Below are 55,853 nucleotides of genomic sequence, written 5' to 3'. Positions count from 1 at the left end.
ACCGCCCCGCCGCCGAAGCCAGCCGGTCGCCGGGCCGTGCCGCACTCCCCCTCGGGGGACGTCGGCTGGCGCTGCGCACCACGGCGGGCGCCGCGGTGGTGGCCATCGCCATCATGGGCGCCCCCGCGGTGGCCGCCGCTCCGGCCCAGACTTCCGACCCCCTGGTCATCGCCCACCGCGGGTGGGTGTGGGGCGGGGTCGAGAACACCCTGGGCGCCTTGGAATCGGCGGCCACCCAGGACCCCGATCTGGTGGAGGTCGACGTCCAGCAGACCAAGGACGGACACTTCGTCGCCAGCCACGACACGAACCTGCTGCTCCTGACCGGCCACAACGTGGACATCTACGATCTGACCCTGGCCGAGGCCGAAGCCACCACGGTCAGTGCCCGGGGCTTCAGCGACCACATCCCCTCGATGCTGGACTACGTCCGCCGGGCCCGGCAGTTGGGGATCAAGCTCCTCATCGAGCCCAAGGTCCACGGCCATGAAACGGACGACTACCTGGACCGCTTCATCGCCGAGCTCGCCTCGGTGGGACCCCTGGACGACAACATCTACCATTCCCTGGATGCCGATCTCGTGGAATCGCTCAAGGCCCGGCGCCCCGACCTGTCCGTGGGATACACCATCGCGATGACCGTCGGCGGGATCCCGGACGTGAACTGCGATTTCCTGGTCGTGGAACAGGCCTCCTATTCCAAGCAGTTCCTGGACCAGGCCCGCGCGGCGGATCTGCCCGTCTATGTGTGGACGGTCAACCGCGAGGACCGCATCCGCAAATACCTCTACGACGGCGTCGCCGGAATCGTCACCGACCACCCGCAGCGGGCCAGGACCCAACGGTCCCGGGTCCACGCGCATCCGGGCACGGCGTTCCCGCTGCGCGATGTGGTCAAGCATCTGGCCAGCGTGATGCCGACCTCGCATTAGGTACCAGGGGGAATGTCCCAGGCCCCGCAGGGGTTGGCCCGGATATGGACCTGACCACGGTTCCCCTGACCACGATGGATGAGCGCACCACGACCCTCAACGACTACGCGGGCCAGGTGGTCATGGTGGTCAACGTCGCCTCGCGCTGCGGACTATCCGGACAATACGAGCAGCTCGAGGAACTCCACCGCACCTATGCCGATCGCGGTTTCACCGTCCTGGGTTTCCCCAGCAACCAGTTCCTCCAGGAACTGCGCAGCAACGAGGCGGTGCTCCAGTACTGTTCGACGACGTACGGCATCACCTTTCCGGTCTTCGACCGCCTCCGCGTGAACGGCCGGAACGAGCACCCGCTGTATACGGAGCTGAAGAAGACGAAGGACGCCACCGGGAAGGCCGGACGCGTGCGCTGGAACTTCGAGAAGTTCCTCCTGCTACCCTCCGGACAGAGGCTGCGCTTCCGTCCCCGGACCACACCGGATGCCCCGGAAATCATCGCGGCGATCGAAGCCAACCTCCCCGACCAGCCACCGACCGATCGGACACGGAACCAGCCATGATCCTTCCCGAGCCGCTCATCCCCGTCTTCCTGAAGGCCACGAAGGCCGGAGAAGAGTTCATCTCGGAGGCCGCGGCCCACCGACGGGTCCGCGAAGGCACGCTCCGCCCGGCCCCCTACGGTCCACCGCGGGGGCTGCGGAACGACGTCGGCATCACCGTGGCGCGCACCGCGGCCGGATGGCCCGCCTACACGCTGCGGCCCCGCAATCCCGGGGCCCGGGGGCACCTCATCTACGCCCACGGCGGCGGATGGGTCAACGAGATCTCCCCCCAGCATTGGCAGCTCGCCGCGCAGATCGCCGCCGAGGCACGGACCACCGTCCATGTGCTGATCTATCCACTGGTCCCCTTCGGCACGGCCGGGAGGGTCGTCGACGGTTTCACCACCGAGGTCCTGAAGTGCCTGGAGAGCGCCGAACCCACCGTCCTGGCCGGGGACTCCGCAGGAGGCCAGATCGTCCTGTCGACCCTCCTGCACCTGCGCGACCGGCACCAGGTGACCCTGCCGCGGACGATCGCCATCGCCCCGGCGGTCGACCTGTCCATGAAGAACCCCGAGATCGCTGCCGTCCAGCCCAGTGATCCGTGGCTCGGCACCCGGGGCACCCAGGTCTTCATCGACCTGTGGCGGGACACCCTGGACGTGGATGACCCCACGGTCAGCCCGCTCAATGGTGACTTGGAGGGTCTGGGCCCCGTGACGCTCTTCTCCGGAACCCGAGACATCCTCAACCCCGACGGCCGGCTCTTTGCACAGCGCGCCGCCCGGGCCGGCGTCGACGTCGAATACGTCGAAAAGCAGGGGCAGCTCCACGTGTATCCGCTGCTGCCCACGGCGACCGGGCGTGCCGCCCGCCAGCACATCGTGGCGCGGGTCCGCGAAGCCACCGCGTAGCCGTCTTCCTCCGCCGGGCCGCCGTCAGCCGGCTCAGCTGCCGCGGACCCCGACCCTGAGGATCTGATCGTCCTCGGGACCGGGGCTGCCTCGTCCGTCAGTGTTGTTGGTCAGGATCCAGAGGTCCCCGTCCGGGGCGGTCGTCACCTGGCGCAGCCGGCCGAACTGTCCCACATAGTGTTCGGTCGAGGTTCCATCCTCAAACACCGGAACCATCCGCAGGGCGGCCCCCCGCAGATTGGCGATGAAGATCGCCCCGGCGGTGATGGTCATCCCACTGGGGCTGGCCTCGGCGGGAGGCCATTGCTGGACGGGATCGGTGAAAGCGTCCTCGTCGGCGATGCCTTCCACCGTCGGCCAGCCGTAGTTGGCCCCGGCGGTGATCACGTTGAGCTCATCCCAGGTGCTTTGCCCGAATTCGGTGGCATAGAGCGTGCCCACGGCGTCCCAGGCCAGCCCCTGCGGGTTGCGGTGCCCGAGGCTGTAGACGTAGGAGTCCTCGAAGGGGTTCGAGTCCGGGATTCCGCCGTCGGGCTCCATCCGCAGGATCTTCCCGCCCAGGCTGTCCCGGTCCTGGGCCAATGAGCGGTCGCCGGTATCCCCGGTGGTGGCGTAGAGCATCTTATCGGGGCCGAACCCCAGCCGCCCGCCATTATGGTTCGTGCCGGCGGGAATCCCGTCGAGCAGGGTTTCGACACTGCCCAGTGCCAGCGACCCCGGTTGGCCAATGAGTTCGATACGCTGGATCCGGTTGCCCTCGGCCCCGGTGGAATAGGCGTAGAGCTGTTCGGTCCCGCGCATCGCCAAGCCCAGCAGCCCGCCTTCCCCGCCATGGACCACTCCGGGGACGACGCCGATCTCCCGGGTTTCGCTGTCCTCCCCCAATTCGAGGATGCGCCCCGAGTCCCGTTCACTGATCAGGGCCGTTTTCTCGCGGAAGACCACCGACCAGGGCGCTTCCAGATCCTCGGCGACCACTTCGGGATCATCCTTCAACACGGACAGGGTCGGGGCGGCTTCTGCGGGCCGGATGGACGAACCGGCGGGGGCCGATCCCTGCCCGGGCGCCGGGGGTGCAGACTCGTCCGTGGGAGGTCCTGCGGTGCAACACGTCAGTGCCAGAGAGGCGACGAACCCGGTGACAGCGAGAAGCGAACCGCGCGGCACGTGCATGCATGGCCTCCTGGCCGGCTGGCTGTTCACCAGGCGTGGGCAGCAACCTCGCTGGCGGGAACGCCGCAACCGGCTCCGACGGCGGCCCCTTCCGCCCAGTATGGACGCTGGCCTGCCAAAGCGCACCCGTGGCACGCCCGGGCGATCCGCCGGTCCGGCCTCCACGGCCCGGGACCCACGTTGACGGGCGGGCGCCCGGCTGAAAGGGTTGGTGCTCTTCGACCACCCAACCTCCGAGGGACCCCGATAGATGAAGATCGTGATGTATCTGGCCGCAGTCGTCGGCGGCCAGGTCTTCACCACCGGTTTGCTGGCGTGGGTCCTGGCCACCTCCTCGGCGAGGTCCCCCGGGGCCGTCCTGTTGGCGGCGTTGGCGCCGACGGCCTTCGTGGGGGCCGCCTGGTGTCTGGGGACCCGCAGCGTCGACGCGCCGGTGCGGACCCCGGGCACCGCGTGGACGGCTGCCTTCGGCACGGGGTGGCAACGCAGCGGATCGGCCCTGCTGGCCATCGGCATCCTGGCCACCCTCGCCCACGCGCTGACCAATGGAAACTCCGTCTGGCCCGCGCTTGTCCTGGTGGCCAGCGGCTTCGTCTTGAGCGGCTTCGGGATCGGCACCGGGCGGTGGATCCGCGCCCGCCGCCCGGATGAGCTGATCAGTGGGCCACGCAGGATGCCCGCGGCCGAACGCCTCCAACGGCAGATGGCCTGCCTGGTCGCGATCGGCTCACAGGCCATCTTCTGGATTTCATTGCTGGCCGGGGCCCCTTCCCGTCCCACCGGCGACACCGGACAGCTGGTCTACCACCTGCTGGGCAACACCCAGCTGGCCCTCTACGCTACCGGCCTGGCCGCCATGATCTGCGGGGCCTACCTGCGGGACCAGGTCCTGCACGATGCCCGGGTCAACAGGGACCAGACGGCGCTGTTGCGTCGGATCATCCGTGGGAGGACGCCGCTGCCCCAGGACGCCGAACTCCGCCGCCAGGCGCTGCGGTTCGCGCTGTCCATGCCCTACCAGTCGTTCTTCCGGGCCATGGTCTTCCCGCTGTTGTTCCTGGCGCAGGCGCTGCAGTACTACGTGGGGGTCATCCGGGGCGAAGGATCGTTCTTCGGCCAAGTCACCTCGTTCGCTCTGGCCGTGGGCCTGGTCCTGTCCACGGCCCACTTCCTGCGGTGGGGACGGGCGGCCCGCCGCTTCGCCCGGCGACAGCCGCAGGGGCCCCCGGTCACCACCCCCGGGGGCTGACACCGCGCGGACCCCGGTCGCCACCGGCGGATTCAGCGTCCGGAGCCGGCCTCCCACAGCGGGACCGGGACCGTGCCACAGGAGCGGCCGCCGGCATCGAGCAACCGGCCCGCCCGCTTATAGTGCCGCACGGTGGCCTGCCGGGATACCACCGTGCACCCCGGGGCCCGCCGGGCCAGCTCCACCTCGAGCCCGCGGACCTCGGAGAACTCATGCACCCACAGGGTCGCCAGCAGGTTCGCGGCCCCCAGCACCTCGGCGCTGAGCCGGCAGCCGGGAAGGTTCCCCAGATAGGCCCCGATCTCCTCCACCGAGGTCGCCGGAACGCTGAGCAGCAGGGAGACCTCGCGTTGTCCTGCCTCGATCTCCAGGGCGGCGTCGCAGCGCAGGGAGAGGAACCCCGAATCGAGGATCTGGCTGATCCTGCGTTGGGCCGTCTGCGCGGATACGCCGCATTCCTGCCCCAGCCGGGCCCAGGACATCCGGCCATCGGAGGACAGCCCCCGCACCAGGCGGGTGTCCAGCGCGTCGGGGACGTGGCCGCCCCGCACCGGCCGTGCCGGGGCGCCCAGTTGGCGTACCTGGGCCGGCTCCAACGTCCCGGACCGCCATTCCGAGGCCCCGCGGTGCAGGGTGGTGGAGAACATCACGTCACGGTGGACCAGCCCGGGAAGCTCGGCGAAGGAGCGGGTCAGGGTGCGCATCAGCTCGTCGTGGGAGGAGGCATAGCAATCGACCAACAGGTCGTGGGGTCCGGAGACCAGCGAAACGGTGGCGAACGCCGGATCCAGGCAGAGCCGTTCGATCAGTTCCGCCTGTCGGGCCGGGGTCGAAGTCAGGTAGGCGAAGGCCGACCAGCCGGCCTCGAGGTACTTCGGCCCCGGGAACGGGGTCACCCAGGCGATGCCGGCCTCGCGCAGGGTCTCCCAGCGGCGGGCCAGGGTCACCGCCGAAACGTCCAGGACCGTCGCGAGCTGCTCCCAGTCGACGCGAGGGGCAATCTGCAGGGCGTGGATGATCTTGAGATCAAGTTCCGAGATCATGGACGATTCCTTCGTGAGTAATCCAAATAATGATGTTTCCACTGGATTTTCCGTGCCCTGACCGTACACCTTCAAAATAGGTGATGTACCGCACATCGGAGGTTCGGCCCCCAGGGCCCGGCCCCCGGCAGAGCCCACCCACCAAGGATTCCCCATGAGAACCACCCACGAGGCCTCCGCACCCATCGTGCGGCGGACCATCACCGGCATGATCGTGGCCATGGCGCTGATCGAGGCGCTCAGCGGCGTCACGCAGGGCTATCTGAACCCGATCCTGCCGGCCCTGGGCCCGAGACTGGACATCGACGACCCGACCATCAACGGGATCTTCCTGATCTCCAACGTCTCCTTCGCGGTGATGACCCCGATCATCTCCCGGCTCGGTGACAGCTTCGGTTATCGACTGGTGCTGCGCTGCTCCACGGTCGTCGTCGCCGCCGGGGTCCTGCTCATGGCCCTGGCCCCGACCCTGCTCACCGTGAGCATCGGCGTCGTCATGCTCACCTGCGTCGTGGGTTTCATCCCGCTGATGATGGGCATCCTGCGCGTGACCAGCTCGGCCGACACCCGGCGCGGCGTCAGCGTCATGATCGGCACCTTGATGATCATGGTCGGATTCGGCGGCCTGCTGGCCGGTCTGATCGGGGCCCACGATCCGGCCCGCGGGTTCTGGGTCGGGGTGCCGTTCGCCCTTCTGGCGCTGCTCATGACGTTCTTCCTGCCCGACGCCGGGGCCCCCACCCGGGAGCCGATCGCCCTGCTGCCGATGACCTGCTGCTCCCTGGGGCTCGTGGGCCTGGTCATCGCCCTGTCGATGGGCCCGGACTGGGGCTGGCTGTCGGCGAAGACCCTGCTCGCCGGGATCATCGGGGTGGGCCTGCTGCTGTGGTGGACCCGCATCGACGCCCGCGCCGAGAAGCAGTTCATCAACCTGCGCCTGCTGGCGGTCCCGCGCGTACGCAGCGTCTCGCTGGCCACGTTCTTCTTCGGCTTCGCCTCGGTCAGCTATTTCGGGACCAACGGGATCTTCCTGCACGCCGACGCCGAGGCCGCCGGCTACGGTTTCGGACTCGATCCGCTGGCCATCGCCCTGGTCCTCGCCCTGGCCTCGGTCCTCGCCCTCGGCGCCTCGCTGCTGACCGGCCGGGCGCTGACGGCGATCGGCGAACGCACCACCTTGATGCTGGCCGGGGCGACCCTCGCCTCGGGGTTCGTGGTCATGGCCCTGGGGCACGGCTCCTTCACCGGATACTGCGCCGGCTTCGCCTTGTTCAACATGGGCATGGGCATCTACCAATCGGCCACCCGGGCGCTCTCGGTCGAAGGGGTCCCGCTGGAGGAAACGGCCACGGCCGCCGGACTGAACGAACTGGCGCTCTCGGTGGGCATCGCCGTGGGTGCGGCGGTGGTCAAGATGCTCTCCTCCACCTTCGCCGCCGACGGCCATATCCTGATGAAGGGGATGATCGCCATCTGGATCACCCTGATCCTGGCCGCCCTCGTCGCCACCTTGTTTTCCCGCGGGTACACCCCGGTCACCGCATCCGCCCCCACCGAAGAGGTCACAGCATGAATCCGCACCAGACCCGGCACGACGCCGGTCCCGCCATCCAGGAACCGGCCTCCACGATCTCCCGGGCCTTGGACCGCGATCGTGCCACCGTGCTGGAACTGAGCCACGCCCTGCATGCCGACCCGGAGCTCGGCGGGAACGAACACCGCTCCGCGGCCCGGGTGCGTACGGTGCTGGCCGGGGCCGGCTTCGACTTCCCGGACCACCAGCCGGACTCCCCCACCGCCTTCCATGCCACCACCGGTTCCGGGGATCTGGTCGTGGCCGTCTGTATTGAATACGACGCATTGCCGGGGCTCGGCCATGCCTGCGGACACAACGTCAACGGGGCCATGGCGGTGGCCACCGCGCTGGCACTCGCCGACGTCGCCGAAGAGCTGGGCCTGACGGTCGAGGTCTTCGGTACTCCCGCGGAGGAGACCACCGGAGGCAAGGTCGATCTGATCAACGAGGGCTTCTTCTCAGGGGTCCATCTGGCCTTAATGGGCCATGCGGCCGATACGGACGGGGTCGGCTCCGCCTCGTTGGCCCTGGGCTGCTGGGACGCCTACTTCTCGGGGGTTCCGGCGCATGCGGCAATGAACCCCGCGGCAGGGGTCAACGCCCTGGACGCGGTGGTGGTGGCCCAGACGGCCATCGGACTGGCCCGTCAGCAGCTACCGGCCGGGGCGATCGTCTCGCTGGTGGTCCTCGAGGGGGGCACCGCCGTGAACATCATTCCGGCCCGGGCCCACGCCCGGGTGGAAATGCGGGCCCCGTCGGCCGAGACCCTGGTCCTCATCCAGGACAAGATCCGCACATGCCTCGAGGCAGGAGCCCTGGCCAGTGGCGCCACGCTGGAGATCGAACCGCAGGGCCACGATTTCGCCGATCTGCGCCAGAACCGTTTCCTAGCCGAGTCCTATGCCGCCGCGATGGTCGATCGGGGCCGCGAGGTGCCGCTGCTGGAGGCTCCCGCGGCGTCCACCGACATGGGCAACGTCTCGCATCTGGTCGCCTCGATCCACCCGATGGTGGGATACCCCACCGACGGCGCCACACCCCATACCGCCGAATTCGCGTCCTTCGGAACCAGCGAGGGGGCCGATCAGGCAGTGCTCGACGGCGCCTACGGTCTGGCCATGGCGGCGGTCGCCGCCGCCACGGATCCGCGCGAACGATCCCGGCTTCAGTCGGGGATCAGTCCGCGGTGACCCCTGAACCGGCTCGCGGGGCCTGGCGCAGTTCGAACCACCGGTAGGCCTCGGTCCTGGCCTCTTCGGTCAGCACCGTGTACGCGGCAGGTTCGGCGCCGGCATCGCGGGCCGTCTGCTCGAGGTAGTCGCGCAGCACCCACACATCGACGGGGTCCACCAGTTCGCGTAGCTCCAGCGCCGCGTCGAGCGCCTCGTCGCTGAATTCGAGGTCTTCGCAGACTTGCTCCCGGCTCCGACCGGACAGGGACAGGTTCTTTGCGAGCTCTTCGCTGGTGACCTGGCGTTCGGCTGGTTTCAACGTCATGGGTCGCTCCTTCAGCTGATGGGGTCCTTCCCCTGAACCCTACGCGTCCCCGTCAACCCGTGGGCCTCTTCGTCCGGACTCACGTGCGAAGTCCGTGCCTCAAGCAAGACAAAGCATGCTCGAGCGCGGACTCGTGAACTTTCACGCGCCGGATTCGGCCAGCGCTTCACGGATGATTTTAGAACGGGTCTTCCCCTCACGCTCGGCGCGTGCGTCAACGACTGAGAGCTCTTCCTCGGTCAAGCGAAGCGCGACGACCTGAGACGGCCTCGAGCCACGCCCCGGACGGCCTCGGCCTCGCTTCTTCAACGTGTCGGCGAGAGCCGCTCCGCCCCAGGGGCACCGCCACTCCCGGGCACCATGCGCCCGCCGGATTCCAGGATCCGACGGACGTCGCGGTGCCGGCCCCCCGCCCCGGCAACTTCCCCAACTCGGGCTCGGCCACCGGCGTGGGTGGTATTGATGGCTTCCAGCACGGCGGGGGCCTCAGCGGCCAAGGACTCCATGAGCCGCGAGATGGTGACTCCGAGGCAACGAGCCAGAACGCCGCCGGGTCTTGCGCGACGAATGGTTTGCGCCACGGCAGAACGCGGTGTTCACGGCTGTTGGCAGGCTGACGGTTTTCGCAGTCCCGGTCAGCAGGATGGTTCCGGCTTGGGACGAGACACCGGTCCCGTGCGAATCATCTTGAGGTCGAGGTAGCAAGGAGCAAATTTCTTCATCGTCAGGGTGCTCCTTTTCCGGCCGGAATTAAAGACGAAGTTGGGTCTTGTGTTTTTTAATGTGACTCACATAACATTCGTTGTGTAATGAAATTACAGACCTGCTAGCGGCCTTACAGAAAGGAGATCCATTATGCGTGGTGGCATCAACCCCCGTCCTACCCGCCCCTAATGACTTGCTGAAGTGCCCTGTATGCCATATCGATGGCCAGCAGGGCACTTCTCTAATCAAGAAAGTACTCGTATGAATATTGATGGCATCTATGACAGCTATGTCCGCTCTAGTGCTCGGTACTGCCGCGACCTCTTCCGCGCGGCTCAAAATTTCTTCGCAGCGAATGCTCTTGTCGAAGATGTCATCACTGGATCGGGAGTCCCTACTCCTCCTCAGGTCGACGCCATCTCTTCAACCTTCGCTAAAACCAGCACCTGTGCCATAGAAGCGGTGGCTTCAGTCCAAGAATTCGCCGCGGCGCACAACAACTATCCAGATCAGCAGCTTCTCGTGGATTCTGATACCCAGCAGTGGAGGCTCCGTCGGATAGCTGAGCTCGGGGAGCGGATCGCCAATATGACTTCTGCGCTGAGTTCTGGGGCCGATCTGCAGGAGCAGATCTGGGCTGAGCCAGAATACACTCGCCTGTTCACGGAAATGGCTGACATCGTATGTACAAGCGTGACCTGGCAGCGAAGTTTAGCCCTCGAGACACACGGGGAGTTGTGATTTGAGCATCGCCGACGAGAATCACGTCGACTCCGAGAGCCAGCCGAATCCTTTTCGACGCCTTGCTTTCCGGCAGTGGTATGCAGCTACAACACTGCTTGCTGTGAGCACTTCCACCATGGTGGCAGTAACGCTGGCACTCGTCGACGTCACGGCCAGTGTCGCCCTGGCCGGTCTGATCAGCGGCCTCATTCTTGGAATCGAACTGCTGGTAGTGCCCATAGGGGGTGGCTTGGCTGACGTGATCTCCCGTCGGACGCTGTTGCGCCGTGCGCTTTTCGCGGCACTGGCCGCGAACACCGTGCTCGTCGCCTTGCTGACCACCCTGACCCTGGCAGGGGGTGAAGGAAGAGCCTGGATTGCCTGGGCAGTGGTCGTTGCGCTCGTGGTGTCGGCGGGTGCGGCGGGAATCGCCGATCCCGCCCTCGACGCCTCGGCCCGGTCATTGATTAAACCTCCAGAGTTTCCGCGCGCAATGAGTGCCGAACAGGCACGCAGCTCCACATTGCAGATCGTCGGCAGTCCCGCTTCGGGTGGACTCTACGCCCTCATACCGTCAGCCCCGTTTATGCTTCGCGTTTTATGCGACCTGGGTTTCCTCCTGACCTTGCGACACATTCGCCAGGACCTCGGCCCCGTGACACATGAGGGACTAGATAAGGACTCAGGTGCCTCCCCTCGCCGCCGATATGCTCAAGCGCTCCTGGGGTACCGGGAGGCTTTGTCGTTTCTACGTCAACACCGTGCCTTACGGCGAGTTCTGGTCGCTGCGCCACTGGTTAATCTCATGGTTTTTTCCGGTACGTCCTGGACGGTTTTGCACCTGGCCTCAACAGGGGTGAACGCGCTAACAACGGGGATCACCGTCGCCGGGTTTGCTGTCGGTGGACTGATTGGCAGTGCCATAGCCCCGGCACTGACAGATCGATTCCCCCCTGGCCCCCTGGCGATCGTCGGGCTGTCTTGGATGACCGCCATCTTTGCCGGGCTATTTCTGTGTGACGGACGACCGTGGACACTGTTTGTCTTGGGCGTCCTCGCAATGCTTCCTTCTCCTGCGCTCAACGGGGGGCTGTTCGCACACGTGTTCGCCGAGACGTCTCCAGGCATGCAGGGACGGGTGATGGCCACCTTCAGCCTTGTCGGCGGACTCGCCACGGTGGCTGCTCCGATCGTTGCAGGAGCCGCCATTCAAGCTAGGCTTGACGCAACTTTGGGTGTCTTCACCTGCGCAATTGGCGCACTCGGAGTTCTGGTGTTGCTCACCTCTCCAGCAGTGCGGGCCATGCCCCGTCCGTGACCGGTTCTCCTCTTTGGCGTCGCGACTGATCGGACTGAGCGAAGACATGGGCCATGGGCATCGGTGGAACGTCACAACAGGAGGAGTAGCCGCCGAAAACGGTTGAGCGGCCTCATATAGATCCTCCTCAGGCCACCATTCCATGATTGGGCCGTACCGAAAATCAGCTCCGTAGGGGTATCGAATCCTGGAGTAGCGGCCTAACCTTTGGGACACTCGTTTGAGCCTGGGCCTTTCACCGGGCTCCGAATTCCAGGGACCGGCGAAAGACCGAAGCAGGGAGCTCGCGAGCATCCGCCGCGTCCAGAGTGTATCGGCTCCGGAGGCCCGCCTGTTTTGACCTCGGACTGTGATCGGTGCCATCCTACTGTTCATGAACCTGTCAGACAGCTGGACAGCAGGACAGCAACCGATCGAGCGCACGAGCGCCCCCGAAGCGGTCTTCGCCTCCCTGCGAAAGGCCATCGAAGCCGGCGACCTGCCCGTGGGCACCAAACTCAGTTCGGAGGCAGCCCTGGGCGCCCGCTTCGGCGTCAGCCGTTCGGTCGTGCGCGAGGCCCTGCGCTCCTGCGCGTCCCTGGGTCTGACCCGCACCGAGACCGGCCGCGGCACCTTCGTCATCGCCGACCACGCCACCACCGACCTGGTGCTGGGCACCTTCTCCTCCACCGACCTCCTCGAGGCCCGCCCGCATATCGAGGGCCCGGCGGCCCGACTGGCCGCCGAACGACGCACTCCCGCGGATCTTGAACGCCTGGCCTCGCTCATGGAGCAGATGCGGACCGAGGAAGACGCCGAAGCCTGGGTGGAACTAGACACCACCTTCCACCTGGCCATCGCCGCCGCCGGGGGCAATGGCGTCTTCATCAAGGTCATCGCGGACATCCGCGAGGCCATGGCCCGCCAGTCCGAGACCATCAACCTGGTCTCTGGCCGCCGCCGTGCCTCGGAAGCCGAACACCAGAAAATCGTCTCGGCGATCCGGGCCCGTGACCCCGCGGCCGCCGAAACCGCCCTGCAGGAACACCTCGGAGCCGTCCACGGCGCCGTCGACCATCTCGTGAAGAACGGATCCCAGTGAATCTTCCCTCCCACGCCCCGCTCGCCGTCCAGACCCGAGGCGATGCCGTCGAATCCGTCCACTACGGATCCCTGATCACCACCGCACCCGACGGGAGCATCTCCTCCAGCATGGGCGACAGCCAGGCGGGCTTCTACCCGCGCTCGGCCCTGAAACCACTCTTTGCCGTGGGCATGGTGCGCGCCGGCCTGGCCGTGTCCAGCGAACAACTCGCCCTGGCCGCGGCCAGCCACTCCGGTTCCGAGCGCCATCAGGACATCGCCGCCTCCACCTTGGCCGACGCCGGAATGGACGCCTCGGCCTTGGCCAACAGCACCGACCTGCCCTATGGCGCCGAAGAACGAAGCGCCTGGCTGCAAGCTGGAAACGGCCCCACCCGACTGGCCCAGAACTGCTCGGGCAAACATGCCGCGCTCGTCGCCCTCTGCGTGAAACGTGGCTGGCCCGTTCAGGGCTACCTCGACACATCCCACCCGATCAACGAACTACTGCGCAGCACCGTCGAGGACCTCACCGGCGAGAACGTCGGCACCACCAGCACCGATGGCTGCGGAACCCCCGTCTACACCCTGTCCCTGGCCGGGGTCGCCCGGGCCTTCGGCCGGTTGGCCGCGGCCGCCGAGGGCACCGCGGAACGTGCCGTGGCCGATGCCATGCGCGCCCACCCCGAGCTGGTCGCCGGCGAGGGACGTGATGTCACAGCCATCATGCGCGCCGTCCCCGGGCTGGTCGCCAAGGACGGTTTCGAGGGCATCCAGGCCATCGGCCTGCCCGACGGCACGGGACTGGCCCTGAAGATCTCCGACGGCGGGGACCGGGCGCGGATGCCCGTCGCCGCGGCGGCCCTGTCCCGGCTGAGCGACGATCCCTCCCTGGCCGCGGCCCTGCACCCCTTCCTGGCCGTCGGCGCCCTGGGCGGCGGCGAACGCGTCGGCGAACTCACCGCCGTCCCCGCCTGATACTTCCGGGACCGGCCGACACCGCCGTCGTCCCCTCCCCCGCTTTTCCCATACCCACCCAGAGCAACACCCTTCAGGAGCATCACCCCATGTCCATCAGCACCTTGGCCGCCACCCGTCTCGAACACGATCTGATCGGTGACCGCGAAGTCCCCGCCGAAGCCTACTGGGGCGTGCACACGCTGCGCGCCTCGGAAAATTTCCATATCACCGGCCAGCAGGTGGGCTCGAACCCGCACCTGATCCGCGCCCTGGCCCTGGTCAAGCAGGCGGCGGCCCGGGCGAACCGCGAACTCGGTCTGCTGGACGCCACCCGTGCCGAAGCCATCGATGCCGCCTGCGCGGAGATCGCCGGGGGCGCCCTGCATGACCAGTTCATCGTCGACGTCCTCCAGGGTGGTGCCGGGACCAGCACGAATATGAACGCCAACGAGGTCATCGCCAACCGGGCCCTGGAGATCCTCGGCCACGCACGTGGGGACTACCAGCACCTGCACCCCAACGACCACGTGAACCTCTCCCAGTCCACCAACGACGTCTACCCCACGGCAGTGAACGTGGCGGCCTCCTTCACCGCAGCCCCGCTGCTGGCGGCCATCGAAGAACTCGAAACCGCATTCCAGGCCAAGGCCAGCCAATTCCGTACCGTGGTGAAGATGGGCCGCACCCAGCTGCAGGATGCCGTACCCATGACGCTGGGCCAGGAGTTCGGCACCTACGCAGTGACCATCCGCGAAGACCACGACCGGTTGGCCGAGTCCCTGGAGCTGGTTCATGAGATCAACCTGGGCGCCACGGCGATCGGCACCTCGCTCAACGCCCCCGACGGCTATACCGAGTCCGCCTGCCGGCACCTGGTCGAACTGACCGGTCTGCCGCTGACCACCTCCCCCGACCTGATCGAAGCCACCCAGGACGTCGGCGCCTTCGTGCACCTTTCCGGCGTGCTCAAGCGCGTGGCCGTGAAGCTCTCCAAGATCTGCAACGATCTGCGCCTGCTGTCCTCCGGCCCGCGGGTGGGTTTCAACGAGATCAATCTGCCGGCCGTTCAGGCAGGGTCCTCGATCATGCCCGGCAAGGTCAACCCGGTCATCCCCGAGGTCGTCAACCAGGTCGCCTACCAGGTGGTCGGGCACGATGTGACGATCTCGATGGCCGCCGAGTCCGGACAGCTCCAGCTCAACGCGTTCGAACCGGTGATCGTGCACTCCCTGTCGATGTCGATGCGCCACCTGGAAGCCGGCTGCCTGACCCTGGCCCGCAACTGCGTGTCGGGTATCACCGCCAACGAGGACCTGCTGCGGGCCAACGTGGAGAACTCGATCGGCCTGGTGACGGCGCTGACCCCGCAGCTGGGGTACGCCACCTCGACGGCGATCGCCATGGAGGCCCTGCATTCCGGCCGCGGGATCGCCGACCTGGTGCTGGAGCAGAACCTGCTCAGCCGCACCGAACTGGAGGAGCTGCTGCGCCCGGCACGCCTGGCCAACCTCTCCGAATAGCCCCTGTTCCCCGGGGCCACGCGCCGCCCCGGGGACCGGCAGGCCTTGACATTGGATTCCCTGGTTGAAGAATCGGAAGATGAGCACCCCCGTAACGCAGACGTTCACCGCCTTGGGCGATCCGGTGAGAGCGACGATCGTCGACCACCTCTCCGCGACGGATGCCACGGTCGGTGAGCTGGCCGCCCTGTTCGAGATCTCCCAGAGATCCCTGACGCGGCATCTGGGCGTGCTGGAACGCGCCGGGCTGATCACCCGCCGTCGGGAGGGCCGGACGCGCCGCGTTCAGTTGGAAGAACAGACCCTGGATGCCGCGCACCATTGGCTCCAGGAGCGACGACGTCGGCTCGAGCACCGCCACCGACGTCTCGGCGCCGTACTGGCCCGCCTTCCGGAGCACTCCGATCCAACCGTCAGGGGAAAGATCATGAATCCGCACGACATCCACCATCCGGGACTGACCGAACACCGCCGCGTCGGCGAACAAAGCGTGGTGCACCGGCGCGAATTCTCCGCCCCGGCCGCCTTGGTCCAGCGCGCCCACACGGACGTGGAACTGTTCAGGCAATGGATGGGCCCGCGGGGGACCACAGTCCGCGTGGAACGCTTCGATGCGGTCACCGGAGGGGCGTTCCACTACATCGTCGAAGCCGAGGGTGGCGGCAGCTGGCCGTTCCACGGCTCCTATCATGTGGTCTCTCCCGGGCTGATCGTGCATACCTGGGAGTACGAGGAGGACCACGACGTCACCTTGGAGACGCTGCATTTCGTCGATCACGGCGACGGATCCAGCGCCCTGGAGGCCACCTCGACCTACCCGTCCAAACACGCCTGCGACGCCATGATCGATTCGGGCCTGGACGCCGGGATGGACGAGGACTTCGAACGTCTGGACACCGTGCTGAAAGAGGCCCTCGGCTGAGACCTTCGGCGAGCTTGCCGCCTCAGGGCCGCCGGCGCCCCGCCCACAGTCCGGTGAGCAGCGGAACGGCAGACCCGATCATCAGGACGTTGCCCAGCACCACGTCGTCGGGACGGACCAGGGATCCGGCGATGAGCACGGCACCGAAGACCAGGACCGCCACCGCCCGTTGGATGGTGCGCTGCAACCCTGCGACTTGGCGTTCCAGCCGGGGGCTGGCCACCGAGAGGGTCCCGTCTTCGATTCCGGTGATGAGGCCATCCAGGCGTTTGGGCAGCCCCACGGCGACCTTGGCGACATCGAGCCCCTCGCGGGCGACGTCCTGCACGAAATTTCCGCGCTCGTCGCGCAGCAGCTGCCCCGCATAGGGCTCCACCGAGTCCCACAAGTTGAACTGGGTATCTAGCGTGCTGCAGACGCCCGAGGTCAGGGACATCGCCCGGATGATGAGGAGGAAGTTCTCCGGCAATTGGAACGGCAACGACCTGACGACGTCCCCGAATTCAGTCGCGAATTCACGAAATTCGCGCGGGTCCACGTCCTTCAGCTCGGCGAAGCCCATCCCCCCGAAGCGGGCGAAAAGCTGCGTCATGGCCCGCTCCAGTTCGCCCGTATCGGTCGAGGGCACCAACACCCCCACGTCGCCGATCGCGGCTACGAGCCCTTTACCGTCCCGGGAGGCTGCGGCGATCAGTAGTTTCCGCAGTCCGCTTCGTGTACTGGGTGGAACGTCCCCCATCATGCCGAAGTCGATGAACGTCAGCTTCCAAGGGTGCTCCGCAGAGGAGTCGCCGGTTGGGGTGACGAAGATGTTTCCGGGGTGGGGATCGGCATGGAAGAAACCGTTCGTGAACATCTGGTCGAACATAATCGAGGCGAAAACGGGGGCCACCTGTGCCGGATCAATGCCTGCAGCACGAAGCGCCACGGCATCGGTGATCTTGATGGCGGTGACGTCCTCCAGGGTGAGGACGCGGCGGGCGCTTCGCTCCCAGACCACGGCAGGGACCGCCACCCGATCGTCCTCTGCGAAGTCCGCGGCGAAGCGCTCGGCATTGGCCGCTTCCTGCAGATAGTCGATTTCCTCGCGGCTCGTCTGGGCGAACTCTTCGACCAATGCCGGCATATCCGCGCGCTTGGAGACCAGGCGCACATGGCTGAGCCAGCCGCCGACTTTGCGCAGGGCCGCCAAGTCTATGTCGACAATGGCCTCGATGCCGGGTCGTTGAACCTTCAGCATCACCGTGTCGAAACCGGTATCGGCGGCCAGGCTGGGAACCAGCCGTGCCCGGTGCGCCTGCCCGAGAGAGGCTGCGGCAATGGGTGTCTCCTCGACGGCGGCGAAGACCTGCTCCAGCCCGGCACCCAACTCAGCCTCGGCAAGGGCCCGGATCGCGGGGAACGGAACAGGAGGAACCTCGTCCTGCAGACCTTCCAACTCGGCGGTGATCTCCGGCGGAAGGACATCGAGCCGGGAAGACATGAACTGCCCTACCTTGATCATCAAACCGCCCAGTTCCACCGCAAGCCGATGGAAACGCTGCGCAAAGCGCCGCATCCTTTCGGTCCGCCCCCGGTCCGCCATCCATCTGAGCCCGATCCGTGGAAGGAACAGTTCGAACCACCAGGTCACCACCAGGTGCCAGGCCGCGAAACGCAGGATGCGCCGATAGCGGGCACGGGTGTTGCCGGCCCCCGCCACCGGATCTGCCCGATCCCGACGAACCGACGCCACCCCCGTCAGCCCTGGGCGAGGATCGAGTAGAGCCGACGCCGGGCCTCGTCGAGCACCGTCACGGCTTCCTGCACCTGTTCCGGAGTTCCGGTGCGACCGACCTGCGACGCTGCCTGGGCGAGTTCCACACCGGCCTTGGGAAGCGCCGCGAAACCTGAGCCTGAGGCTGCCCCGCTGGTCTCCCAGGGAGCCGGCTCATCGTTGTCAGCGACGTCTTCCCGGCCCGCCTCGGTGAGCGAGTAGATCTTGCGTCCATTGGATTCCTCGGAACTGATGAAACCCTCGTCGGCGAGTAACTGCAACGTGGGGTAGACGGAGCCGGCACTGGGCTTCCAGCTACCACCGCTGCGCTCTTCGATTTCGCGGATGATCTGATATCCGTGCATCGGGCGCTCTGCGAGCAGGGCCAGAACCGCTGTGCGCACCTCGCCGCGTCCGGCACGCGTGCCCGGGCGTTTCCCGAATCGTGCTCGCAGCTCTTCCACGGCCTGCCACATACCGTCCATGTTGTTGCCGTCGAATCCACCTGACGGATATGAATTACGCATTTTGGTCTCCTTCGGGAATCGCCAACGATGTACAGCGATACTCAACGATATATCGCGATACACGCAAAACCAAGGGAATTAGCCCCCGCTATCCAGCTCCGCACAAAATGAAGGGCCCGCATCCCACGTACCCGAGGACCTTCTGGCGATCCACGCCCACGCTTGGGGCGCTGGCCTTATTGAGGGCTGGCCGACGTGCTGCCTCGTTTTTGAAGACGCGGAACGACGATACCGAAAACACAATACGCAAGAACCCAGGCGACGAGCCCGATAACCAGGAAGTACCCTCCGATGACCAGAATGTCCGTAGCTGTTTGTGCGGGGAACCAGCCACTCAAGCACAGAGCGGGAAAAACCGTCAGGGCCATCACCAAAAAGTGAATAACCGTCTGGCGCCTCAGGGTCCACGCTTCAACGTCGTAGATCACCGAAGCCGCCATGACCGAAGCAACGATGACACCGACAGTCAGCGTGCCGCGTGCGTCTGATGTCTGGTCCAACGCCGCCAATCGCGCCGCAATGCCCGACATGAGCACGAGCGGAATACCGCCCCGTAGCGCTGCTTTCCCCCAGAGCTTCATGACTCAATCGTAGCCGGAGTGGCAATCCCGGGTCGGCCGTCCATAGCTGAAGGAGCGAAGAAGTTCTGGACGAAAACCACGCGCGGATCGGCGCCCTCCCGAAAAACGTATTCGCTTCCAGCGCTCTCCGGTATCTTGTCCTCCATGGTCCTCAATGTGCATGAGCGAAAAATCGCCGCACCCCCAGCAGTGGTCGCTGAGTTGATCGATTCACTGGCCAGCTCCAATGATCGCCTCTGGCCCAGCAATGACTGGCCTGCCATGTGCCTGGACCGAGGACTCGAGGTAGGTTCCGCCGGCGGGCACGGCCCGGTCCGCTACACCATCGAGCACTACGAACCGGGCCGACGGGTGAAGTTCCGGTTCACTGGTCCGGAGGGCTTCCACGGACACCATTCCTTTGCGGCCTTCAGTAACTCAACCGACTCAACGCTGCTTCGACACGAACTGTTCTTGAGGCCGCGGGGTATCGCACTCATCACCTGGCCGTTGTTCTTCAGGCCCCTCCACAACGCCCTAGTGAAAGAAAGTCTGGATCGCGCCGAACGGGAATGCGGTGCTCCAGCCAGATCGCCCTCTCGTCGAACTTTGTGGACCAGAGTGCTTCGGGCCGCACTCTCGCAGCCACTCACACCGCACCGAAAGAACAGCTAAGGAATCCTGGGCCCCGGGGTCCGTGTTCAGCGTGACGAATCCTCCGTGGTTAGGGTTTCGATCTGCGCGCGCGGCAGGAAAGCAACATAGACACAGATCGCGGCGATAAATAGGAACACGAAGCACAGCAAGCCCCAGCCCACCGAATCGCTCGAGGCCTCGTAGGGCACAACGCCGACGATGGCCAAAATACTGGCCACCGCAAAACCAATCAAACCGAAGCCACCGGCCTCAATCCCGACGGCGATGGATTTCCCGGTTTGAAACCAATGGCTTTCCTTCAAGAAGCCCCTTGCTGTCGCACCACCAATGATGAACGCCACCGCTGCGAGGGAACAGGCCCCTACCAGCAGCAGTGAAAGAGAGCCATATTCGACGCTGTCGGTGCCGACATGGACAACGGCCCGACTCGGTAGCCATGGGCCCCAGACCAGATAGAGGAGGGGGACTAGGACGATGGAGCTTGCGGGGGGCAACGATCAACAAGGCAATTACCCTGCTTCTGCCACTAGTCCGCGAGGACTTAGGTCCGTCAGGAAGTTCAGTCATTTCCCGCTACATCCCCTCTGTAGTGGCCAAGCATCTGCAGCTTCGGCCATCGTATGGCACGGATCAGCGGCGAAAAGCCTTCCGCACCTCGCAAGCTTCTTTACGATTCGCCAACCACCGTGATGAGGTAGCTGTTGATGTCGGCGACCTTCGCTGATTTCGCCGTGCTTTTGAAACGCAGGACATGGCAGAACGCGGTTTCCGTCCCATCGGCTAGCCGCAGGACCCCATCGACCCCGGCACCACGTCCGTGCGTCAGGAACGTTCCAAATTTCAGCTCGTCAACCGGGGGAAGGGCCAACGCCAATTCCCGGGCTGCCGCGCGCCCGGTCACGGTCTGCCGCCCGACCACCGTCCAGGAAACTTCCTCGTCGAGCACTGCCTCAAGGTGTTCGACGTCGCGTTGCGCGAGGGCGACCACCAGATCCCTGAGGATTTCCTTGCGCGGGGAATTTCCGCAGTCCGGTTCTTCGTCAATGGTGACCATGCGCCGAGTGTACCCAGCATCGCCCGCCGGACCCTCGTCGTACCATCGGTCCATGGCCCTTCGAATTCGCCCTGCGACCCCGGCCGACGCGGCATCGATCGAAGCGCTAGAGAACGACGCCGACCGGCTCTTGATCGACTGGTTGTCCCCTGCTCATTGGCCCCCTGCCCCTTCCGGTGCCTCCAGACTTTCAGCGGACGGATACCTTCTGGTTGCCGAAGAGGGCAGTCCACCCGCCATTCTCGGCTTCGTTCATGTCCTGGAAGTCGAGGGGCTGGCCCATCTGGAACAACTGTCGGTGGCCCCCGCACATGGCCGGCAGGGCTATGGCCTACTCCTCCTTAATGCTGCCCTCGCTGAAGCCCGGGTACACGGATATGACCGGGTCTCCCTACGGACCTATGCCGACGTGCCCCGGAATGCACCGTTCTACTCCCGAGCCGGTTTTGTCGAGGTGCTCCCCGCGACCGACTTCCACCGTGGCTTGATCGATACCGAAGAGGATCTCGGGCTGCCTGGCTACGGCCGCAGGGTCCAGATGACGGCATCGCTGAACGACCGTACCGTGGGGCCATGACTTCACCATTGACCGGCGAACAGCTCACCGCCCTCTACGACGCTGAGAACCCGTGGTCGGTGGACGACGCGTTCTTCCTCACCGTCATCAACGAGCTCCCGAGCAGCCAGGTTCTTGATCTGGGATGCGGCACTGGACGACTCACCCGGGCCGTCGCTGCCGATGGTCATCACGTCGTCGGCATCGATCCGGATGCCGAGGCCCTTGATGCCGCACGGAGGAAACCGGACGCCGAGAACATCAGGTGGGTTCACGGAACATCAACCAGGATCCCCGACGGGGTTCTCTTCGATACCGCCATCATGACCTCCCATGTGGCCCAAGCCATTAGCGACGAGGCAGCCTGGGCCCAAACCCTTGAAGGTCTTCATTGGGCACTGGTCCCCGGCGGACGTTTGATCTTCGATTCCCGCGATCCTGCGGCCCGTGTCTGGGAGCGGTGGACTCCGGCCAACACGCGGGATACCTACACACTCCCCGATGGCACGACCGTCGAAACGTGGATTGATTGCACTGTCCCTCGCGACGGGCTGGCACTTCTGACCGAACACCGGCTCCGTCGCGGCCGTGAGGAAGAGACCGCCACGCTGATTCTCTCCTTCCGCACTGAAACACAGCTGCGCCAGGATCTCGCGGTAGCAGGGTTCACTCTCGAACAGGTGCTCAGCGGTTGGGCTGGCGAAGTCATCGGGGAAGGCCAGGGTGAACTGATCGTGATCGCCCGCAAGCGAAGCTGAACACGCGCAAGGACCGGGGCTGTGGCTGTCGCTGGGCCACGACAGATCCATTCGCCCCTCGTGCCCTTGGGGGCCTGGCTTGCGGGCACTCACAGCTCCACGGTTCAATGCCCCCATGTCAGACTGGGTCGATGATCCCCCAGCCCGACTACCTCAACTACGCAGCGAAGATGCGGCACCTCGTCCTGTCCGGCGTCGATATGGAGGTCGAGGCCCGGTTCCTCGACATGATCAGCGGTCGCGGCGCCCGGATCCTCGACGTCGGCTGTGGGATCGGCACTGCCGTTGCTGCCTTGCGCGGCAGAGGCCATGCGGCATACGGGATCGATCCCACCCCCGCAGTCCTCGACGTGGCAGTCGAGCTCTACGAGCCCTCGTGGTTTCGTCCTCTCGGCGCCGTGGAGATCGCCCCGTCACAGCTGGTTCGCCAGGGTCTCCCCGGCTCCTACGATGTCGTGCTCATGTCGGGAAACGTCCCGGCGTTCCTCTCCGAAGCAGAACTCGAGGAAGTCATCGGGCACGTGGCCGAACTGTTGGATCCCGGTGGAACGCTGGTCATCGGAACCACCAGCGCGATCCGCGGCGGGCCCGGAGACCAGGATCAGGCGGCGGCATCAGCCGGCCTGAAGCTGGTTCAGCGCTATGCCGACTGGCATCTGGGCCCGTTCGACGCCGGTTCTCCTTGGTCGGTCGCTGTTTTCTCGGCACCCGGCACGCCGGATCCGCCTCAGGGACCCGACGGGATCTTCATCCTGCGCCGATGACCGCGTCGGTTTCGAGGTTCGTGCGTCGTTGGCCCGTCCTGGTGGCGCCGATCCCTGCGGCGATGACCAAGACGATCCCGATGACCGCTGCCGGACGCGGGACCTGGTCCAGGATGGTCAGCCCGATCAGCACGGCGATCGCCGGTTCCAGACACATCAGGGTCCCGAAGGCGGCGGTGGTCAGCTTGCGTAGGGCCAGCATCTCGAGGCTGAACGGAATGACGGGCAACAGCAGGGCCAGCCCGAACCCCCAGAGCAGGATCGGCCAGTCCAGGTTTCCGAGAACGGAGGGCCCGACCGCGAGCGTGGCGACGATCCCGGCCACCGGCATCGAGATCGCCAAGGCACTGATCCCCGAAACAGCGTCACCGGCCTTCTGGGTAAACAGTACGTAGCCGGCCCAGCAGGCGGCAGCACAGAGCGCGAAGAAGATCCCCACCGGGTCCGTGGCGCCCAACCACGGTTCGGTCAGCCCCAGGACGCCGGCCCCGGCGACCAAGGCCCACCACCGGGCCGGGCCCCGGCCCTGGACGATGGCCACCGACAACGGCCCGAGGAATTCCAGGGCGCTGGCAGTACCCAACGGAATCCGTTCGATGGCGAACATGAAGAAGATCGTCACCCCTCCGGTCGCCACCCCCAGCAAGGCACTGGTCCCCAAGGCGGCCCGGCTGTACGTGACCTTCCACGGCCGTCCCACCACGACCAGGATCACCGCCGCCCAGGACAGCCGCAGCCACGCGACCCCGGCTGGACCCAACGTGTCGATGAGTCCGACGGAGACGGCCAACCCCAACTGGACGCAGACCATCGCGGCGAGCGCCATGAGCGAGCCGGTGCCTGCCGAGTTCTCCGCCAGGCGGGGTGAGGAGTTCATGGGTCCATTGGAACGGAAACACTCCGTCAACGTCCACGTGACAATCCACAACGGATCATCCAGCATTCCTGCACAATAGAAGAATGGAAACCCGGCGTCTGCAATATCTCTACGAACTCTCCCGCATGGGCTCGATGCGCGGGGTCGCCGATCTGTTGGGGACCACGACGTCCACGGTCTCCCAGCAGATCGGTTTATTGGCCCGGGAGACCGGCGCCCGGCTCCTGGAGCCCGACGGTCGCGGGGTGCGGCTGACCCCGGCGGGGCGCCGTCTGGCCGATCATGCCGAGGCCATCCTGACCGCCGTCGATTCGGCGCGCCTGGATCTGGTTCCGGGGGCGGCCCCCTCGGGGACCCTGCGAGTGGCCGGTTTCGCCACGGCGATCCGCACGACCTTGATGCCGATCATCGCCGAACTGGCCGAGCGCCATCCCGGCATGGACATCATGGTCTTCGAACACGAACCGGCGGAGGCGCTGAAACTCCTCGGCGTGGACCAGATCGATCTGGCCCTGACCTATGACTACAACTTGGCGCCCGACCAGGTCGACGCGGGGGTGGACACCTTGCCACTGTGGAGCACCCCGTGGGGCCTCGGCGTACCGACGGCCGCCGCCCACCGGTTCGGGTTCCTTCCCGCCACAGGCACCCAAGACAGGTCGGGGACCACCGCCCCGGATGCGGCCACGGTCTTCTCGGCGTTCCGCGACCACGACTGGATCGGGAATTCACGCAATATCGCCGACGAGACGGTGCTGCGCATCATCTCCTCGATGGCCGGATTCGAACCGGCGCTGCGCCACCAGTCCGACAGCCTGGACCTGGTCGAGGACCTCATCCTGGCTGGTCTCGGCGTCGGGTTGCTCCCCAGAAACCGGCTGCCCCGGAAAGGGATCACCATCCTGGAACTGCATGATCCAGAGGTCAGGCTCCGCGCCTTCGCCCGCATCCGGCGCGGTCGCAGCGCCTGGCCGGCCCTGGCACTGGTCCTGGAACGGATCAGTGCTTGACGTAGCCGCTGCGCCCCGCCACCATCCCCGCCGGGAGTTGGACGACCAGGGCCACGAGCAGGACCCAGAGCAACGTCGTCCAGCTGCCCGTGAGGTCGTGCAGCACCCCGGCCAACAGCGGTCCGCTGGCCGACATGGAGTAGCCGATGGTCTGGGACATGGCGCCCAGTTCAGCGGTTGCCGAGCCGCCGCGGGCCCTCAGCAACGGCAACGAGAAGCCGACGCCGGTCATGATCCCGAAGCCCACGCCCATCAGCAGCATCCACAGCAGGGTCGGCCCGGTGGGCGCCACCAAGACACCGATGATCCCCGCGACGGTCAACAGGGTCCCTGCCACGGCCCCGCCGATCTGCGAATGGTGGCGGGCCACGGCGATCGAGGAGATCAGGGCCGGAACGATGGCCGCCAGGTTGGCGATCGACAGGGCGTTGCCGGCTGCGGCGGCAGGCATCCCCGCATCCATGAGGATCACGGGCAACCAGGCGTTGGCCGTATAGAAGACCAGGGAGAGCACCGCGAAATACACGGTCACCGCCCAGGCCAACGGCTGGCGCCAGACGGAGACCCCGCCGTCGTGCGTTTGAAGGTGTCCGGCACCGGTGGCCGGTTGCTTGCTTCCGCGCAGGAAAGGCATCCAGACGACCAGGCCGATGATCGGCAGGACCCCCCAGAGGGCCAGCGCACCGGACCAGTCCAGGCCCAATGCGCGCTGCAGCGGCAAGGTCAGGCCGGCGGCCGCTGCCGGGCCGGTGAACAGGGCGGTGGTGTACAGCCCGGTGAGGATCCCGGTGCGTCCGGCGTAGTCGCGTTTGATCAGGGCCGGGAGCAGGACGTTGCCGAAGGTGATGCCCACGCCGACCAGCGCCATCCCGGCGAAGAGGAATCCGGTGCCCGGCAGCATCCGCAGCCCGGTGCCGGCCAGGATGATGACCAGTGCACCGGAAATCGTGCGTTCGATGCCGAAGCGGCGTCCGATCCGTGGTGCCTGGGAGGAGAGCAGGACGAAACTGAGCAACGGGGTGGAGGTCACCAGCCCGGCGATGGCCGAGGAGAAGCCCAGCGATTCCTGGATCTGCCCGATCAACGGGGCCACGGCGGTGATCGGCGGGCGGAGGTTCAGGCCCACCACGACGACGGCTACCGCGGCGAACCACAACGGCACCAGCGAACGGTGCGGGGCCGCGGAGGGCTCCTCCGGTGCCGTTCCGGCGCCGGGTTGGGCGGTCGATGGTGCAGCGGTCGATGGTGCGGCGGTCGATGGTGCGGTCTCTGCTGGGTTCATCGTCGTCCTTCGGTGGTGGGGCCCGACCAGCCTAGAAGGACCCTGCTACCCTTTCAACATGGCCAATAACGAGTTTGAGCATTACAAAGGGTGGGCGGTTGACCTCGCCGTCGACCTCGTGAACACGGCGGCGACCGATGATGACCGGCTGCGCGATTCGGCGGACGTGGCCGAACTACTGGCCAGACACCATGTGGCGGCGCGCCGCCCGGCCACCGACGACGATGCCGCCCATCTGCGGGCCGTCCGGGGGCAACTGCGCGTGGTGATGGACGCCGCCGAGATCGGCCAGGCCGCCCCGGCACTGAATTCCCTGGCCGCCGAGGGAGGGTGCACCCCACGGCTTTCCAACCATGACGGGCACGACTGGCATCTGGACCACCACATTCCGGGAGACCTGCTGTGGCGGCACGTCGCCGCCGAATGCGCTGCCGGACTCATGGACTTCATCCTGCGGCATTCCCCGCGACGGCTGCGCAGCTGCGCAGCATCCGACTGCTCCCGCTACTTCGCCGACCGCACCCGCAACGCCTCGGCACGTTTCTGCCCGCAACGCGGCTGCGCGAACAGGACCCGGGTGCGCAGGCACCGCCAGGCCAGGGAACTGTAATGCCCTAATCTTCCGCCGGGGCGTTCCCCGGTGGTGAAGAACACACCCTCAGAGGCGTTCGCGGATCAGGGCGCAGGCACTGGGGATGGGTTCGATGATCTCCACGGCACCGCCCGTGGCCAGCCGACGGGCCGCCTCACTCAACGGTCCCCCGGCGATGATGACGGCGCGGGCGCCGGCCGCCCAGGATCGAAGTGCCGCGCTCTGCAGTTCGGCGAATTGTGCCTCGGGGTCGGTGGCCAGCTGCAACGGGCCCGCGGCAGTGGTCTCGACCCCGCAGAAAAGCCCCGCCTCGGCATGCTCGTCGGCGAGCCGTTCCAAAGAGGAAACCAGACGAGGAGTGGTGGTGGCCATCCCGAACCGTCGGCCGCCCCGGGCCGCGGCCAGGATGGATGCCTGGCCGATGCCGACGACGGGGATCCCCAGTTCCCGGGCCAACCGGCCACGGCCCGGGTCCCCGAAAGCCGCCACGACGACGCCGGCCACCCGGCTGCCTTGGTCCGAGGCCAGGATCTCGTGGACGGTGCGGCAGACTTCGGTCGCTGCCTCGGCCAGGGCCCCGGAGTCCAGGATCATCCGTGGTCCGGAGCGGGCCGTGACCGCGCGCAGTTCATATCCCGAGCCGGCCAGCTCCCGCCCGGCGATGTCGGCCATCAGGGCGGTGGTGTCCTCGTTGGTGTTCGGATTGACCAGCAGCACCAGGCCGCCGGTTCCGGCCGGGGTGGTCATCACGGGTGGCGGACCCCGGACCCCTCGAGCACCGCCGCATAGCCTTCCCGGTAGCTCGGATAGGAATACGTGTAGCCGCTGGCACGGAGCAGGTCGCCCCGCAGGCGTTTTCCTGCCGGCTCCCCCGGGTTCGGTGCTTCCTGCCAGGGCATCCCCAGGCGTCCGGCGAGGAAGGAGAGCACCTGCAGCTGGCTGACCGGCTCCTCGTCGACGCCCAGATACAGCGGGCCCGGCGCATCCACGGCGGTGGCCAGATGCACGATCGCTCCTGCCGCGTCGTCGCGGTGGATGCGGTTGGTATAGAGCCCGGGGACGGACGGGTCGACCTCCCCGGTGCGTACCTGGTCGATCAGGCGCGTCCTGCCGGGCCCGTAAATACCTGACAGGCGCAGCACGGTGCCCTGGGGGGCACGGGCGGCCAGCAGCTCTTCGGTTTCACAGAGCACCGCGGCCGTGGCTGTTGGCGGATCCACGGGGCTTACCTCGTCCATCCATGCCCCGTCGACGTTGGGGTAGACCGCCGTGGAAGAGACCAGAATGATGCGTTCGGGGCGCACACCGTCACGTTCGAGTGCATTCAGGACGTTGGCCAGCCCCTCCCGGTAGACCTGCCGGTAGGCGTCCGCGTTGCGTGCCCCCGCCGCCGGCGCCACGACCACGATGCTGGTGTCAGCCGGCACGGGAGGCAATTCGCCGGTCAGGTCCGCGACCACCGGCTCGATGGCCCCGGGCAGCACCTCGGGCGAACGCCGCCAGCCGACGACGCGATGTCCGAGCGCGGCGAAGCGTAGTCCTGCTTCGGTCCCCACATCGCCACATCCGGCCATCAAAACAGTCATGTTTGGTTTTCTCCTTGAAGAAGTTTCGGGCCTTCCATCCTATGCGTGGTGACAAACTCCAGGCTTCGGTAGACCACCCGGAGGACCGTTGACGACTTCAGATGGTCACGTACTCGTGGGTAAGCAGATTTTTCCACCCGTTCTACATAGGATGCGGATCATCACGTCTTGTGTCCCGGGCCGCCGAGTACCGGGAGGTCACTCCAGGGGAAACGATGAACTTTTCACCACGCCGTCCCGTGGCACGCTGCGTCGTGGCACTGGTATCGCTGGTCCTGTTCACGGCCTGCGCCGCACCCGCACCCGGACCCCATACGCCACCCCCCGAGAGCACTACCGCCACCCCGAGTGCCGCGGCCACCGATTCGACCCGGATCCGGATGCTGGTGCGTTCCGTGGCCGATGGCTATTTCGAGTTCGAGGCGCCACCGACCTGGACCGTGGAGAAGCTGGAGGTCGATCCCCTGCTGGCCCACCGCCCCGAGGCCGGCCACCTCCGGGTCCTGAATGAAGAGGGCAAGGTCATGGCGGAGTTCGTCTCCGGCGACGCCCCGATGGCGGAGGCGGAAACCGGCGATCAGGACCGGCCCTACACCAGGTTCGATTCGGCCCCGACGTTCATCGAGGACCACGCATTCGTCTACGACGCACTGGGCAAGGACGGTTCGGACGCCTCGATGGCCCTGAGCCCGCAGGAGGAATCCGATGATGAAGTCTCCGCCCTGCCCCGCCGCTTTTCCTATGTGGGCGGCAGCGGCGTGTTCCGCCGGGAGATCGGACCGGATACCCCGCTGGCCGGGGTGTCTTCGAAGCTGAAGGGGACGAAGCGGCTGGAGGCCTACACCCGCACCCAAGAATACCTGCAGATCAAGGCGATGCTCACCTCGCTGCAGCAAGCCAAGACGACGCATGTCTCCCCGCCGTGACTTCCGGGTCCGTCACCGCATCCCGGCTGCACTACCCCGCCCTTCCAGAGTCATGAACTCATCCCCCTTGATTCTCCTCATCAGTCGCCTCCGGGCGCGCGGCCCGTGGCGGATGACCGGCCTCCCCCCCAACTGAGAGGCGTAGGCTGAAGCCGCGGTTTTCTTTCACTGTGGGGGGGCAGCGAGCATGGGCATGAATTCGAACATCGATATCGCTTCGCTGAATATTGCTGAGCTCACGAGCCTTTCGATCCTCATCGTCGTGCTCACCGTGGGCGTACTCGTTTGTTCTGCACGCATTGCGGTTCGGAACAAGTACCGCAAGCTCGACGAGAGTTCCTTCGGGCCCGGGGTTTCCACGGCTGAAGTCGAGAATCATCAGGTACCCACCCCACTGATGAACCGGGCCACTGGATCCACTGGTACCGGCAGGAGGAGTCCCTGATCGGTGCATCCAGGTGACCCATTGAACCCAGGTCGGCTCGCGGGACCTGCCCCGCGCTGTGCGTTACTCGCCCGTCATGGTGCGCCGGGCACCTCCCTGCCCTGTCGGGTGGACGTTGACGACGGCGGACTGATGATCGAGTTCCGTGCAGTTCCCATCAAGACCCCGGGCAGCCAAGGTCGCCGACCGAGCGGCCTGGCAGTAGCGTGGAGAGAACCAGCCTCCGGGCACCTCGACCAGCGGGAGTTCCACCCAATAATGAAAGTCGCAGCCTTCCTCGTCGCCACCATCGCCGGCACCCTGGCCGTCCTGTGCGCGACCTACGGTGCAGGCCAGGCGGCCCCGGGGTCGCCGGTGCCTGCGATGGTGGCCGGCCTGGGCCTGCTCGTGGTCCTCGGCTCGCTGTTCTGGTGGGGATTCCGGCGGGCCTTGTCCGTGGCCAGCATCCGACGCCGCGAGGGTTCCGCCCTGTTCTGGACCGCCGAGGCCCGGCAGCTGGTCGGCCATAAATTCGCCCTGGTCGGCGCCATCCTCGGCACGGGGCTGGCCGTCAGCGTCATCGCCTTCGCCCTGACCGGCGCCACCGATCTGTCCCCCGAAGCGTTGGGGTCCCTGTCCTTCCAACTGCAGATGGTGTTTGTGGTGGCCGGCCTCACGACCATCATCGTCACGTTCGAGTTGAACAGCGCCCTGCGCAACGCCGCCGAAGCCGCCCCCGGGGAGATGCCCCGGATCAACCAGGCGGTCCTGGGCGGCAAGGACGTCGACCTCACCGACCCTCAACGGCGTGCGGCGAACCGCATGGCGCTCGTCGTCCCGGTCGTCCTGCCGTTGCAGAAATTCGGGTTGTTCTACCTCTACGGCTATTTCGCCACCGCCTTCATCGAGACGCTCCTGACCGGTGAACGCCAGGTGATGCCCGCCGTGCTCCTGGTCTTCATGGGCGTCGTCGTACTCATCTACCTTCCCCATCTGGCCCGGCAGATCCGCCATGCCAGCCATTACGCCCGCACCAACACGCCCCAGCCCGCCCACTGAACGCCCAGACGCCCGGGGCACGAGGCCTACCCTCGGCCCCATCGCCGACCCACGGGAGAACAGTCCTCCAGATGAAACCCACCCTCTTCCAACTCCACCTCCTGCTGGCAACGCCCGTGGTCCTGCTCGGGACCCAGGTCGCCGGCCAGCTGGCCCCGGCCTCCCCGGCTCCGGCCCTGTTGTCCGGCTTGGGCCTGTTGCTGCTGTTCGCGGCGCCGCTCTGGTGGCGGCTCAGGCATGCCTTCTCGGAACCCAACCCATTGGGTGGCGGCCCTCCGGAGCAGATCTGGACCGCGGATACGGCCTCTGAGGTCTTCGCCCGTAATTTCGCCCGGACCGGAATCCTCCTCGGGGTGGCCCTGGCGATCAGCGTCATCGTCTTCGCCCTGACCGGTGCCCACGAGCCACCGGACCAGGCGTTGGAGGTGCTCTCCTACATCGTCCAGGGGCTCTTCGTGTTGACGGCCTTCACGCTCACCATCACCTCCGTGCCGTTGGATACCGCCTCCCATGACGCGGTCGGTGACTCCCGGAAGTCCATGAAGCGGATCAACCAGGTGGCCTTGGGCGGCAAGGACCTCCCCCTCACCGAGCACGATCGACTGGTGGCCCTCCGCGTGGCGATCGTGGCACCGCTCAGGCTGCGTCTACGGGGCTTCGGCATCACCTTCTTCCTCGCGTTCCTCGCCGTGGGCTTCGGCAGGAACATCGCGCTGGGCGAGGGCGACATCTTCGACTTCCTCCTCCCGGCCCTGCTTCTTCTGCTCGCCCTCATCCGGATCCCCTATGTGGCCGGGCAGTTACGTCGGGCCCGCCACTACGCCAGCGAAAACCTTCCCCGTCCTCTCGCCGAACGCTCAAGCGCCAACGTGGAGGACCGATGAAAACGTGGTTCTTCCTGACCTACACCATCAGCGGAACCGTGCTCGTCCTGTTCGCGGCCCTGGGCGCCGGCCAGTTGGCGCCCGGGTCCCCGGTTCCTGCCCTGGTGACCGGGCTGGGGCTCTTGGTGATCCTGGGGTTCCCGCTCTGGTGGCGGCTCAGGGATGCCTTCTCCACACCGGACCCGCTGCGTGGCGGACGGGCCATCGCCTCCTGGTCGGAAGCCACCCCGGTCATCTTCGCCCGCAGGTTCGCCCTGATCGGCGCCGTCCTCGGCGGTGGGCTGGCGATCAGCGTCGCCGTCTTCGCCTGGTTCGGCGCCACCGATCCACCCGCCGCGGCGTTTGAAACACTGCTCGGGTACCTCCAGGCGCTGTTTCTGGCCGCCGCCTTCACGGCCATCTTCTCCGCGACGTCCGTGGGGCAGGCACTGCTGCGTGCCGCAGGAAACAGCCAGGAGCAGTTGAAAAGGATCAACCAGGTGGTCCTGCGCGGTCGGGAGATGGACCTGGACGGACAGGAGCAGATCCACGCCGCCCGCGTCGCCTCGGTCCTGCCGGTGTCCGTCCCGTTGCAGACCTACGGTTTCGGTTACCTCTTTGCCTCGACGGGCACGATCTTCGCCCGCCAAGCCCTCGTGGGTCAGGGCGGTTTCTTCGGTATCCTCTTCCTGATCCTGCTGGTGATCTTCGTGGCGGTTCTGGTGCCCCGCACCATGCGCCAGGTGCGCAAGGCCCGCCGCTACGCCAACAAGCACGCCGGTCTGCTCGCCGAATGAAACTGCCCTACCGTTGCCCCGCCTTGGACCTCCACAGCAGATACACGAAATAGGGGGTCCCCACCAGGGCGGTCATGATGCCCGCGGGGATTTGCGCCGGGGCGATGACCGTACGCCCGATCGTATCGGCCAACACCACCATGCAGGCCCCCAGCAACGCGGCAACCGGCAGAACCCGGGCATGGCGTGATCCGACCAGGCTCCTGGCCGCATGCGGTGCAACCAGACCGACGAAGGCAATAACCCCCACCGATGACACGGCGCCGGCCGTCAGCATCACGGCCGTGGCGAGCAGGACCAACCTCGCCGGGGCCAGGCTGATGCCCAAGACCCGCGGCGAATCGTCATCTACGGCCAGCAGGTCCAGGTCACGACGCGCCCCGGCCAGCACCGGCAGCGCGAGCAGCAGCGCCACCAGGGGCGGCAGCACCGAGTCGAAGCTGCGCCCATAGGTCGAGCCGGAGAGCCAGGTCAACGCCTTGGCCTGGTTATGCGGGTCGGTGGAGACCAGGATGATGGCCACCAGGGCCGCCAGCCCGGCGGAGATCCCGACGCCGATGAGGACCAACCGGTTTTGTTGCAGCCCACCGCGGAAGGCCAACCCGAACACCAACACGGCGGTCAGGGTCGAACCCGCCAGCGCCGAGCCGGTGATCAGCCAGGCCCCGGCCAACGGCACCGTGGTGATCACCGCAATGGCCGCCAGTCCCCCACCCGCGGAGACGCCGAGCAAACCGGGTTCGGCCAAGGGATTACGTGAGATGGCCTGGATCAGGGCGCCGGCGAACGCCAGGGCGGCCCCGGCCAACAAGGCCACCACAACCCGCGGCAGCCGGGTGTTCAGGACGGCGGTGACCGTCGGGCCCGCGTTCCCCATCAGCCAGTTCGACAGATCCCCGAGCAACAGTTTTGCGTCCCCCAGCAACGCCCCGGCCCCGAGCAAGCCCACCAGCAGGACCACGAGCCCGGCCACCACCGCCAGATACCTGGCCGGAGACCTCAGCTTCGCCAGGGTATCGCCCATCATGGCCGTTCCGGCATCTCTCATCCGGTAGGCCAGCACCACCAGGAACACCGCCCCGAACACCGTGGTGACGGCTCCGGTGGGCACCTCCACCCCGGCTGCGGCCCCCAGGATCAGGCGCACCAGCACATCCGCACCGATCACCACGATGGCCCCGACCAGTCCGGAGACCGGCAGCAACGCCCGGTGTCGTATGAGTCCGTCGACCCTCGTGGCCAGCAACCTCACGATCGCCGGGGCACAGAGCCCGACGAAGCCGATGGGGCCGGCAATGGTGACCGAACAGGCGGCGAGCAGGACCGCCAGAACGACGGCGGCAATTCGTCCGGCCCGCGGGTCGGCTCCCGCCAGCCGGGAGGCATCATCGCCCAGCGAAAGCAGATCCAACCGGCGGGCCAGCAGGAGCAGACCCACCGCACCGAGCAGGATCAGCGGGGAGAATTCGCGTAGATCGGTGCTGCTGGTATGCCCGATGCTGCCACTGCCCCAGGCCAGCAGCCCGGTGGTTTCCTGGTTGAAGAGCAGCAACAGCGCCGAGGTCACCGAGGACAATCCCAGCGCGATGGCGGTTCCGGCCAGCACCAGACGCATGGGCCCGCCGCTGCCGGAACCTCCCGCCCCGGAGAGCCCCAGGACCAGCAGGGCGGCGGCCAGACCGCCGATGAAGGCCAGCCCGCCGGAGGCCAGCGAAGGCAGGGCCACCCCGAAGGCCGCGACGGCGACGATGACCAGATGGGCCCCGGCGTCGACCGCCAGGGTGTCCGGGGAGGCCAGCACGTTGCGGGTGGCCGATTGCAGCCCGGCCCCGGCGAATCCCAGCGCCACCCCGACGAGCAACCCGGCCAGCAACCGCGGAATGCGTGAGGCCTGCAGGACGGCGGTCTGCTGGTCGGTGCCTTCCCCGCTCAGGATCCGCAGCAGATCGGCCGCCCCCACGGTGGCGGTGCCCTGGCCCAGGTGGATCAGCCCCAGCAGGACCAGCAGGCCCAGCCCGCTGGCGGCGACCACGGCGATCCCCCGGCCCCGGCGTCCCGGCGTCGTCCGCCGTTCTGGGTCCTGGGGCGGGGAGGCCCGTTCGGTGTCGAGACTCATCCGGCGTTCAGGAAGCGGTGAGGGTGGAGACCAGGGACTTGACGTATTGCGTCATCGAGGAGGGGCCGCCGAACATCCAGATCCCGTCATCGAGGCGCTCCACGTTCCCGTCCTGGACGAAAGGCAGTGACGTCCACACCGCATTATCCTTCAGCGCGTCGGTGAAGTCCCCGTCGACGGGGCTGCCGATGTAGACAAAATGGTCGGTTTTTAGTTTGGTCAGCGCCTCGACGTCGGTCGTGGCGAGCCCATAGGCGGGGTCGCCCTCCAGGGTCCATGGTGCTTCCAGGCCCAGCTCGGTATTGATATCCGTCAGCAACGATCCTGCGGGATAGGGCCTCAGGGACACCTGGCCGTCGGCGACCCAACCGTCGGTGAAGGCCACGCGGGCCCCGTCCAGCCCGGCATCTGCGAGGGTGTCCCGCCCCTCGGCGACGGCCTTTTCGTAGTCGTTGATGGTCGCCGCGGCGGCTTCCTCGGTGCCGGTGGCCTGGGCGATCAGGTCCAGGTTCTCGGTGGCCTGGTCGATTTGCCGGCTGGCATCGGCCGGGGTGATCACGAAGACCGGGGCCAGGTCCTCGAGCTGGGCGATGACGTTCTCCGGCAGATCCGTGGTGGCCACGATCAGATCCGCGTCCAGCGAAGCAACGGTCTCGAAGCTGGGCTCGCCCCGGGTGCCGATGTCGGTGACCGTATCGTCCAGGGGTTCGGCTGTCACCCAGTCGGTGTAGCCCTTGACGTCGGCCACCCCGACGGGCATCACTCCCAGGGCGACCAGGTCCTCCACGACAACCCATTCGGTGCCGACGACCCGGGTGGCCGGCGCGTCGAGTTCGATCTTTTTTCCACGGGTGTCCGTCAGGGTGACCGGGCCGGCGGACTCGGCCGGGGCCTGACCGTCAGCGGTGCTCCCGGCGGGTTCTTCGGTGGTACCGCAACCGGTCAGCAGCAGGGTCGCAGTGGTCAGGATGAGCAGGGGGCGCAGGAGCTTCATGGGGCAGGGGTTCCTTCGGATCGGTGGTCGGAGGCAGGGGTGTTCCACCGCCGGGGCGGGCGGCGGGCGTGAAGCCGGCAGGTTAGACGAGCGCGCCGGCGCGTTTGCCGAGGGCGTGGGTGCGAAGCCGTCCCGTGAACGGGTCGGTATGGGTGACGACGTCGATGCCGTAGACCCTGCTCAGCAGCCCGGATTCCAGGGCTTGCTCGGCCGGGGCGTTGGCGAGGATGCGGCCTTCGGAGAGGACGGCGATGCTGTCGGCAATATCGGCGGCTTCGTCGAGGTCATGGAGGACGACGCCGATGGCCACCTGATGGTCGCGTGCCAAATCGTGGATCAGGTCGAAGATTTCGACCTTATAGCGCAGGTCCAGATGGTTGGTCGGCTCGTCGAGCAGCAGGATCGAGGTGTCCTGGGCCAGGCAGCTGGCCAGCCAGACGCGTTGGAGCTGACCTCCTGAGAGTTCATGGACACCGCGGTTCGCCAGCTCGGTGATCCCCGTCAGCTCCATGGCGTGTTCGATCGCTGCCGCCCCGTCGGGGTCGGCCGCCCGCCAGCGTCCCCGATAGGGGTGCCTGCCGAATTCCACGACGTCGCGCACACTGAGCCCGTTCGGGACCGGACGGCTTTGCGCCAGCAAGGTCACCCGTTGGGCGAACTCACTACGTTTGAGGGCCAGGGCATCGGTGCTGGCACTGGCTTCTTCCAGCTGCAGGGCCCCTGACTCGGCATCATGCAGCCGGGCCAAAGCGCGCAGGAGCGTCGATTTGCCGCTGCCGTTGGGGCCCACCAGCGCCAGGATGCGGCCGGGTTCCAGCGTGAGGAACGCATGGTGGACGACGTCGGTGCTTCCGTAGCGCAGGTTCAACCCGTCGGCCGTGAGCATGACATTAGGTTTATTGGACATCACGCAAACATATTAGCTTAGGCTCACCTTACTGACCAACCTGTGGTGTGATCCGCATCGGTGTGGGAACCCCATGCCCGGAACCGTGAGCTACTCCCCCGCCACATCGCGGCGCAGTTCGCGTTTGAGGATCTTATGGCTGGGCCCCAGCGGGAACTGGCCGACGAAGCGGATGCGCCGGGGGTATTTATGCTTGGCCAGCCGGGTCCTGCTCCAGGCGATGATGTCCTCCGCGGTGGGCTCTGCGCCGTCGTACCCGGTATCCCTGATGACCACGGCACAGATCTCCTCGCCGCGTTCCTCGTCGGGAACCCCGATGACCGCTACCTGCTCGATGCCGGGGCAGCGGGAGAGGACCTCTTCGACCTCTCGCGGGTAGACGTTGAATCCGCCGCGGATGATGACGTCCTTGGTGCGGTCGAGCACCGTGATGACGCTGTCGTCGTCCATGGTGCCCAGGTCCCCCGTGCGCAACCACCCCTCGACCATCGCCGCTTCGGTGGCTTCCGCGTTGCCGAGGTAGCCGGCGAAGACGTTATGCCCGCGCACCAGGATCTCGCCCAGTTCGCCATGGGGCAGTTCGGCAAGGGTCTCGGGGGTGGTGCGGTCGCTGATCATGACGTCGACACCCCAGATCGCCGGGCCCACGGTGCCCGGTTTCACACCGGCGTTAGGGGTGTTCGTGGAGACCACCGGGGAGGTTTCCGAGAGGCCGTAGCCCTCAAAGATGGTCACGTCGAAGGCGGCGTTGAACCGCTCCATCAACGTCTGCGCCATGGCAGCTCCCCCGGAGACGCAGAGCCTGAGTCTCGGCAGTTCGGATTCGTCCTCGGCGGAGGCGAGCAGCTGGTGGAACATGGTCGGCACCCCATGGAAGACGTCGACCTGGTGCTCGCGGATCAACCCCAGCGCCCCGGCGCCGCTGAACCGGGGCAGCAGCACCAGGGTGGCGCCGAGCCGGAAGACGGCGTTCATGCTCGCGGTCTGCCCGAAGACGTGGAAGAGCGGCAGGCAGCCCAGCGCCACGTCGTCGTAGTGGACGTCGTTGGCATCCACCGCCGATACGGTCGCGTTCATCACCATGTTCACCTGCGTCAGGATGGCCCCCTTGGGGGTGCCGGTGGTCCCCGAGGTGTAGAAGACGACGGCGGGGTCCTCGGCTTCACGCGCCACATAGTGGGCCAGCTTCGCCGGTTCCAGTCCAGCGTCCAGGCCCGGGTCTTCCGCGTCCTGCTGTGGCCAGGTGCTGGTCACCACCGGGATCCCCACTTCCGCGGCCGCGGGACCTCCGACCGGCAGGAAGGAGGGGTGGCAGATCAGCATCGTGGCGCCACTGTCGGCCAGCACGTGCACGACCTCCGGGACGGTGAGCAGCAGGTGGACCGGTACGACCACCCCGCCGGCGGCGAGCACGGCATAATAGGAACGTGGGAAGTCCACGACGTTGGGGCTCATGATGGCCACCGCGTCACCGGCGCGGATCCCGGCACCGGCCAACGAGGCCGCCTGTTGAAGCGCTTGGCCCCATAGCTGTGCGTAGGTGTAGGACGTTCCTTCGCTGATCACTGCCGTCTTCTGCGGATACTTGCGCGCCGACCCTTCCAGAACGGCGGCGAGGGATAATGCTGTCATGCCGGGTTTTTCTTCCTGGGATCCGATACGGATGGGGCTGCCAGCAGGGCGGCCACCGAGGTTTCCAGCACTGCTCTGGCGTCGGCAACGGAACGTTCCAGGTACTGGCGCAGCAGTTGCCAGCTGGCCCAGTCGGAGACGACGACCAGGGCCGCGACGAGTCGTTCCCGCTCCCCCGCCTCATGCCGATCAAGCTCTTCGGCGAAATGGGCTTCGATTTCTGCGCGAATTCTCTCCAGGTTCTGACGCAGATTCTGTTGCAGCACGGGTGAGAAGGGGCGTTGCACATCGGCTGCCCGCGCCAGTGGTGCCAGTTCCTCCAAGGCTGCGGCCCGGTGGCGCGCGTAGGCCTGGATGCGTGCGGGCAGGCCGGTGCCCTCGGGCGGCGGGGTGAAGGCCGAGGCCCGGTCATCGAGTTGTCGGCGGGCGGAGGCGGCCATCACCGCCTCCATATCGGTGAAGTGGCCCCAGAGCGTCCGGGGGGACACCCCCGCGCGTTCAGTCACCTGGCGGGCGGTGGGTTTGAGTTTCCCGTCGGTGATCAGCCCCAAATGGGCGTCGACGATCTGGGAGCGGGTGCGTTCGGCCCGGGCGCTGCGGCCGTCCACGTCGTTCATGCTCGACCATTTCCCGGGGCGCCCTGGCCGTCCGGGGTCGCCTCGGTCAGCCAGGGGGCCGGTTCCAGCGTCGGATCCCCGGTGGCCCGGGCGTGCTGGCGGAGCCGATCGGCGATCCGGGCGCACCCGATCTGCTGGGCGTAGAACATGGGCCCTCCCCGGTGGGCGGGCCAGTTATAGCCTTTGACCCAGATGAGGTCGATGTCCCCGGGGCGTTCGGCGATGTCCTCGGCGAGAATCCGGGCACCTTCGTTGATCATCGGGTAGAGCAGCCGTTCGAGGATCTCCGCGGAGTCGATTTCCCGGCGTTCGATCCCCTGTTCGGCGCTGGCAGCTTCGATGATGTCGGTGACTGCGGGGTCCTCCTGACGCTCACGGCCCTGGTAGGCGAAGAAACCTGCTCCGGTCTTTTGCCCGAACCTGCCGGCCTCGCAGAGCGCGTCACTGACGGCAGCTGTGGTGCCCCGGGCCTGGCGGTTGCGCCAACCGATATCCAGCCCGGCCAGATCGGCCATGGCAAACGGGCCCATGCGGAAACCGAAACCGGTCAACGCGTCATCGACCTGCCCCGGAAGCGCCCCTTCCAGCAATAAGGCCTCGGCCTGGCGGGCGCGGACTTCGAGCATCCGGTTGCCCACGAACCCATGGCAGACCCCCACCACGACGGGGCATTTGCCCAGCCGCCGGGCCAAGGAAACCGCTGTGGCGAGAACCCGGGTCTCGGTGGCCTCCCCCCGGACGACTTCCACCAGTTCCATCACATTCGCGGGGCTGAAGAAGTGCATTCCCAGCACGCGGCCGGGATGGGCCGTGGTGGCGGCGAGTGCGTCCACATCGAGGTAGGAGGTGTTCGTGGCCAGTACTGCGTCCTCGCTGGCGTGGGCATCCAGTCGGGCGAAGATCTCTTTTTTGACGTCCAGGTCCTCAAAGGCCGCTTCGATGATGAGGTCTGCCGAGGCCAGGTCGGCGTAGTCGAGGCTTCCGCTGATGCGAGCAAATTGTTCGTTGGCCCTCTGGGGGCTGCGGCTGCCGTGGGAGACCGAAACGTCCAGAGTCGCCCGGACCTGGGTCAGGCCGCGGTCCAGGGCTTCGGCAGAGGTTTCCACCACGGTGACCGGAACCCCCGCGGTGGCCAGGGCCAACGCGATGCCCCCGCCCATGGTCCCGGCACCGATGACTCCGGCACGCCGCACGTCGCGGGCGGCTGTTTCTCCCGGGGCGGTGGCGAGGGCCCGGGGCGTGCGGCTGGCCCGTTCGGCGGCGAAGAGGTGGCGACCGGCCGCCGATTCGTCGCTGGCCAGCCGCTCCAGGAACTTCTCGCGTTCGAGCTCCGCCCCGGCGTCGAATCCCTGCTCGATGCCTGCGGCGAGGGAGTCCACTGCCGCCCGGGCCGCGAAGGGGTCCTTGGCCTTGCGCAGTGCCGGGGCCGCGAGGCGTTCGATGGTTCCCGGAACGGCTGAAGCTTCGGCGATCCGCCGGTTCAGGTCACGGGTTCTGGTGGGGGGCGTCGACTCGGTTCCGGGCTCCTCGTCGAGCCGGGAAGCCGCCCAGGCGACGGCGGCACAGGAGAAATCCCCACCATCAAGAACCGCGTCGATGAGCCCGTCACCTTCGGCAGTGGCTGCACCGACGCGCGTTCCGGTCAGGATCATGGCCAGTGCCCGTTCGGGCCCGACGAGTCGCGGCAGCCGCCCGGTGCCGCCGGCCCCCGGGATGAGCCCCAAGGTGATTTCCGGCAGCCCGAGCAGGGCCTCGGGGTGGGCGACCCGCCTGTGGGCGGCCATCGCCAATTCCAGCCCCCCGCCCAGGGCCACCCCGGAGATGGCTGCGGTCACCGGCAGGGCCAACGACTCGATCCGGTCCACGAGTTCGGGCAGCGAGATCCTGTCGGTGGAGCCACCGAATTCGGTGATGTCGGCGCCGGCGGAGAAGGCCTTCTCCGTGCCCGTGAGCACCACGGCGCGCACACCTGACAGATCCGCCACGTCATCGAGGGCCTGGGCGATCGCCGTGCGGGCCGCCTGCCCCAGGGCGTTGACCGGCGGAGCCAACAGGGTCAGCAGGACGACGTCGTCGTGCCGGGAGAGGGCGACCCGGGGCGCGGGGCGGGAGCTGCGGTCGGTCATGGAGCCCTTCCGGTGGGGGTGCAGGTACTGGCAGGCTATTGATTCGGCGGCAGGGTTATTTGAAGGCTGAGATGCCGGTGATGTCCCGGCCGACCAACAACGACTGGATCGAGTCGGTCCCTTCATAGGTGCTGACAATGTCCATATCGGTCAGATGCCGGGCGATATGGCGTTCGATGAGTACACCGTTCCCGGCGAGCATGTCCCGGGCCTCGTTGCAGATCCATTTGGCCTTCTGCGCGGTGGACATCTTGACCATGGAGGCCATCGGACCGGTGAGTCGGTCGGTCTCTGCCAGCTCGGCCATCCGGGTGCACATCAATTGCATGGCGGTGAGCTCGGAGAGCATATTGGCCAGCTTGTTCTGCACCAATTGGAAGCTGGCGATCGGTTGGCCGAATTGTTCGCGCTGACCGGCGTAGGTGGCGGCGATTTCGTAGGCGGCCATGGCGTGGCCTACCGCTTCCCAGGCGGCGCCGCCACGGGTTGCGGTGAGTACCCGGGAGACATCGCGGAAGGAGTGGCAGTTCTCCAGTTGGTTGGCTGCGGGAACGCGCAGTTCCGAGATCACGATATCGGATTGCCGGATCGCCCGTTTGCCCATTTTCCCGGTGATCACGGTGGGTTCATATCCTGCGGGGTAGGTACCGTCGTCGTTCTTCTCCATCACGAATCCCTTGACCTGGCCGTCGGCTGCGTCACGGGCGAAGACGACGACGATATCGGCGGCATCCCCGTTGCCGATCCAGCGTTTATGCCCGTTGAGGACCCATTCTCCGCCCTCGCGGCGGGCGCTGGTTTCCAGGGCAACGGAGTCGGAACCGTGCTCTGGTTCGGTGAGCGCGAACGCCCCCGTGCGCTGAAGCGTGGCCATCTCCGGCAGCCAGCGTTGGCGTTGTTCCTCGCTGCCGAGCATGGCGATGGTCCCCATGCCCAGCGATGAGTGCACGCCGATATAGGTGTTGATGGAGCCGTCGCCGCGGGAGATTTCGCGGGCGACGATTCCTGCCGCCCGGCGGCTCAACCCCGGGCACCCGTACCCTTCGATGGTGCCGCCGATGATGCCCAGGCCCGCCAAGCCGGGGCGAAGCTGGTGCGGGAACTCGGCCCGTTCCCAGTACTCGTTGATGATGGGCAGGACATCCGTATCGACGTAGGCTCGGATCCTGTCGCGCAGGGCGATCTCCGCATCGTCGAGTTCCTCGTCGAGCAGGAAGTAGTCGCTGGTGACCGTCATACCGTTTTTCACGCTGCCATCCTGTGGTGGGGGGAACTGGCGGGTCGAGCAACCCGAACAATTTGCACACTAACTGCAAATTGTTTCTCGGGCAAGGGTTTTCGGTGGACCGGCGACCGTCTCAGCCGGCCGCCGACCGTGCTGCGGCGATGAAGGCGCGGATCAACCCGGTGTCCTTGACCCCGCGCCGGGATTCCACCCCGCTGGAGACGTCGGCGCCCGTGGCCCCCGAGCTGTTCAGCAGGGCCGCGACATTGTCCACGGTGAGCCCTCCGGCCAGCAGCCAGAATCCCTCAGGGGCCCGGCCGGCCAGCACCGAGGGGTCGAAGGTCTCACCGGCCCCGGGGTCGACGGCGTCCAGCAGGATCCGCTCGGCGGCCCACTCGGCGCGATCGGCCGAGGACAGGGCGGCATACGCCGGGGCCGAGAAGGCCCGCAGGGTGCGATAACCAGCCTCCTGGGCGGCGCGGATATCGGCCAGGGGTTCTTCACCATGCAATTGGACGGTGGACACCCCTGCCGCTACCGCGGTGGACAGGACGACATCGAGGGGCTGGTTGCGGAAAACCCCTACGGTTTCGACCGTTGCGGGGACGTCGTTGATCAGTTGGCGGACCACCCCCGGCTCCACGGTCCGCACACTGCCGGGGGCGAAGATGAATCCCAGGGCATCGGCCCCGGCCTGGACGGCGGCAGCCACGGTTTCGGGCGTGCTCAAACCGCAGATCTTCACATAGCGTTCGGTCATGTCCGGGCTCCGCTCCTCGCCTCCGCCCGGCAGCTCGCCGGGGTGCTCCCCTAGTATCCTGCACGGGGCCATGCCTCGGCCAGCCGTCCGAGGGCAGGGCCGGCGGATCAGTCGCCGGGTCGGTCGCCGTCGGAAACCCTGGTGTGGATGCGTTCGCCGTCTCCCCCGAAAATGCTCAGCACCTCCACGGATCGGCCATCCGCCGATCCCATGGCGTGCGGGATCCGGGTATCGAATTCGGCGGCCTCCCCGGGTTCGAGCACCAGGTCCCGATCTCCCAGCAGCAGGCGCAATTTCCCGGAGAGCACATACAGCCAGTCGTATCCATCATGCACGCGGGGCTCCGGCATGACTTGGCGTCCCGGATAGGTCATCCTGAACGTCTGCGTGGGCGAGTTCGGCGGAGACAGCCTGAGGGTCTGGATGCCGTGGTGCATGCTGCGGGTGGGGCGGACGCGCGGGTCGGGCACCTCGGCGGGGATGAGCTCGTCGATGCCGATGCGCAGCGCTCGGGTCAGCGGCAACAGCAGTTCCAGGCTGGCTTGGCGCTTGCCCGATTCAAGCCGCGAGAGCGTGGACACCGATATGCCGGTCTTGGAGGCCAGATCCTCCAGCGTCCGATCCTGCTTCACCCGGGCAGCCCGGAGTCGGGGGCCGATCTGCTCGAGAACCGTATCCTTCACATCTTTCCCTTCTTGCTGTTTCTGCAAAGATATTTGCCATCATAGCAGTGGGGGTTCCACAGTTGAAGCATGAAAACCAACAGCAACTACGACGTCATCATCATCGGCGCTGGCGCCGCGGGTCTCAGTGCAGCACTGATGCTCGGCCGCTCGCTCCGCAGCACGCTTGTCCTGGACACCGGCACCCCGCGCAACCGCTTCGCCGCAGGGATCCAGGGTGTCCTGGGCCACGACGGCACCGCCCCCGAGGACTTCTTGGCCCGCGGCCGTTCCGAGGTCGCCGGCTATGGCGTCCAGTTCGGCACGGCGGCAGCCGCAACCGTCGTGGCAACCGACGCCGGTATCACCGTGACCGATACCCAGGGCCGGCACCATGCTGCCCGCCGCCTCGTGGCCGCCACCGGAATCAGCGATGAACTCCCGCCGCTGCCCGGCCTCGCCGCGGGCTGGGGAACCGATGTGCTGCACTGCCCGTATTGCCACGGCTGGGAGGTCCGCGGTCAACGCCTCGCCATCCTGGCCACCTCGCCCATGGCCCTGCACCAGGCGCAGCTGATCCGCCAGTGGAGCGACGACGTCGTCCTCTTCAGCGCCGGCGCCGGGCCCATCGACGACGCACTGGCCACCACCCTGGCCTCCCGGGACGTGGTGATCGACAACCGGCAGGTCACCGGCATCCTCAGGAGCGACGCCGGGGCCCTCACCGGGGTGCGGATGGTAGACGGCGGGCAACGGAACCTCGACGCCCTTTTCACCGCCGGTGAACTCCACCCCCAGGACGCCTACCTTGACGGACTGGGTTTGACGCGGGAGCAGACACCTTTTGGCAGCTTCATCGCCGCCGATCCCACCGGCAAAACCAGTCACCCGAGGATCTGGGCTGCCGGAAACCTCGTCGCCCCGATGGCCAATGTGCCGATGAGCATGTCGGCGGGCACGATGGCTGGCAGCATGGTCAACATGGATCTGGTGACCGAGGATTTCAACCACGCAGCACAGCAGGTTCACGCGGCATGAACGAACGGAGCAGCACCGACATGGAGCACCAACACCACCACGACGAGGCGCCCATCGAGCCGCGCGCCTTCTGGGAAGCCCGGTACGGCGAGCGCGAAAGGATCTGGAGCGGGGCTGCCAACCGGGCCCTGGTGGACGTTGTTTCCCCGCTGAAACCGGGCAGCGCCCTGGATCTGGGCTGCGGGGAAGGCGGGGATTCGCTCTGGTTGGCCGAGGCCGGCTGGACGGTCACCGGGGCGGATATTTCCACCACGGCCCTCGGACGGGCCGCCCAGGAGGCCCGCTCCCGCGGCCTGGGCGCCGAAGACGTCAACTGGCTTCAGGTCGATCTGGGCGAGGACTTCCCTCCGGGGACCTACGATCTGGTCTCCGCCTGCTTCCTGGCTTCCCCGGTGGACCTGCCCCGCGGGGAGGTCCTGCGCCGGGCCGCCGAAGCCGTGGCCTCCGGCGGCACCCTGCTGATCGTCTCCCATGCCGCCATGCCACCCTGGTCCCGGCACCGGCACGATCCCGGCGAGGCCCCCACCTCCCACGGCCCCCACGACTTCCCCACCCCCGCCGAGGAACTCGAACTCCTCGGACTCGACGAGGACCGGTGGACAGTCGTCACCGCGGAGGCCAGGCCGCGGCAGGCCACCGGCCCCGAGGGCGCCGTCGTCGACCTGGAAGACACCGTCATCGTCGCCCGGCGAAACTAGCAGGACCGGGCCCAGGGCATTGCCGGCCCCCGCGGCCGGCGGCCCTGGCCGGGCGGCCGGCTCAGAGCAGGCCGAACCAGCCCTTGGCGATGGCGGCGAAGGCCCCGACGAACGCGATGATCAGGATGAATGCCCGGGCATGACGGTCATGGACGTGGCGCTGGAGTCGTTCACCGCCGAAGATCCCCACCACGATCGCCAGGACGATCAGCGCCCAGTACCACCAGGGCAGGATGAGTTGCTGCTCCGGGGCGAGGAGGACCTTCGACACCACGGAGACGGTTCCGGTGACCGCGAAGAACGGTTGCATGGTGGCGGCGAAGGAGCGTTGATCCCAACGGGTGAGGACCGCGTATGCACTGACCGCCGGGCCACCGACCCCTGCCATGGAGCTGGTCAGCCCCGACAGCGCCCCGGCGGCGGAACGGATGCCGGGGCCTCCGACGGCGACGCTGGAGCGGGAGAGGCCCAGCGAAAGGAGCAGGGCGATCAGCACGATGATGCCCACCGACAGGGAGAGGACCGCAGACTCCAGCCGGGTGGCGATGAGCGCCCCGATGACGGAGCCGACGACGCTGAAGGCGGCCAGCCAGCGGAACGCGGACCAGTTGATGTCCTTCCAGACCCGCGGGGTGATCAGCGTGGAGGAGACGACGCCGCAGATGTTCACCAGCAGCACCCCCTCATGGGGGCCGAGCAGCAACACCAGGAACGGTGAGGCCAGCATGGCGAATCCCAGCCCGGCGACCCGTTGGGCGACGGCACCGATGAACACCAGGGAGGCCGCCACGGCCAGGAGTTGAAGATCCACCGCTACAGCCTACTGGGGGGCCCTTGAAGTTTGCGTCGGTTCCGAGGAAGCTGAAAAAATCCCCACCGGGCCACGGCAACAATCTCCAGGAGGTACCTCCCATGGCAGGAACGGTCAGCGACTTCGTGATCGAGCGCATCAGGGAATGGGGTGTCAGCCGCGTTTTCGGTTTCCCCGGGGACGGGATCGGCGCCTTCGACGGCGCCCTGGGCCAGGCGGAGCGTGAGGACGACGGGGTGGACTACATCCGTCCGACCCACGAGGAGATCTGCTCGCTCATGGCCACCGCCCACGCCAAGTTCACCGGCGAGGTGGGGGTCTGCGTGGCAACCTCCTCCCCCGGGGTGTTCCATCTGCTCAACGGGCTCTACGACGCCCAGATGGACAACCAGCCCGTCGTGGCCTTCGTGGGACAACAGGGGCTGAACGCGCTGGGCACCTTCGGCCAGCAGGTCAGCAATCTGGAACGGGCGTTGGCGGATGTTGCGGTCTACGTGCAGACGATCGTCTCCCCCGAACAGGCCCAGGCCGTCGTGGACACCGCCTTCCGCACCGCCCGCGTCCGGCTGGGCCCCACCGTCGTCATCCTCCCGCACGATGTCCAGGACCAGAAGATGCCCGCACTGCGCCCGCAGAGCTGGGTCTCGCGCTCCAGCGCCGTCGCCCCCTCCACCGCCGTCGTCCCTGCCCACAGTGAGATCCTCAAGGCCGCCGAGATCATCAACGCCGGCTCCAAGGTGAGCTTCCTCGTCGGGCACGGCGCCAACGGGGCCACCGCCGAGGTCCTGAAGGCCGCCGAACTCCGGGGCGCCGGGATCATCACCGCGTTGCGGGCCAAACAAGTCATCCCCTCCGAGGTGCCCCACCATTCCCAACAGCTCGGACTGCTGGGATCGCGGCCCAGCGTGGAGCAGATGGCCGACTGCGACACCCTGGTGTTGCTGGGCACCAACTACCCCTATGCCCAGTTCCTGCCGGAATCAGGGCAGGCCCGGGCCGTCCAGGTCGATCTCAAACCCGAACAGATGGGGCTGCGCTACCCCACCGAGCTGAACCTCTGGGGGGACGTGAAGGAGACCCTCACCGCCCTGATCCCCCATCTGCAGGCCACCACGGACTTCTCCTGGCAGGAGCGTGTCGCGGCGGGCATGAAGGAATGGGAAGCGGAGATGGAGGCCGAAGCCATGGTCTCCTACGACGACGGGGTGAACCCGCGCCGGGTCTACCACGAGCTCAACCAGCGTCTTCCCCCGCGCGCCATCGTCACCGCCGATGCGGGCTCGACCGCCGACTGGTACGGCCACCACATCCGGCTGCGCGAAGGGATGATGGGGGACCTCTCCGGACGGCTGGCCACCATGGTGGCGGCGATGCCCTATGCCACGGCCGCGAAATTCGCCCACCCCGAGCGCAGCGTCATCTGCACGATCGGCGATGGCGCCTTCCAGATGCTGGGCATGAACGAGCTCATCACGATCAAGAAATACCTCTCGCGGTGGCAGAACCCGCAACTGATCATCCTGGTCCTGCATAACAACGACCTCAACCAGGTCTCCTGGGAGATGCGCACCGAGGACGGCAACCCGCTGTGGCCGGCTTCCCAGGACGTGGAGACCATGGACTATGCCGGCTACGCCGAACTCCTGGGCTTCCAGGGGATCCAGGTCAGGAGCGATGACGAGGTCGCCGCCGCCTGGGATGCCGCCTTCGCCCACCGGGGGGTGACCCTCATCGATGCCTACACCAGCAAGAGCGTCCCACCGCTGCCTCCGAAGGTCGCCTTCGAGTTCGCGAAGAACACCGGGATGGCCCTGCTCAAGGGCGACCCCGAGGGCCTCGATGTCATGGCCGATACGGCCAAGGCGGTGTTCACCGAAGGAGTGGAGCGGGTCAAGGACACCCTGCATCTGGGGCACGAGCAGAAGCCGGAATCCGGGAACGGGCGGTAACGCGCAACCGGGGACGAATAAGCCTTGCTGGGGGCAGGGCACCGGCCTACATTGGAAGGAACGTCAGCTCCGTTCCCAGGGGAGGAATCATGCGCGTCGTTCTGATCATCATTCGGCTGCTCTTGCTGGTGACGGCGGTCGTGGCCATCGTGGGTGCTTTCACGGTCGTGGGCAGCGAAGCAGGTCGTGAGTTCTTCCACAGCAACCAAAACATGTGGTCGGGCCTGCTGGGTCTGTTCGTGGCCTTCTCGGCCGGGATTTCCGTCGCCGGCGCCGTGAGCCCACGCTGGATCCTCGCCCACCCCGGCGGCGCCCTCTTCGCCCTGGTGCCCCTAGTGGTCCTCCTGCTCATCAGGTTCTATTCGGCGTTCGATCACCCCGTCACCCTGAACGTGGCCCTGCTGGGTGCCTTATTCGCGCTGCTCGCCCTGCTTCTGCAGCCGGCCGCAGCGCTGGCCCTGCGCAAGGAAAACGCCCGACGCCCCCGCTCGGTGGACCGCGAACGGGCCTTCTAACTGAGTCCGGCTTCATCCATCGAGACGATGACCCGGCCCTCGCTCGTTCCGGCCAGCAGCGATTCGAAGGCCCGCGGCAGACTCTCAATCCCGGTGAATCCGGTGTGGATCCCGCGGACCGTGCCCTCGCGCACCCATTGGCCGACCTCGGCCTCGAACTGGGGGCGCAGGTCCTCGTGTTCGGTGACGGTGAAGCCGCGCATGGTCAGTTCCCCGTAGATCAGCCGGGTGTAGTTCCGGGGTGCCCCCGACCCGGTGCCCTTCGCCACCGCCCCGCAGATCACCACGCGGCCGCCGTGGCGGAGCATCTCCAGGGCGGCTTCGAGTTGGTCGCCGCCGACATTGTCATAGTAGAGGTCGATCCCCTCGGGCGCGGCCTGCCGCAGCAGGTCCAGGGCTTCGCCATCATGCCGGTTCACGGCGGCGTCGGCCCCCAGCGTGCCGGTGATCAGTTCGACCTTCTCCGCCGAGCCGGCGCAGCCGATCACCCGGGCCCCGCGGGCCTTGGCGAACTGTACGGCGCAGCTTCCCACCCCGCCGCCGGCGCCCGTGACATAGACGTCCTCCCCCGGCTGGACCCGGGCGACATGGATCATCCCGGTATAGGCGGTGAAGCCCACATGCCCCAGGATCGTGAGGTGGTCCTCCAAGGCCAGGTCCTCGGCTTCGGCGCCGATCCGGCGCAGTTCCCCGGCCTCGCAGACCTCGATGCTGCGCCAGTGGACCTTTCCCACGGCCAGATCCCCGACGGCGAACGCCTCGCTGGCCGATTCGATGACCTCGACGACTGCGTCGCTGGCGGGGGTGTCCCCCACCCCGATGCCCGGGCCGTAGGCCGTGCCTTCGCTGCCGATCCGTGAGGCCAGCCCGGCATTCAGGCCCAGGCGGCGGATGGCCACAAGGACCTGCCCCGGTCCGGGGTCGGGCGTCTCGGCGTCGAAGACCCCGAAGTCCGCTGCGGTGACGGTGGAGTCGGGCAGGGCCGTGAGCTGGATTTCCTGACTTTTCATGCCCCCACCGTAGACCCGCCCCGTGCCACCCCCCAAGGTTTGGCACGGGACGGGAGTCATGCGGTCTTCCACCTCCGCCGGGGCGGATTCCCGGCTCTAGACCGGATGCGTGGAGACGAGTTTGGCGTGGACGACGATGTTGTCCTCATGCCGCAGGGTGGCCTTGTCGAACGGTCCCCCGCAGGTGATCACCCGCAGCTCGGCATCGTCGGTATTGGCGTAGGTCCCCGCGCTGGAGAAGGCGTCCTTCTTGGTCTGGATGATCTGGGTGACCTTGAAGACGGCGACCTTGCCGTCGGCGCGGGTCACCGAGATCTCGTCCTTCTTGCGCAGGTCCCCGAGCTTGAAGAACACCGCCGGGCCTTCGTCCTTGGTGGCAGTGACATGCCCCAGCAGCACGGCGGGGCCTTGTTCACCCGGTGAGGGGCCGCGCTTATACCAACCGGCCGGTGCGTCCGGGTCCAACGGGGGGACCCCGATGGTTCCATCGGCCTTGAGGCCGACGTTGAGCAGATCGGTATCGACGTCGATGGCCGGGATCTGCAGGCGGACCGGCTGCGAACGCTTCAGCGGCTTCGGAGCCGGAGCCTGGGTCTGCTTGGGCTTGGGTTTCGGTTTCGGGGCCTTCGACGATGACTCGGTGGTGGTCTTGGTCGGGGTGGCCGACGGCATGGCCGTCGGCGGTGGCGAGGTGGTGGGGGGCGCGCTGGGCGTGTCCGCGATGGCCTCGGAGGCCGGCGGCGAGGGCGGTGGTGCTTCCCCCCGCGCGCCGACTCCGATCAGGACTGCTCCGACGAGGCCGACCGTTGCGGTCACCGCTATCGCGGTGATGCGACGACCGCGGCCGTTGCGTGGGTTTTTCCGTGCGTGCTTCATCGGTTCCAGTCCTTTTCTTCTCCGGGGGTGCCTTTCCTAGTTCTGGTCTGCCTGACGACGGCGGACCATGAAGACACCGGCGCCGGCAGCTGCCAGAACCAGGCCGCCACCCAGGGCCATCGTGGAGGCGTCCATGCCGGCGGTGCTGCCACCACCGGTTTCAGGGTTGCCCTGAGGCATGTCCATCTGCCCGGCCGTCAACGTCCCGCACAGTGCGGGCGCGGTGGCTGCCAACGGCAGTTCGGGAACCAGTGGTGACTTGGCCTCCTGGGCGTCTGCGCCCAGGGTGGCCGGGTCGAGTCCGTGCACGACGACGGAGGCCTGGCCGTTCTTGATCCCGTCGATCGTCTTCTGGTTCATTTCGAAGGTGCGCTCATAGGTGAAGCTGTCACCCATGCCGGCGACTTCCAGGTCGGTGGCCGCCTTGGCACTGGTGTCTCCCTTGGTGGACAACGTGGTGGCCACCTCGCCGTAGGCGGAGCCGCCCTCGGGGGTGCTGACCACGCCGTCGCCGTTCTTGTCGTTGGCGATGGTCGGGCACTTGCCCGTGTCGTTCACGGTCACGTGGACGTGCTGGACGTGCGGGTACGGGTCGCCGTCGAAGGACTTGGCCAGGCCACTGACCTTCTCCGAGACCGTGGCCATGTTCCCGTCCAGGGTGATCGAAGCGGATCCGGAGGCCCCGCTGCCGTTTTGTTCGGTCAGCTGGGCCGAGTAGGAATCCGCTGCCTGGGCCCCTGCCGCGGAGAACGCGACCATACCCAGCGCCATTGCCGGCACGGCCAGTAGTTGGAGGTTCTTCTTCATGATCTTTTCCTTCCATCGGTGGCCCCCGTCTGAAGCGGCGGAAACCGGTGTTCGTGATGCGTTCATGATTCACAACACCTTCTGGTGGTGTCGCACAACACATTCGGAACCCTGCGCGTGTCCGGATTGGAAAGATCTTGAATTATTTTTTTGCCGCGCCTGAACCACCTTCGGTCAACCGCCGTTTCGTCTTGGCGGTGGCCGTGGAAGACCACGGGTCCTCGGGCCACGGATGCTTGGGGTACTTCCCGCGCATCTCCGCCCTGACCTGCGCGTAGGGGCCCGACCAGAACGAGGCCAGGTCGTCGGTCACCGCCAGGGCGCTGCCGCGCGGGGACAATAGATGGAACAACACCGGCACCCGCTCGTCGACCAGCCGGGGGGTGGCGGCCCACCCGAAGCATTCCTGCAATTTCACCGCGACGACGGGGCGGGCCTGCTCGTCACCGATCGCCGGGTAGTCGATCCGCACCTTGGATCCACTGGGGACCAGCAACCGTTCCGGAGCCAGGTCGGCGAAGCGCGAGGCCTGCGGCCAGGGGAGGAGCCGGCGCAACGGTTCGGCCAGATCGACCGACTTCACGCCGGCCCCGGCGGCCAACGCCTGGAGTTCGGGGCCCAACCAGTCATCCAACCGGCCCAGCAGGGCGCTCTCGCTGACATCGGGCCACGGGGCGCCGAGTTCTCGGTGCAGCAAGGCCATCCGGCGGCGCAGCCCATCGGCTCGGGCGGAGAAACCGATGATGTCCAGTCCACCGGTTTCCAGGGCGGTGGCGACGGCCGCGGCCGCCTCTTCCACGGAGGCGCGGACCGGCGTCGTGCCCAGGACGATGGACCCCAGCCGGCGTTCCCTCCGGGCCAGGACCCGACCCGATTCGAACCGGGCGTGGACCCGGTCGGTCAGCAGATGTCCGGCGGCGGCTTCGGCCGTCTCGGCATCCAACGGTGCCGCGGAGCGGATGACGGCCCCGGTTCCGGCGGCGGCCCGGCCCGCCGCGCGGGAGACCTCGGCGACGGCCAACCACGGCTGCCCTGCCAGCGAGGACCCGGCAGGCAGTCCGGCGCGGGTGCCCGAGGCCAACAGGTAGCTCTGGCCCGCCCCTGATTCGACCCTGCGGGCGATCCGGTCGGGGTAGGCTAGGGCGACGATGAGTCCTGCCTCCGCGGGGGCACCGGGCCCCGAGGCCACGGCGGTGGCAGCGGCGGGGGCCGCGGGCGCCCGGGTGCGGGCCAGGATGGCCTCCAGCCGGGTGGTCTCGCGTTTCCAACTCCGGCTCGCGGGGTCGGACCCGGAGCGCAGGGCCGCCAGCAGCCGGGTCAGATCGGCTCCCGGGGCGCGGGCCTCACCGGCGACCATGGCCACGATCTCGGCGACGGAACGGGCCGCTGCCTTGCGGTTCGTCCCGGCTTGGTGACCGGGAGCTGCCGCCTGCTGCCAGGCGGTCCCGTCGATCAGCGCCCGGGCGAGGCGCGGTTCGGCGGGGATGCCCGAGAGGGTCCGGCCCAGCCCGGTGGCCAGCCCGTTCACGTCGATGGCCCCGAGTTCGGTCAGCACGGCCAGCGCGTCGGCCAGGGTGGTCCGTGGCGGTTCCTGCGGCAGTTTCAGTCCCCTGCCACCGGGGGCGCCCCAGCAGGCCAGGGTCAGGGCCGCGCCGGTCAGTTCGGCGACGGCGATTTCCGGGGTCGGATGCCCCGGGGCGGCGCCGAAGGTCTTCTGGTCGTAACAGCGCACCACGGTTCCCGGTCCCTGCCGTGCGGCGCGACCGGCTCGCTGATCGGCCGAGGCCCGGGAGGCCGAGACCGTGACCAGGCCGGTCATGCCGCGGGTGGCATCGCGGCGGGGTTCACGGGCGAGCCCGGAGTCGATCACCAGCCTCACGCCGGGGACGGTCAGCGAGGATTCGGCCAGCGACGTGGAGACGACCACGCGTGGCGGGTCCCCCGCGTCCCGGCCCTTCACGGCCCGGTCCTGGCTGGCACTGTCGATCTGCCCGTGCAGTTCCAGCACTTCGACGCCCGCGCCGACCCGGCGGCGTAGTGCCCCGGCCACCTGGGCGACTTCCCAGGCCCCGGGGACGAAGACCAGGGCGTCGACGGCGGGGTCGGCGACCAGCGCGCTGTGGTGGGCGGTCGTGGCGGTGGTGGCCACATGATCCAGGAAGGCCCGCGTGACCCCGCGGTCATCCAGCCGGGCCACCGCGGCCGGTTCCCAGCGGGTCTCCAACCGGTGCAGTGCCGAGGGGCAGTCGATCACCGGGGCCGGGCCTTCGCCGTCGGCCGTGGACAACAGGGCGGCAAAACGGGGGGCGTCCAGGGTCGCCGACATGGCCAGGAAGGTCAGATCGCCGCGCAGTTCGTGGACCTCGGCGAGCAGGCCCAGCAGCAGATCGGTGTCCAGGGCCCGCTCGTGGACCTCGTCGATGATGACGGCGCCGATACCCTCCAGCCCGGGATCGGCCAGGAGCCGACGCAACAGGATCCCCGGGGTCACGAATTCGACCCGGGTGGCGGGCCCGGCGTGGTGTTCGCCGCGGACCGTGTATCCGACCCGGTCCCCGACCCGGCTGCCGTCGAGCTGGGCCAGGCGTCGTGCCGCGGCGCGGGCGGCGACCCGGCGGGGCTGGGTGACGATCACCCGGCCGGCCAGATTCGCCACCAGGGGTGGCACCAGGGTGGTCTTGCCGGTCCCCGGCGGCGCCTGGACGACGGCGGTGCCGGCCGGGGCGTTTGCGGCCAGGGCGTCCTCGAGGGCGGGCAGCGAGGCGGCGAAGACCAGCCCTGCTCCGAGGGTTTCCAGGTCGAAGGGCCGGTCGGCGCCGGGGGGCGGGGAAGTCACCCACCCATTGTGCCCGGTGGTGCCGCGGGCCCGGGACCGAACCGGGCCGGGCCGTGCCGGACACCGATCAGTCGAAGACCAGCACCAGCCGTCCACGGATCCCGCCGGCTTCGAGCAGGCGGTGCGCTTCGGCGGCACGGTCGGCCGGCAGGACGTCGGCGACCCGCAGGCTCAGCTGGCCGGCGTCGACGAGCCGGCGTAGCTCGTCGAGCTTCCCGTCCGAGTGGTAGTCGGCGGGGACGAAGACCTGGTGGATGGTGATGCCACGTTCGGTGGGACCGTTGAAGCCGCGCACGGTGGCGAAACCGCCCCCGTCCTTGACGGCCGGCAGCGCCACCTCGTGCTGGACCGCCGCGTCCAGCAGCCCGTCGACGCCCTCGGGGTAGAGCCCTCGGATATGTTGGGCGACATCGTCACCGCGCGGGACCAGATGATCCGCTCCCGTTGCCTCGACGATCTGCCGGTCCTTCTCAGCGACGTCCGCGACGACAGTCAGCCCGGCGTGCTTGGCCAGCTGGATCGCATAGCCACCCATGGTTCCTGCGGCCCCGGTGACCGCCAGGACCTGCCCGGGCTGCAGGTCCAGCCGCCGCAGTGCCTGCATCGCCGTCAACCCGTTCATCGGCAACGTGGAGGCTGCCTCGAGGGTGGTTCCGGCGGGGATCCCGGCCACCGAATCGGCGTCGGCCACCAGGTAGGAGACGTAGGCGCCTCCGTGTTCGCCATCGGGGACGGCCATGGCCATGACCTCGTCGCCGAGGGCGAAGCCTGCCCCGTCGCCGACTTCGTCGATGACGCCCGCGGCATCCATGCCCGGCACGTACGGGGGCTCCTTCGCCTCGGTGACCGCCGCGTTGGCGCCGGTGCGGATCGAGGTGTCCGTGGGGCTGACGGCGGTGGCACGGACCTTGATTCGTACCTGGCCCGGGCCGGCATGGGGCTCGGGGACCTCGTGGATGGCGAGGGCTTCCGGCCCTCCGAATTCTGTGACTCCAATGACCTTCATAGGGGCGACAACGGCCCCGAAGGGCCGACTATTCCGAGGCGCGCGGTGACCTGGGGCCCGGATATTCAACGACCCGACCCAAAGAATGACATGATCGGACGTGACCACGCCCCCTGACATGTAGGGTCCTGATGTACCTTCCCGCGAGCTTGCCCAGCCCCGATCCCGCCCTGTCCCAGCTGAACCTGGGGCCGTTGACGATCCACACCTATGCCCTGTGCATCCTGGCCGGCATCGCCGCCGCCATCGTGATCACCCAGCGCCGCCTGAAACGACGGGGAGGCAATGCCGAGGTCGTCCTCGACGTCGTGCTGTGGTGTGTGCCGCTGGGGCTGGTCGGCGCCCGTTTCTACCATGTGTTCACGCATATCAGCGACTACTTCTACCCCGGTGCCGACCCCTGGGACATCATCAAGATCTGGGACGGCGGCAACGCCCTCTACGGTTCGCTGCTCGGTGGTGCGCTCGGCGTGTTCATCGGCTGCCGGCGGGCCGGGGTCCGTTTCCTGTCCTTCGCCGACGCGGTGGCCCCGGCCATGCTCGTGGCCCAGGCGATCGGCCGGTTGGGCAACTGGTTCAACCACGAACTCTTCGGCCTGCCGACCACACTGCCCTGGGGTCTGGAGATCGAGTCCTCGAACCCGAACTTCCCGGCCGACGCAGCCATCGGCACCCTGTTCCACCCATTGTTCCTGTACGAGATCATCTGGAACCTCATCGGCGTCGCCGTGATCCTGTGGCTCGAGCGGCGGATGCGTGCCCGCTGGGGCCGCGCACTGGGCCTTTACCTCATCTGGTACGGCCTGGGCCGCAGCTGGCTCGAGGCCATCCGGATCGACCCGACCTCGGACGTGTTCCTGGGCATCCCGGCCAATATCTGGGCCTCCTTCGCCGCCATCGCGGTGGGTCTGGCGATCGTCGTCGTCCAGGGGGTCCGCCATCCGGAGGCGGAGACCTCAGTCTACCGCGAGGGCTTCGAGCCGGTGGCCGAAGACACCACGGACGAGAGCACGACGGCGGAGGCAGCCCCCGAGGATTCCTCCGCGGATCCTGCCGAGCCGGCTCCGACATCAGCTCCGGAGTC

At 67.4% G+C, this 55,853-nt stretch carries 55 protein-coding genes (1 of these 55 running past the window's edge); 27 read left to right on the top strand and 28 right to left on the bottom strand.

Annotated features, from left to right (window positions below; all coding sequences use genetic code 11):
- The 3 genes in view from ACT3S6_RS11020 to ACT3S6_RS11010 are tightly spaced (at most 44 nt apart) and all read left to right on the top strand, a layout consistent with a single transcriptional unit that may run on beyond the window.
- Positions 1–932, top strand: the 3' portion of a protein-coding gene (locus tag ACT3S6_RS11020; RefSeq protein WP_444554998.1) for a glycerophosphoryl diester phosphodiesterase membrane domain-containing protein. Its footprint begins 844 nt before the window's first position; only the last 932 of its 1,776 coding nucleotides appear in the window; its start codon lies off the left edge, out of view; it ends in the stop codon at positions 930–932.
- Positions 933–976: 44 nt separating this feature from the next.
- On the top strand, positions 977–1,492 hold the full coding sequence (locus ACT3S6_RS11015) for a glutathione peroxidase (protein WP_444554997.1): 516 nt from the start codon (positions 977–979) through the stop codon (positions 1,490–1,492).
- Positions 1,489–2,388 carry an alpha/beta hydrolase fold domain-containing protein gene (locus ACT3S6_RS11010; RefSeq protein WP_444554996.1) on the top strand — a complete coding sequence of 300 codons (900 nt, stop codon included), beginning with the start codon at positions 1,489–1,491 and terminating at the stop codon, positions 2,386–2,388. The genes ACT3S6_RS11015 and ACT3S6_RS11010 overlap by 4 nt, the downstream gene beginning before the upstream one ends.
- Before the next feature lie 33 nt (positions 2,389–2,421).
- Here ACT3S6_RS11010 and ACT3S6_RS11005 read toward each other — a convergent pair whose 3' ends face one another.
- Positions 2,422–3,561, bottom strand: coding sequence for a PQQ-dependent sugar dehydrogenase (locus ACT3S6_RS11005; protein WP_444554995.1), 1,140 nt, complete (start codon positions 3,559–3,561; stop codon positions 2,422–2,424).
- A 250-nt stretch (positions 3,562–3,811) separates the two neighbouring features.
- On the opposite strand from ACT3S6_RS11005, the gene ACT3S6_RS11000 reads away from it, so the two are divergent.
- Positions 3,812–4,810 carry a hypothetical protein gene (locus ACT3S6_RS11000; RefSeq protein WP_444554994.1) on the top strand — a complete coding sequence of 333 codons (999 nt, stop codon included), beginning with the start codon at positions 3,812–3,814 and terminating at the stop codon, positions 4,808–4,810.
- A gap of 32 nt (positions 4,811–4,842) precedes the next feature.
- Here the strand turns inward: ACT3S6_RS11000 and ACT3S6_RS10995 are convergent, their stop codons facing one another.
- A complete protein-coding gene (locus tag ACT3S6_RS10995; RefSeq protein ID WP_444554993.1) occupies positions 4,843–5,853 on the bottom strand; it encodes an Lrp/AsnC family transcriptional regulator in 1,011 nt (336 codons plus the stop codon).
- Positions 5,854–6,007: 154 nt separating this feature from the next.
- Here ACT3S6_RS10995 and ACT3S6_RS10990 point away from each other — a divergent pair, with 154 nt between their 5' ends.
- Together ACT3S6_RS10990 and ACT3S6_RS10985 are read left to right on the top strand one after the other, a co-directional pair.
- Positions 6,008–7,426 carry an MFS transporter gene (locus ACT3S6_RS10990; RefSeq protein ID WP_444554992.1) on the top strand — a complete coding sequence of 473 codons (1,419 nt, stop codon included), beginning with the start codon at positions 6,008–6,010 and terminating at the stop codon, positions 7,424–7,426.
- Entirely contained in the window at positions 7,423–8,619 is a 1,197-nt protein-coding gene (locus ACT3S6_RS10985) for a M20 family metallopeptidase (RefSeq protein ID WP_444554991.1), read from the top strand. Before ACT3S6_RS10990 ends, ACT3S6_RS10985 begins: the two co-directional genes overlap by 4 nt.
- Here the strand turns inward: ACT3S6_RS10985 and ACT3S6_RS10980 are convergent.
- Entirely contained in the window at positions 8,606–8,926 is a 321-nt protein-coding gene (locus ACT3S6_RS10980; RefSeq protein WP_444554990.1) for a DUF2316 family protein, read from the bottom strand. The two genes, ACT3S6_RS10985 and ACT3S6_RS10980, sit on opposite strands and share 14 nt — an antisense overlap.
- Before the next feature lie 141 nt (positions 8,927–9,067).
- A complete protein-coding gene (locus ACT3S6_RS10975) occupies positions 9,068–9,169 on the bottom strand; it encodes a ribbon-helix-helix protein, CopG family (protein ID WP_444554989.1) in 102 nt (33 codons plus the stop codon).
- Between the two features lie 723 nt (positions 9,170–9,892).
- On the opposite strand from ACT3S6_RS10975, the gene ACT3S6_RS10970 reads away from it, so the two are divergent.
- The 6 genes from ACT3S6_RS10970 to ACT3S6_RS10945 all read left to right on the top strand — a co-directional run bounded on the left by ACT3S6_RS10970 (position 9,893) and on the right by ACT3S6_RS10945 (position 16,136).
- Positions 9,893–10,372: a hypothetical protein gene (locus ACT3S6_RS10970; RefSeq protein WP_444554988.1), complete on the top strand. Its 480-nt coding sequence runs from the start codon at positions 9,893–9,895 to the stop codon at positions 10,370–10,372.
- Between the two features lie 103 nt (positions 10,373–10,475).
- Positions 10,476–11,672 (top strand): hypothetical protein, encoded by a 1,197-nt coding sequence (locus ACT3S6_RS10965; protein WP_444554987.1) that lies wholly within the window; start codon positions 10,476–10,478, stop codon positions 11,670–11,672.
- Between the two features lie 373 nt (positions 11,673–12,045).
- Positions 12,046–12,753 (top strand): FadR/GntR family transcriptional regulator, encoded by a 708-nt coding sequence (locus ACT3S6_RS10960; RefSeq protein ID WP_444554986.1) that lies wholly within the window; start codon positions 12,046–12,048, stop codon positions 12,751–12,753.
- Positions 12,750–13,712: an asparaginase gene (locus ACT3S6_RS10955; RefSeq protein ID WP_444554985.1), complete on the top strand. Its 963-nt coding sequence runs from the start codon at positions 12,750–12,752 to the stop codon at positions 13,710–13,712. The genes ACT3S6_RS10960 and ACT3S6_RS10955 overlap by 4 nt, the downstream gene beginning before the upstream one ends.
- 89 nt (positions 13,713–13,801) lie before the next feature.
- Positions 13,802–15,214, top strand: coding sequence for an aspartate ammonia-lyase (locus tag ACT3S6_RS10950; protein ID WP_444554984.1), 1,413 nt, complete (start codon positions 13,802–13,804; stop codon positions 15,212–15,214).
- Positions 15,215–15,293: 79 nt separating this feature from the next.
- Positions 15,294–16,136, top strand: a complete 843-nt coding sequence (locus ACT3S6_RS10945) for an ArsR/SmtB family transcription factor (RefSeq protein WP_444554983.1) — start codon at positions 15,294–15,296, stop codon at positions 16,134–16,136.
- Between the two features lie 22 nt (positions 16,137–16,158).
- On the opposite strand, the gene ACT3S6_RS10940 is transcribed toward ACT3S6_RS10945, so the two are convergent.
- The 5 genes from ACT3S6_RS10940 to ACT3S6_RS10920 form a co-directional block, all read right to left on the bottom strand.
- Complete coding sequence (locus ACT3S6_RS10940) at positions 16,159–17,871, bottom strand: ABC1 kinase family protein (RefSeq protein ID WP_444554982.1); 1,713 nt, start codon at positions 17,869–17,871, stop codon at positions 16,159–16,161.
- Positions 17,872–17,876: 5 nt separating this feature from the next.
- The gene (locus tag ACT3S6_RS10935) at positions 17,877–18,419 is read right to left on the bottom strand and encodes a PadR family transcriptional regulator (protein WP_444554981.1); all 543 of its coding nucleotides are present in this window, start codon (positions 18,417–18,419) and stop codon (positions 17,877–17,879) included.
- Positions 18,420–18,595: 176 nt separating this feature from the next.
- Positions 18,596–19,000: a DUF3021 domain-containing protein gene (locus ACT3S6_RS10930; RefSeq protein WP_444554980.1), complete on the bottom strand. Its 405-nt coding sequence runs from the start codon at positions 18,998–19,000 to the stop codon at positions 18,596–18,598.
- Positions 19,001–19,680: 680 nt separating this feature from the next.
- Positions 19,681–19,977 (bottom strand): hypothetical protein, encoded by a 297-nt coding sequence (locus ACT3S6_RS10925; RefSeq protein WP_444554979.1) that lies wholly within the window; start codon positions 19,975–19,977, stop codon positions 19,681–19,683.
- A gap of 326 nt (positions 19,978–20,303) precedes the next feature.
- Positions 20,304–20,690: a hypothetical protein gene (locus tag ACT3S6_RS10920; protein WP_444554978.1), complete on the bottom strand. Its 387-nt coding sequence runs from the start codon at positions 20,688–20,690 to the stop codon at positions 20,304–20,306.
- 52 nt (positions 20,691–20,742) lie between these two features.
- On the opposite strand from ACT3S6_RS10920, the gene ACT3S6_RS10915 reads away from it, so the two are divergent.
- From ACT3S6_RS10915 to ACT3S6_RS10905, 3 genes are all read left to right on the top strand, one after another.
- Positions 20,743–21,267, top strand: a complete 525-nt coding sequence (locus tag ACT3S6_RS10915; RefSeq protein WP_444554977.1) for a GNAT family N-acetyltransferase — start codon at positions 20,743–20,745, stop codon at positions 21,265–21,267.
- On the top strand, positions 21,264–22,004 hold the full coding sequence (locus tag ACT3S6_RS10910; protein ID WP_444554976.1) for a class I SAM-dependent methyltransferase: 741 nt from the start codon (positions 21,264–21,266) through the stop codon (positions 22,002–22,004). Before ACT3S6_RS10915 ends, ACT3S6_RS10910 begins: the two co-directional genes overlap by 4 nt.
- 131 nt (positions 22,005–22,135) lie before the next feature.
- A complete protein-coding gene (locus tag ACT3S6_RS10905; RefSeq protein ID WP_444554975.1) occupies positions 22,136–22,768 on the top strand; it encodes a class I SAM-dependent methyltransferase in 633 nt (210 codons plus the stop codon).
- On the opposite strand, the gene ACT3S6_RS10900 is transcribed toward ACT3S6_RS10905, so the two are convergent.
- Positions 22,752–23,645: an EamA family transporter gene (locus ACT3S6_RS10900; RefSeq protein WP_444554974.1), complete on the bottom strand. Its 894-nt coding sequence runs from the start codon at positions 23,643–23,645 to the stop codon at positions 22,752–22,754. The genes ACT3S6_RS10905 and ACT3S6_RS10900 overlap by 17 nt on opposite strands.
- Positions 23,646–23,728: 83 nt before the next feature.
- Here ACT3S6_RS10900 and ACT3S6_RS10895 point away from each other — a divergent pair, with 83 nt between their 5' ends.
- Positions 23,729–24,655 (top strand): LysR family transcriptional regulator, encoded by a 927-nt coding sequence (locus ACT3S6_RS10895; RefSeq protein ID WP_444554973.1) that lies wholly within the window; start codon positions 23,729–23,731, stop codon positions 24,653–24,655.
- On the opposite strand, the gene ACT3S6_RS10890 is transcribed toward ACT3S6_RS10895, so the two are convergent.
- Entirely contained in the window at positions 24,645–25,937 is a 1,293-nt protein-coding gene (locus ACT3S6_RS10890) for a CynX/NimT family MFS transporter (RefSeq protein WP_444554972.1), read from the bottom strand. The genes ACT3S6_RS10895 and ACT3S6_RS10890 overlap by 11 nt on opposite strands.
- Before the next feature lie 58 nt (positions 25,938–25,995).
- Between ACT3S6_RS10890 and ACT3S6_RS10885 the strand changes: the two genes are divergently transcribed.
- Entirely contained in the window at positions 25,996–26,547 is a 552-nt protein-coding gene (locus ACT3S6_RS10885; RefSeq protein WP_444554971.1) for a CGNR zinc finger domain-containing protein, read from the top strand.
- A 48-nt stretch (positions 26,548–26,595) separates the two neighbouring features.
- Here the strand turns inward: ACT3S6_RS10885 and ACT3S6_RS10880 are convergent, their stop codons facing one another.
- Together ACT3S6_RS10880 and ACT3S6_RS10875 are read right to left on the bottom strand one after the other, a co-directional pair.
- Positions 26,596–27,276, bottom strand: a complete 681-nt coding sequence (locus ACT3S6_RS10880; RefSeq protein ID WP_444554970.1) for an aspartate/glutamate racemase family protein — start codon at positions 27,274–27,276, stop codon at positions 26,596–26,598.
- A complete protein-coding gene (locus tag ACT3S6_RS10875; RefSeq protein WP_444554969.1) occupies positions 27,276–28,115 on the bottom strand; it encodes an NAD-dependent epimerase/dehydratase family protein in 840 nt (279 codons plus the stop codon). The genes ACT3S6_RS10880 and ACT3S6_RS10875 overlap by 1 nt, the downstream gene beginning before the upstream one ends.
- A gap of 215 nt (positions 28,116–28,330) precedes the next feature.
- Here ACT3S6_RS10875 and ACT3S6_RS10870 point away from each other — a divergent pair, with 215 nt between their 5' ends.
- The 5 genes from ACT3S6_RS10870 to ACT3S6_RS10850 all read left to right on the top strand — a co-directional run bounded on the left by ACT3S6_RS10870 (position 28,331) and on the right by ACT3S6_RS10850 (position 32,184).
- Positions 28,331–29,041 carry a hypothetical protein gene (locus ACT3S6_RS10870; RefSeq protein WP_444554968.1) on the top strand — a complete coding sequence of 237 codons (711 nt, stop codon included), beginning with the start codon at positions 28,331–28,333 and terminating at the stop codon, positions 29,039–29,041.
- A 193-nt stretch (positions 29,042–29,234) separates the two neighbouring features.
- Entirely contained in the window at positions 29,235–29,486 is a 252-nt protein-coding gene (locus ACT3S6_RS10865; protein ID WP_444554967.1) for a hypothetical protein, read from the top strand.
- A 258-nt stretch (positions 29,487–29,744) separates the two neighbouring features.
- Entirely contained in the window at positions 29,745–30,524 is a 780-nt protein-coding gene (locus ACT3S6_RS10860; RefSeq protein WP_444554966.1) for a hypothetical protein, read from the top strand.
- Between the two features lie 71 nt (positions 30,525–30,595).
- On the top strand, positions 30,596–31,408 hold the full coding sequence (locus ACT3S6_RS10855) for a hypothetical protein (RefSeq protein ID WP_444554965.1): 813 nt from the start codon (positions 30,596–30,598) through the stop codon (positions 31,406–31,408).
- Positions 31,405–32,184 (top strand): hypothetical protein, encoded by a 780-nt coding sequence (locus ACT3S6_RS10850; protein WP_444554964.1) that lies wholly within the window; start codon positions 31,405–31,407, stop codon positions 32,182–32,184. The genes ACT3S6_RS10855 and ACT3S6_RS10850 overlap by 4 nt, the downstream gene beginning before the upstream one ends.
- A gap of 7 nt (positions 32,185–32,191) precedes the next feature.
- On the opposite strand, the gene ACT3S6_RS10845 is transcribed toward ACT3S6_RS10850, so the two are convergent.
- The 9 genes from ACT3S6_RS10845 to ACT3S6_RS10805 all read right to left on the bottom strand — a co-directional run bounded on the left by ACT3S6_RS10845 (position 32,192) and on the right by ACT3S6_RS10805 (position 43,244).
- On the bottom strand, positions 32,192–34,300 hold the full coding sequence (locus tag ACT3S6_RS10845; RefSeq protein WP_444554963.1) for an iron ABC transporter permease: 2,109 nt from the start codon (positions 34,298–34,300) through the stop codon (positions 32,192–32,194).
- 7 nt (positions 34,301–34,307) lie between these two features.
- Complete coding sequence (locus tag ACT3S6_RS10840) at positions 34,308–35,294, bottom strand: ABC transporter substrate-binding protein (RefSeq protein ID WP_444554962.1); 987 nt, start codon at positions 35,292–35,294, stop codon at positions 34,308–34,310.
- A gap of 82 nt (positions 35,295–35,376) precedes the next feature.
- Positions 35,377–36,201 (bottom strand): ABC transporter ATP-binding protein, encoded by an 825-nt coding sequence (locus ACT3S6_RS10835; protein ID WP_444554961.1) that lies wholly within the window; start codon positions 36,199–36,201, stop codon positions 35,377–35,379.
- Between the two features lie 90 nt (positions 36,202–36,291).
- On the bottom strand, positions 36,292–37,833 hold the full coding sequence (locus ACT3S6_RS10830) for a long-chain-fatty-acid--CoA ligase (RefSeq protein ID WP_444554960.1): 1,542 nt from the start codon (positions 37,831–37,833) through the stop codon (positions 36,292–36,294).
- Positions 37,830–38,450: a TetR/AcrR family transcriptional regulator gene (locus ACT3S6_RS10825; RefSeq protein WP_444554959.1), complete on the bottom strand. Its 621-nt coding sequence runs from the start codon at positions 38,448–38,450 to the stop codon at positions 37,830–37,832. The genes ACT3S6_RS10830 and ACT3S6_RS10825 overlap by 4 nt, the downstream gene beginning before the upstream one ends.
- Positions 38,447–40,576, bottom strand: coding sequence for a 3-hydroxyacyl-CoA dehydrogenase NAD-binding domain-containing protein (locus ACT3S6_RS10820; RefSeq protein ID WP_444554958.1), 2,130 nt, complete (start codon positions 40,574–40,576; stop codon positions 38,447–38,449). The genes ACT3S6_RS10825 and ACT3S6_RS10820 overlap by 4 nt, the downstream gene beginning before the upstream one ends.
- Before the next feature lie 55 nt (positions 40,577–40,631).
- Complete coding sequence (locus ACT3S6_RS10815; RefSeq protein WP_444554957.1) at positions 40,632–41,825, bottom strand: acyl-CoA dehydrogenase family protein; 1,194 nt, start codon at positions 41,823–41,825, stop codon at positions 40,632–40,634.
- Between the two features lie 109 nt (positions 41,826–41,934).
- Positions 41,935–42,561 carry a phosphoribosylanthranilate isomerase gene (locus tag ACT3S6_RS10810; RefSeq protein ID WP_444554956.1) on the bottom strand — a complete coding sequence of 209 codons (627 nt, stop codon included), beginning with the start codon at positions 42,559–42,561 and terminating at the stop codon, positions 41,935–41,937.
- Between the two features lie 107 nt (positions 42,562–42,668).
- Positions 42,669–43,244: a helix-turn-helix domain-containing protein gene (locus tag ACT3S6_RS10805; protein ID WP_444554955.1), complete on the bottom strand. Its 576-nt coding sequence runs from the start codon at positions 43,242–43,244 to the stop codon at positions 42,669–42,671.
- A gap of 69 nt (positions 43,245–43,313) precedes the next feature.
- On the opposite strand from ACT3S6_RS10805, the gene ACT3S6_RS10800 reads away from it, so the two are divergent.
- Positions 43,314–44,261 (top strand): NAD(P)/FAD-dependent oxidoreductase, encoded by a 948-nt coding sequence (locus ACT3S6_RS10800; RefSeq protein ID WP_444554954.1) that lies wholly within the window; start codon positions 43,314–43,316, stop codon positions 44,259–44,261.
- On the top strand, positions 44,258–44,959 hold the full coding sequence (locus ACT3S6_RS10795; RefSeq protein WP_444554953.1) for a methyltransferase: 702 nt from the start codon (positions 44,258–44,260) through the stop codon (positions 44,957–44,959). Before ACT3S6_RS10800 ends, ACT3S6_RS10795 begins: the two co-directional genes overlap by 4 nt.
- 61 nt (positions 44,960–45,020) lie before the next feature.
- Here ACT3S6_RS10795 and ACT3S6_RS10790 read toward each other — a convergent pair whose 3' ends face one another.
- On the bottom strand, positions 45,021–45,770 hold the full coding sequence (locus tag ACT3S6_RS10790; protein WP_444554952.1) for a sulfite exporter TauE/SafE family protein: 750 nt from the start codon (positions 45,768–45,770) through the stop codon (positions 45,021–45,023).
- Between the two features lie 101 nt (positions 45,771–45,871).
- Between ACT3S6_RS10790 and ACT3S6_RS10785 the strand changes: the two genes are divergently transcribed.
- Both ACT3S6_RS10785 and ACT3S6_RS10780 read left to right on the top strand, forming a co-directional pair.
- On the top strand, positions 45,872–47,719 hold the full coding sequence (locus ACT3S6_RS10785) for a thiamine pyrophosphate-requiring protein (RefSeq protein ID WP_444554951.1): 1,848 nt from the start codon (positions 45,872–45,874) through the stop codon (positions 47,717–47,719).
- Positions 47,720–47,808: 89 nt separating this feature from the next.
- Positions 47,809–48,234, top strand: coding sequence for a hypothetical protein (locus ACT3S6_RS10780; protein WP_444554950.1), 426 nt, complete (start codon positions 47,809–47,811; stop codon positions 48,232–48,234).
- On the opposite strand, the gene ACT3S6_RS10775 is transcribed toward ACT3S6_RS10780, so the two are convergent.
- The 5 genes from ACT3S6_RS10775 to ACT3S6_RS10755 all read right to left on the bottom strand — a co-directional run bounded on the left by ACT3S6_RS10775 (position 48,231) and on the right by ACT3S6_RS10755 (position 54,769).
- A complete protein-coding gene (locus ACT3S6_RS10775) occupies positions 48,231–49,244 on the bottom strand; it encodes a zinc-binding dehydrogenase (RefSeq protein WP_444554949.1) in 1,014 nt (337 codons plus the stop codon). The two genes, ACT3S6_RS10780 and ACT3S6_RS10775, sit on opposite strands and share 4 nt — an antisense overlap.
- A 96-nt stretch (positions 49,245–49,340) precedes the next feature.
- Positions 49,341–50,120, bottom strand: a complete 780-nt coding sequence (locus ACT3S6_RS10770; RefSeq protein WP_444554948.1) for a class F sortase — start codon at positions 50,118–50,120, stop codon at positions 49,341–49,343.
- 36 nt (positions 50,121–50,156) lie between these two features.
- Positions 50,157–50,927: a hypothetical protein gene (locus ACT3S6_RS10765; RefSeq protein ID WP_444554947.1), complete on the bottom strand. Its 771-nt coding sequence runs from the start codon at positions 50,925–50,927 to the stop codon at positions 50,157–50,159.
- 142 nt (positions 50,928–51,069) lie between these two features.
- Positions 51,070–53,763: an ATP-dependent helicase HrpB gene (gene hrpB, locus ACT3S6_RS10760; RefSeq protein ID WP_444554946.1), complete on the bottom strand. Its 2,694-nt coding sequence runs from the start codon at positions 53,761–53,763 to the stop codon at positions 51,070–51,072.
- A gap of 67 nt (positions 53,764–53,830) precedes the next feature.
- Complete coding sequence (locus ACT3S6_RS10755) at positions 53,831–54,769, bottom strand: NADP-dependent oxidoreductase (protein WP_444554945.1); 939 nt, start codon at positions 54,767–54,769, stop codon at positions 53,831–53,833.
- A 131-nt stretch (positions 54,770–54,900) separates the two neighbouring features.
- On the opposite strand from ACT3S6_RS10755, the gene lgt reads away from it, so the two are divergent.
- A partial coding sequence (gene lgt, locus ACT3S6_RS10750) for a prolipoprotein diacylglyceryl transferase (protein ID WP_444554944.1) occupies positions 54,901–55,853 on the top strand: 953 nt, incomplete at its 3' end.

This window comes from Arthrobacter sp. AOP36-C1-22, from assembly GCF_052377515.1.
GTDB lineage: Bacteria > Actinomycetota > Actinomycetes > Actinomycetales > Micrococcaceae > Arthrobacter_H.
The sequence above is the reverse complement of the archived record's forward strand: the minus strand, read 5'-3'. Positions and strand labels throughout refer to the sequence as shown.

Bases quoted from the DNA above. Each gene is read 5' to 3' on its own strand.
- ACT3S6_RS11015 (WP_444554997.1), top strand. From the start codon at position 977: ATGGACCTGACCACGGTTCCCCTGACCACGATGGATGAGCGCACCACG.
- ACT3S6_RS11010 (WP_444554996.1), top strand. From the start codon at position 1,489: ATGATCCTTCCCGAGCCGCTCATCCCCGTCTTCCTGAAGGCCACGAAG.
- ACT3S6_RS11005 (WP_444554995.1), bottom strand. From the start codon at position 3,561: ATGCACGTGCCGCGCGGTTCGCTTCTCGCTGTCACCGGGTTCGTCGCC.
- ACT3S6_RS11000 (WP_444554994.1), top strand. From the start codon at position 3,812: ATGAAGATCGTGATGTATCTGGCCGCAGTCGTCGGCGGCCAGGTCTTC.
- ACT3S6_RS10995 (WP_444554993.1), bottom strand. From the start codon at position 5,853: ATGATCTCGGAACTTGATCTCAAGATCATCCACGCCCTGCAGATTGCC.
- ACT3S6_RS10990 (WP_444554992.1), top strand. From the start codon at position 6,008: ATGAGAACCACCCACGAGGCCTCCGCACCCATCGTGCGGCGGACCATC.
- ACT3S6_RS10985 (WP_444554991.1), top strand. From the start codon at position 7,423: ATGAATCCGCACCAGACCCGGCACGACGCCGGTCCCGCCATCCAGGAA.
- ACT3S6_RS10980 (WP_444554990.1), bottom strand. From the start codon at position 8,926: ATGACGTTGAAACCAGCCGAACGCCAGGTCACCAGCGAAGAGCTCGCA.
- ACT3S6_RS10970 (WP_444554988.1), top strand. From the start codon at position 9,893: ATGAATATTGATGGCATCTATGACAGCTATGTCCGCTCTAGTGCTCGG.
- ACT3S6_RS10960 (WP_444554986.1), top strand. From the start codon at position 12,046: ATGAACCTGTCAGACAGCTGGACAGCAGGACAGCAACCGATCGAGCGC.
- ACT3S6_RS10950 (WP_444554984.1), top strand. From the start codon at position 13,802: ATGTCCATCAGCACCTTGGCCGCCACCCGTCTCGAACACGATCTGATC.
- ACT3S6_RS10945 (WP_444554983.1), top strand. From the start codon at position 15,294: ATGAGCACCCCCGTAACGCAGACGTTCACCGCCTTGGGCGATCCGGTG.
- ACT3S6_RS10935 (WP_444554981.1), bottom strand. From the start codon at position 18,419: ATGCGTAATTCATATCCGTCAGGTGGATTCGACGGCAACAACATGGAC.
- ACT3S6_RS10930 (WP_444554980.1), bottom strand. From the start codon at position 19,000: ATGAAGCTCTGGGGGAAAGCAGCGCTACGGGGCGGTATTCCGCTCGTG.
- ACT3S6_RS10920 (WP_444554978.1), bottom strand. From the start codon at position 20,690: ATGGTCACCATTGACGAAGAACCGGACTGCGGAAATTCCCCGCGCAAG.
- ACT3S6_RS10915 (WP_444554977.1), top strand. From the start codon at position 20,743: ATGGCCCTTCGAATTCGCCCTGCGACCCCGGCCGACGCGGCATCGATC.
- ACT3S6_RS10910 (WP_444554976.1), top strand. From the start codon at position 21,264: ATGACTTCACCATTGACCGGCGAACAGCTCACCGCCCTCTACGACGCT.
- ACT3S6_RS10905 (WP_444554975.1), top strand. From the start codon at position 22,136: ATGATCCCCCAGCCCGACTACCTCAACTACGCAGCGAAGATGCGGCAC.
- ACT3S6_RS10900 (WP_444554974.1), bottom strand. From the start codon at position 23,645: ATGAACTCCTCACCCCGCCTGGCGGAGAACTCGGCAGGCACCGGCTCG.
- ACT3S6_RS10895 (WP_444554973.1), top strand. From the start codon at position 23,729: ATGGAAACCCGGCGTCTGCAATATCTCTACGAACTCTCCCGCATGGGC.
- ACT3S6_RS10890 (WP_444554972.1), bottom strand. From the start codon at position 25,937: ATGAACCCAGCAGAGACCGCACCATCGACCGCCGCACCATCGACCGCT.
- ACT3S6_RS10885 (WP_444554971.1), top strand. From the start codon at position 25,996: ATGGCCAATAACGAGTTTGAGCATTACAAAGGGTGGGCGGTTGACCTC.
- ACT3S6_RS10880 (WP_444554970.1), bottom strand. From the start codon at position 27,276: ATGACCACCCCGGCCGGAACCGGCGGCCTGGTGCTGCTGGTCAATCCG.
- ACT3S6_RS10875 (WP_444554969.1), bottom strand. From the start codon at position 28,115: ATGACTGTTTTGATGGCCGGATGTGGCGATGTGGGGACCGAAGCAGGA.
- ACT3S6_RS10870 (WP_444554968.1), top strand. From the start codon at position 28,331: ATGAACTTTTCACCACGCCGTCCCGTGGCACGCTGCGTCGTGGCACTG.
- ACT3S6_RS10865 (WP_444554967.1), top strand. From the start codon at position 29,235: ATGAATTCGAACATCGATATCGCTTCGCTGAATATTGCTGAGCTCACG.
- ACT3S6_RS10860 (WP_444554966.1), top strand. From the start codon at position 29,745: ATGAAAGTCGCAGCCTTCCTCGTCGCCACCATCGCCGGCACCCTGGCC.
- ACT3S6_RS10855 (WP_444554965.1), top strand. From the start codon at position 30,596: ATGAAACCCACCCTCTTCCAACTCCACCTCCTGCTGGCAACGCCCGTG.
- ACT3S6_RS10850 (WP_444554964.1), top strand. From the start codon at position 31,405: ATGAAAACGTGGTTCTTCCTGACCTACACCATCAGCGGAACCGTGCTC.
- ACT3S6_RS10845 (WP_444554963.1), bottom strand. From the start codon at position 34,300: ATGAGTCTCGACACCGAACGGGCCTCCCCGCCCCAGGACCCAGAACGG.
- ACT3S6_RS10840 (WP_444554962.1), bottom strand. From the start codon at position 35,294: ATGAAGCTCCTGCGCCCCCTGCTCATCCTGACCACTGCGACCCTGCTG.
- ACT3S6_RS10835 (WP_444554961.1), bottom strand. From the start codon at position 36,201: ATGTCCAATAAACCTAATGTCATGCTCACGGCCGACGGGTTGAACCTG.
- ACT3S6_RS10830 (WP_444554960.1), bottom strand. From the start codon at position 37,833: ATGACAGCATTATCCCTCGCCGCCGTTCTGGAAGGGTCGGCGCGCAAG.
- ACT3S6_RS10825 (WP_444554959.1), bottom strand. From the start codon at position 38,450: ATGAACGACGTGGACGGCCGCAGCGCCCGGGCCGAACGCACCCGCTCC.
- ACT3S6_RS10820 (WP_444554958.1), bottom strand. From the start codon at position 40,576: ATGACCGACCGCAGCTCCCGCCCCGCGCCCCGGGTCGCCCTCTCCCGG.
- ACT3S6_RS10810 (WP_444554956.1), bottom strand. From the start codon at position 42,561: ATGACCGAACGCTATGTGAAGATCTGCGGTTTGAGCACGCCCGAAACC.
- ACT3S6_RS10800 (WP_444554954.1), top strand. From the start codon at position 43,314: ATGAAAACCAACAGCAACTACGACGTCATCATCATCGGCGCTGGCGCC.
- ACT3S6_RS10795 (WP_444554953.1), top strand. From the start codon at position 44,258: ATGAACGAACGGAGCAGCACCGACATGGAGCACCAACACCACCACGAC.
- ACT3S6_RS10785 (WP_444554951.1), top strand. From the start codon at position 45,872: ATGGCAGGAACGGTCAGCGACTTCGTGATCGAGCGCATCAGGGAATGG.
- ACT3S6_RS10780 (WP_444554950.1), top strand. From the start codon at position 47,809: ATGCGCGTCGTTCTGATCATCATTCGGCTGCTCTTGCTGGTGACGGCG.
- ACT3S6_RS10775 (WP_444554949.1), bottom strand. From the start codon at position 49,244: ATGAAAAGTCAGGAAATCCAGCTCACGGCCCTGCCCGACTCCACCGTC.
- ACT3S6_RS10770 (WP_444554948.1), bottom strand. From the start codon at position 50,120: ATGAAGCACGCACGGAAAAACCCACGCAACGGCCGCGGTCGTCGCATC.
- ACT3S6_RS10765 (WP_444554947.1), bottom strand. From the start codon at position 50,927: ATGAAGAAGAACCTCCAACTACTGGCCGTGCCGGCAATGGCGCTGGGT.
- ACT3S6_RS10755 (WP_444554945.1), bottom strand. From the start codon at position 54,769: ATGAAGGTCATTGGAGTCACAGAATTCGGAGGGCCGGAAGCCCTCGCC.